This window comes from Rhizobium sp. GCM10022189, from assembly GCF_042656325.1.
Classification (GTDB): domain Bacteria; phylum Pseudomonadota; class Alphaproteobacteria; order Rhizobiales; family Rhizobiaceae; genus Rhizobium.
Genome location: NZ_JBHSOR010000006.1, coordinates 1 through 55,218, shown reverse-complemented (window position 1 = coordinate 55,218; position 55,218 = coordinate 1). Strand labels below are relative to the sequence as shown.

The 55,218-nt window shown below is 61.5% G+C and carries 55 protein-coding genes and 1 tRNA gene (1 of these 56 only partly in view); 26 read left to right on the top strand and 30 right to left on the bottom strand.

The window, feature by feature from the left end:
- Both ACFPWW_RS06970 and ACFPWW_RS06965 read right to left on the bottom strand, forming a co-directional pair.
- Window positions 1-543 carry the 5' portion of an aspartate-semialdehyde dehydrogenase gene (locus tag ACFPWW_RS06970; protein ID WP_112562517.1) on the bottom strand. The gene continues 492 nt to the left of window position 1, outside the view, so 543 of the gene's 1,035 nt are visible here — the first part of the coding sequence; its start codon is at window positions 541-543; the stop codon falls past the left edge of the window.
- A gap of 112 nt (window positions 544-655) precedes the next feature.
- Window positions 656-886 carry a hypothetical protein gene (locus ACFPWW_RS06965; protein WP_112702748.1) on the bottom strand — a complete coding sequence of 77 codons (231 nt, stop codon included), beginning with the start codon at window positions 884-886 and terminating at the stop codon, window positions 656-658.
- Window positions 887-955: 69 nt separating this feature from the next.
- Here ACFPWW_RS06965 and ACFPWW_RS06960 point away from each other — a divergent pair, with 69 nt between their 5' ends.
- The 5 genes from ACFPWW_RS06960 to ACFPWW_RS06940 all read left to right on the top strand — a co-directional run bounded on the left by ACFPWW_RS06960 (window position 956) and on the right by ACFPWW_RS06940 (window position 7,324).
- On the top strand, window positions 956-2,704 hold the full coding sequence (locus ACFPWW_RS06960; RefSeq protein ID WP_377311167.1) for an alkaline phosphatase: 1,749 nt from the start codon (window positions 956-958) through the stop codon (window positions 2,702-2,704).
- A 95-nt stretch (window positions 2,705-2,799) separates the two neighbouring features.
- Entirely contained in the window at window positions 2,800-3,264 is a 465-nt protein-coding gene (locus ACFPWW_RS06955; RefSeq protein ID WP_112702804.1) for a hypothetical protein, read from the top strand.
- 6 nt (window positions 3,265-3,270) lie between these two features.
- The gene (locus tag ACFPWW_RS06950) at window positions 3,271-3,960 is read left to right on the top strand and encodes an ABC transporter ATP-binding protein (protein WP_112755988.1); all 690 of its coding nucleotides are present in this window, start codon (window positions 3,271-3,273) and stop codon (window positions 3,958-3,960) included.
- Window positions 3,957-5,240 carry an ABC transporter permease gene (locus ACFPWW_RS06945; protein ID WP_377311164.1) on the top strand — a complete coding sequence of 428 codons (1,284 nt, stop codon included), beginning with the start codon at window positions 3,957-3,959 and terminating at the stop codon, window positions 5,238-5,240. Before ACFPWW_RS06950 ends, ACFPWW_RS06945 begins: the two co-directional genes overlap by 4 nt.
- Window positions 5,241-5,437: 197 nt before the next feature.
- A complete protein-coding gene (locus ACFPWW_RS06940; RefSeq protein ID WP_112562507.1) occupies window positions 5,438-7,324 on the top strand; it encodes an MFS transporter in 1,887 nt (628 codons plus the stop codon).
- A 68-nt stretch (window positions 7,325-7,392) separates the two neighbouring features.
- On the opposite strand, the gene lpxE is transcribed toward ACFPWW_RS06940, so the two are convergent.
- Together lpxE and leuB are read right to left on the bottom strand one after the other, a co-directional pair.
- Entirely contained in the window at window positions 7,393-8,127 is a 735-nt protein-coding gene (gene lpxE, locus ACFPWW_RS06935) for a lipid A 1-phosphatase LpxE (RefSeq protein ID WP_377311161.1), read from the bottom strand.
- A 282-nt stretch (window positions 8,128-8,409) separates the two neighbouring features.
- Window positions 8,410-9,522: a 3-isopropylmalate dehydrogenase gene (leuB, locus tag ACFPWW_RS06930; RefSeq protein WP_112702744.1), complete on the bottom strand. Its 1,113-nt coding sequence runs from the start codon at window positions 9,520-9,522 to the stop codon at window positions 8,410-8,412.
- Window positions 9,523-9,702: 180 nt separating this feature from the next.
- On the opposite strand from leuB, the gene ACFPWW_RS06925 reads away from it, so the two are divergent.
- A complete protein-coding gene (locus ACFPWW_RS06925; RefSeq protein ID WP_112702743.1) occupies window positions 9,703-10,635 on the top strand; it encodes a pyridoxal-phosphate dependent enzyme in 933 nt (310 codons plus the stop codon).
- A gap of 62 nt (window positions 10,636-10,697) precedes the next feature.
- Here the strand turns inward: ACFPWW_RS06925 and leuD are convergent, their stop codons facing one another.
- The 3 genes from leuD to ACFPWW_RS06910 form a co-directional block, all read right to left on the bottom strand.
- Window positions 10,698-11,306, bottom strand: a complete 609-nt coding sequence (gene leuD / locus ACFPWW_RS06920) for a 3-isopropylmalate dehydratase small subunit (protein WP_112562499.1) — start codon at window positions 11,304-11,306, stop codon at window positions 10,698-10,700.
- Window positions 11,307-11,450: 144 nt separating this feature from the next.
- The gene (locus ACFPWW_RS06915) at window positions 11,451-11,870 is read right to left on the bottom strand and encodes a VOC family protein (RefSeq protein ID WP_112562497.1); all 420 of its coding nucleotides are present in this window, start codon (window positions 11,868-11,870) and stop codon (window positions 11,451-11,453) included.
- A 111-nt stretch (window positions 11,871-11,981) separates the two neighbouring features.
- The gene (locus ACFPWW_RS06910; RefSeq protein WP_112562495.1) at window positions 11,982-12,218 is read right to left on the bottom strand and encodes a hypothetical protein; all 237 of its coding nucleotides are present in this window, start codon (window positions 12,216-12,218) and stop codon (window positions 11,982-11,984) included.
- A gap of 113 nt (window positions 12,219-12,331) precedes the next feature.
- Between ACFPWW_RS06910 and ACFPWW_RS06905 the strand changes: the two genes are divergently transcribed.
- Both ACFPWW_RS06905 and ACFPWW_RS06900 read left to right on the top strand, forming a co-directional pair.
- Window positions 12,332-13,237, top strand: coding sequence for an HpcH/HpaI aldolase/citrate lyase family protein (locus tag ACFPWW_RS06905; RefSeq protein WP_377311156.1), 906 nt, complete (start codon window positions 12,332-12,334; stop codon window positions 13,235-13,237).
- Complete coding sequence (locus ACFPWW_RS06900; RefSeq protein WP_112562491.1) at window positions 13,237-13,443, top strand: DUF1737 domain-containing protein; 207 nt, start codon at window positions 13,237-13,239, stop codon at window positions 13,441-13,443. Before ACFPWW_RS06905 ends, ACFPWW_RS06900 begins: the two co-directional genes overlap by 1 nt.
- Window positions 13,444-13,445: 2 nt before the next feature.
- On the opposite strand, the gene ACFPWW_RS06895 is transcribed toward ACFPWW_RS06900, so the two are convergent.
- Window positions 13,446-13,883: a metallopeptidase family protein gene (locus tag ACFPWW_RS06895; protein WP_112702739.1), complete on the bottom strand. Its 438-nt coding sequence runs from the start codon at window positions 13,881-13,883 to the stop codon at window positions 13,446-13,448.
- 161 nt (window positions 13,884-14,044) lie between these two features.
- Between ACFPWW_RS06895 and ACFPWW_RS06890 the strand changes: the two genes are divergently transcribed.
- The 5 genes from ACFPWW_RS06890 to bfr all read left to right on the top strand — a co-directional run bounded on the left by ACFPWW_RS06890 (window position 14,045) and on the right by bfr (window position 20,865).
- Window positions 14,045-14,989 (top strand): ImuA family protein, encoded by a 945-nt coding sequence (locus ACFPWW_RS06890; protein ID WP_377311153.1) that lies wholly within the window; start codon window positions 14,045-14,047, stop codon window positions 14,987-14,989.
- Complete coding sequence (locus ACFPWW_RS06885) at window positions 14,901-16,448, top strand: Y-family DNA polymerase (protein WP_377311240.1); 1,548 nt, start codon at window positions 14,901-14,903, stop codon at window positions 16,446-16,448. The genes ACFPWW_RS06890 and ACFPWW_RS06885 overlap by 89 nt, the downstream gene beginning before the upstream one ends.
- Window positions 16,445-19,924, top strand: coding sequence for an error-prone DNA polymerase (locus ACFPWW_RS06880; protein WP_377311151.1), 3,480 nt, complete (start codon window positions 16,445-16,447; stop codon window positions 19,922-19,924). The genes ACFPWW_RS06885 and ACFPWW_RS06880 overlap by 4 nt, the downstream gene beginning before the upstream one ends.
- A gap of 85 nt (window positions 19,925-20,009) precedes the next feature.
- Window positions 20,010-20,408 (top strand): (2Fe-2S)-binding protein, encoded by a 399-nt coding sequence (locus tag ACFPWW_RS06875; protein ID WP_112562686.1) that lies wholly within the window; start codon window positions 20,010-20,012, stop codon window positions 20,406-20,408.
- Window positions 20,374-20,865 carry a bacterioferritin gene (gene bfr, locus ACFPWW_RS06870; protein ID WP_162702937.1) on the top strand — a complete coding sequence of 164 codons (492 nt, stop codon included), beginning with the start codon at window positions 20,374-20,376 and terminating at the stop codon, window positions 20,863-20,865. Before ACFPWW_RS06875 ends, bfr begins: the two co-directional genes overlap by 35 nt.
- A gap of 84 nt (window positions 20,866-20,949) precedes the next feature.
- Here the strand turns inward: bfr and ACFPWW_RS06865 are convergent, their stop codons facing one another.
- The 6 genes from ACFPWW_RS06865 to rsfS form a co-directional block, all read right to left on the bottom strand.
- A complete protein-coding gene (locus ACFPWW_RS06865) occupies window positions 20,950-21,483 on the bottom strand; it encodes an RNA pyrophosphohydrolase (RefSeq protein WP_112756005.1) in 534 nt (177 codons plus the stop codon).
- A gap of 25 nt (window positions 21,484-21,508) precedes the next feature.
- Entirely contained in the window at window positions 21,509-22,711 is a 1,203-nt protein-coding gene (locus ACFPWW_RS06860) for a divergent polysaccharide deacetylase family protein (RefSeq protein ID WP_112562478.1), read from the bottom strand.
- A gap of 76 nt (window positions 22,712-22,787) precedes the next feature.
- The gene (locus ACFPWW_RS06855; RefSeq protein ID WP_112562476.1) at window positions 22,788-24,110 is read right to left on the bottom strand and encodes a S41 family peptidase; all 1,323 of its coding nucleotides are present in this window, start codon (window positions 24,108-24,110) and stop codon (window positions 22,788-22,790) included.
- Window positions 24,100-25,503 carry a murein hydrolase activator EnvC family protein gene (locus ACFPWW_RS06850; RefSeq protein ID WP_377311239.1) on the bottom strand — a complete coding sequence of 468 codons (1,404 nt, stop codon included), beginning with the start codon at window positions 25,501-25,503 and terminating at the stop codon, window positions 24,100-24,102. Before ACFPWW_RS06850 ends, ACFPWW_RS06855 begins: the two co-directional genes overlap by 11 nt.
- A gap of 154 nt (window positions 25,504-25,657) precedes the next feature.
- Complete coding sequence (gene rlmH / locus ACFPWW_RS06845) at window positions 25,658-26,140, bottom strand: 23S rRNA (pseudouridine(1915)-N(3))-methyltransferase RlmH (protein ID WP_113413189.1); 483 nt, start codon at window positions 26,138-26,140, stop codon at window positions 25,658-25,660.
- 118 nt (window positions 26,141-26,258) lie between these two features.
- Window positions 26,259-26,702: a ribosome silencing factor gene (gene rsfS / locus ACFPWW_RS06840; protein WP_112562472.1), complete on the bottom strand. Its 444-nt coding sequence runs from the start codon at window positions 26,700-26,702 to the stop codon at window positions 26,259-26,261.
- Between the two features lie 209 nt (window positions 26,703-26,911).
- Between rsfS and ACFPWW_RS06835 the strand changes: the two genes are divergently transcribed.
- Complete coding sequence (locus ACFPWW_RS06835) at window positions 26,912-27,289, top strand: winged helix-turn-helix domain-containing protein (RefSeq protein WP_112562470.1); 378 nt, start codon at window positions 26,912-26,914, stop codon at window positions 27,287-27,289.
- On the opposite strand, the gene modC is transcribed toward ACFPWW_RS06835, so the two are convergent.
- From modC to obgE, 7 genes are all read right to left on the bottom strand, one after another.
- On the bottom strand, window positions 27,290-28,360 hold the full coding sequence (gene modC, locus ACFPWW_RS06830) for a molybdenum ABC transporter ATP-binding protein (protein ID WP_377311145.1): 1,071 nt from the start codon (window positions 28,358-28,360) through the stop codon (window positions 27,290-27,292). It lies immediately after the preceding gene.
- A complete protein-coding gene (gene modB / locus ACFPWW_RS06825) occupies window positions 28,357-29,058 on the bottom strand; it encodes a molybdate ABC transporter permease subunit (protein WP_112562465.1) in 702 nt (233 codons plus the stop codon). The genes modC and modB overlap by 4 nt, the downstream gene beginning before the upstream one ends.
- 81 nt (window positions 29,059-29,139) lie before the next feature.
- Complete coding sequence (gene modA, locus ACFPWW_RS06820; RefSeq protein ID WP_377311142.1) at window positions 29,140-29,931, bottom strand: molybdate ABC transporter substrate-binding protein; 792 nt, start codon at window positions 29,929-29,931, stop codon at window positions 29,140-29,142.
- Between the two features lie 489 nt (window positions 29,932-30,420).
- Window positions 30,421-31,026 (bottom strand): nicotinate-nucleotide adenylyltransferase, encoded by a 606-nt coding sequence (locus tag ACFPWW_RS06815; protein WP_377311140.1) that lies wholly within the window; start codon window positions 31,024-31,026, stop codon window positions 30,421-30,423.
- A gap of 37 nt (window positions 31,027-31,063) precedes the next feature.
- Window positions 31,064-32,347 carry a glutamate-5-semialdehyde dehydrogenase gene (locus ACFPWW_RS06810; RefSeq protein WP_112562459.1) on the bottom strand — a complete coding sequence of 428 codons (1,284 nt, stop codon included), beginning with the start codon at window positions 32,345-32,347 and terminating at the stop codon, window positions 31,064-31,066.
- Window positions 32,340-33,509 carry a glutamate 5-kinase gene (gene proB / locus ACFPWW_RS06805; protein ID WP_112562457.1) on the bottom strand — a complete coding sequence of 390 codons (1,170 nt, stop codon included), beginning with the start codon at window positions 33,507-33,509 and terminating at the stop codon, window positions 32,340-32,342. The genes ACFPWW_RS06810 and proB overlap by 8 nt, the downstream gene beginning before the upstream one ends.
- Window positions 33,502-34,572, bottom strand: coding sequence for a GTPase ObgE (gene obgE, locus ACFPWW_RS06800; RefSeq protein WP_112562455.1), 1,071 nt, complete (start codon window positions 34,570-34,572; stop codon window positions 33,502-33,504). The genes proB and obgE overlap by 8 nt, the downstream gene beginning before the upstream one ends.
- An 83-nt stretch (window positions 34,573-34,655) precedes the next feature.
- Between obgE and ACFPWW_RS06795 the strand changes: the two genes are divergently transcribed.
- A complete protein-coding gene (locus ACFPWW_RS06795) occupies window positions 34,656-35,522 on the top strand; it encodes an endonuclease/exonuclease/phosphatase family protein (protein ID WP_377311136.1) in 867 nt (288 codons plus the stop codon).
- A 33-nt stretch (window positions 35,523-35,555) separates the two neighbouring features.
- Here ACFPWW_RS06795 and ACFPWW_RS06790 read toward each other — a convergent pair whose 3' ends face one another.
- From ACFPWW_RS06790 to rplU, 4 genes are all read right to left on the bottom strand, one after another.
- A complete protein-coding gene (locus ACFPWW_RS06790) occupies window positions 35,556-36,143 on the bottom strand; it encodes a GNAT family N-acetyltransferase (protein WP_112562451.1) in 588 nt (195 codons plus the stop codon).
- Window positions 36,140-36,796, bottom strand: coding sequence for a GNAT family N-acetyltransferase (locus ACFPWW_RS06785; protein WP_112544911.1), 657 nt, complete (start codon window positions 36,794-36,796; stop codon window positions 36,140-36,142). The genes ACFPWW_RS06790 and ACFPWW_RS06785 overlap by 4 nt, the downstream gene beginning before the upstream one ends.
- Window positions 36,797-36,921: 125 nt before the next feature.
- Window positions 36,922-37,191 carry a 50S ribosomal protein L27 gene (rpmA, locus tag ACFPWW_RS06780; RefSeq protein WP_112562449.1) on the bottom strand — a complete coding sequence of 90 codons (270 nt, stop codon included), beginning with the start codon at window positions 37,189-37,191 and terminating at the stop codon, window positions 36,922-36,924.
- Window positions 37,192-37,225: 34 nt separating this feature from the next.
- The gene (gene rplU, locus ACFPWW_RS06775; protein ID WP_007824851.1) at window positions 37,226-37,543 is read right to left on the bottom strand and encodes a 50S ribosomal protein L21; all 318 of its coding nucleotides are present in this window, start codon (window positions 37,541-37,543) and stop codon (window positions 37,226-37,228) included.
- Window positions 37,544-37,847: 304 nt separating this feature from the next.
- Here rplU and ACFPWW_RS06770 point away from each other — a divergent pair.
- Together ACFPWW_RS06770 and ACFPWW_RS06765 are read left to right on the top strand one after the other, a co-directional pair.
- A tRNA-Ser gene (locus ACFPWW_RS06770) sits at window positions 37,848-37,937 on the top strand.
- 752 nt (window positions 37,938-38,689) lie between these two features.
- Window positions 38,690-38,947, top strand: a complete 258-nt coding sequence (locus ACFPWW_RS06765) for a DUF2934 domain-containing protein (protein ID WP_377311127.1) — start codon at window positions 38,690-38,692, stop codon at window positions 38,945-38,947.
- Window positions 38,948-39,014: 67 nt separating this feature from the next.
- On the opposite strand, the gene ACFPWW_RS06760 is transcribed toward ACFPWW_RS06765, so the two are convergent.
- The 4 genes from ACFPWW_RS06760 to ACFPWW_RS06745 all read right to left on the bottom strand — a co-directional run bounded on the left by ACFPWW_RS06760 (window position 39,015) and on the right by ACFPWW_RS06745 (window position 43,386).
- Window positions 39,015-40,523 carry an aldehyde dehydrogenase family protein gene (locus tag ACFPWW_RS06760; RefSeq protein ID WP_377311125.1) on the bottom strand — a complete coding sequence of 503 codons (1,509 nt, stop codon included), beginning with the start codon at window positions 40,521-40,523 and terminating at the stop codon, window positions 39,015-39,017.
- A gap of 28 nt (window positions 40,524-40,551) precedes the next feature.
- Complete coding sequence (locus tag ACFPWW_RS06755; RefSeq protein ID WP_377311122.1) at window positions 40,552-41,196, bottom strand: ThuA domain-containing protein; 645 nt, start codon at window positions 41,194-41,196, stop codon at window positions 40,552-40,554.
- 10 nt (window positions 41,197-41,206) lie between these two features.
- Window positions 41,207-42,244, bottom strand: a complete 1,038-nt coding sequence (locus tag ACFPWW_RS06750) for a hydroxyacid dehydrogenase (protein WP_377311119.1) — start codon at window positions 42,242-42,244, stop codon at window positions 41,207-41,209.
- A gap of 113 nt (window positions 42,245-42,357) precedes the next feature.
- On the bottom strand, window positions 42,358-43,386 hold the full coding sequence (locus tag ACFPWW_RS06745) for a LacI family DNA-binding transcriptional regulator (RefSeq protein WP_377311117.1): 1,029 nt from the start codon (window positions 43,384-43,386) through the stop codon (window positions 42,358-42,360).
- Between the two features lie 258 nt (window positions 43,387-43,644).
- On the opposite strand from ACFPWW_RS06745, the gene ACFPWW_RS06740 reads away from it, so the two are divergent.
- The 6 genes from ACFPWW_RS06740 (at window position 43,645) to ACFPWW_RS06715 (ending at window position 50,564) form a co-directional block, all read left to right on the top strand.
- Window positions 43,645-44,985, top strand: a complete 1,341-nt coding sequence (locus ACFPWW_RS06740; RefSeq protein WP_113413206.1) for an ABC transporter substrate-binding protein — start codon at window positions 43,645-43,647, stop codon at window positions 44,983-44,985.
- A gap of 92 nt (window positions 44,986-45,077) precedes the next feature.
- The gene (locus ACFPWW_RS06735; RefSeq protein WP_112702724.1) at window positions 45,078-45,980 is read left to right on the top strand and encodes a carbohydrate ABC transporter permease; all 903 of its coding nucleotides are present in this window, start codon (window positions 45,078-45,080) and stop codon (window positions 45,978-45,980) included.
- Window positions 45,977-46,861, top strand: a complete 885-nt coding sequence (locus ACFPWW_RS06730; protein ID WP_112562435.1) for a carbohydrate ABC transporter permease — start codon at window positions 45,977-45,979, stop codon at window positions 46,859-46,861. The genes ACFPWW_RS06735 and ACFPWW_RS06730 overlap by 4 nt, the downstream gene beginning before the upstream one ends.
- A gap of 12 nt (window positions 46,862-46,873) precedes the next feature.
- Window positions 46,874-47,929: an ABC transporter ATP-binding protein gene (locus ACFPWW_RS06725; RefSeq protein WP_377311112.1), complete on the top strand. Its 1,056-nt coding sequence runs from the start codon at window positions 46,874-46,876 to the stop codon at window positions 47,927-47,929.
- A 129-nt stretch (window positions 47,930-48,058) separates the two neighbouring features.
- Window positions 48,059-49,042 (top strand): UDP-glucose 4-epimerase GalE, encoded by a 984-nt coding sequence (galE, locus tag ACFPWW_RS06720; RefSeq protein ID WP_377311109.1) that lies wholly within the window; start codon window positions 48,059-48,061, stop codon window positions 49,040-49,042.
- On the top strand, window positions 49,020-50,564 hold the full coding sequence (locus tag ACFPWW_RS06715; RefSeq protein WP_377311107.1) for an alkaline phosphatase family protein: 1,545 nt from the start codon (window positions 49,020-49,022) through the stop codon (window positions 50,562-50,564). Before galE ends, ACFPWW_RS06715 begins: the two co-directional genes overlap by 23 nt.
- 6 nt (window positions 50,565-50,570) lie before the next feature.
- Here the strand turns inward: ACFPWW_RS06715 and ACFPWW_RS06710 are convergent, their stop codons facing one another.
- Window positions 50,571-51,074: a DUF1993 domain-containing protein gene (locus tag ACFPWW_RS06710; RefSeq protein ID WP_112562427.1), complete on the bottom strand. Its 504-nt coding sequence runs from the start codon at window positions 51,072-51,074 to the stop codon at window positions 50,571-50,573.
- 389 nt (window positions 51,075-51,463) lie between these two features.
- Here ACFPWW_RS06710 and ACFPWW_RS06705 point away from each other — a divergent pair, with 389 nt between their 5' ends.
- From ACFPWW_RS06705 to ACFPWW_RS06695, 3 genes are all read left to right on the top strand, one after another.
- The gene (locus ACFPWW_RS06705) at window positions 51,464-52,393 is read left to right on the top strand and encodes a sugar ABC transporter substrate-binding protein (protein ID WP_112562425.1); all 930 of its coding nucleotides are present in this window, start codon (window positions 51,464-51,466) and stop codon (window positions 52,391-52,393) included.
- A 73-nt stretch (window positions 52,394-52,466) separates the two neighbouring features.
- Complete coding sequence (locus tag ACFPWW_RS06700) at window positions 52,467-54,008, top strand: sugar ABC transporter ATP-binding protein (protein WP_113413210.1); 1,542 nt, start codon at window positions 52,467-52,469, stop codon at window positions 54,006-54,008.
- 36 nt (window positions 54,009-54,044) lie between these two features.
- Window positions 54,045-55,070 (top strand): ABC transporter permease, encoded by a 1,026-nt coding sequence (locus ACFPWW_RS06695; RefSeq protein ID WP_112562421.1) that lies wholly within the window; start codon window positions 54,045-54,047, stop codon window positions 55,068-55,070.
- Window positions 55,071-55,218 lie beyond the last annotated feature (148 nt).

Sequence of the window (55,218 nt, the reverse complement as noted above, 5' to 3'; positions counted from 1 at the left end):
ATCGGCAACGAAGACGGCGCGCGTCTGGTTGAAGAGCTCGTCCATGCCTTCCTTGCCGGCGCCGGAGACGGACTGATAAGTCGAGACGACGACGCGCTTGATCTTGGCGAAGTCGTGCAGCGGCTTCAGCGCGACGACGAGCTGGGCGGTCGAGCAGTTCGGATTGGCAATGATGTTACGCTTGGTGAAGGAGGTGATCGCGTCCGGGTTTACCTCCGGAACGATCAGCGGCACGTCGGCGTCGTAGCGCCAGGCCGAGGAATTGTCGATGACGACGCAGCCCTGCTGGCCGATCTTCGGGGAGAAACGCTTGGAAACCTCGCCGCCGGCCGACATCAGGCAGATATCGGTATCGGAGAAATCGTAGTTCTCCAGGTTGGCGACCTTCAGCGTCCGGTCGCCGTAGGATACCTCGGTGCCCTGGGAGCGGGCGGAGGCGAGCGCCACGACTTCATCGGCCGGAAAACCGCGCTCGGAGAGGATGTTGAGCATTTCCCGCCCGACATTTCCGGTCGCTCCCGCGACTGCAACTTTGAAACCCATTTCTCAAGCTCTCTTTCTCTTCTCTCCTCTTGTCCGGTGAGGGGGGAAGCGCGCCATTGTCGCGGCTTCCTGTCCCCGGCCGGGCCGGGGAGAGAGCGGCAGGCCAGAGACGTCAGACGGTTTTCGTCGTCGTTTTGGCCTTGGTTTTGGAAGAAACCGGAACGGCAAGATCCAGCCCGGCATCTTCTGCCAGGTCATTGCGCTCAGCGATGGTGTGCTGGTGGCGAACCATGGATATTCCTTTTCCGTCGTTGCTCATAAAAGGTTTTCCACAGGAGTCAAGGTTTTTGCGCGTGCGGCGCGAGCAGGGGAAGGGCGTCGCAATGCTGCGGCGTTTTGTCATCCCTCTGTCATTGCCGGGGGGTATCCCCGACCCGTTGTAATGACTGCAACGAAAAACGGGGGTTTTTCCATGCGTATGCTTCTCGCCGCCTTTGCGGCCACCACGATTCTCGCCGGCGCTGCCCAGGCAGCTTCGATCTATCCGCTGGATCGTGCCACGATTCTTGCCGGTTCACCGTTCGACTTCAAGGTCGAGCTTTCCAAGCAGGTCAAGCCGGAAGACGTGAAGATCACGGTCAACGGCCAGGATTACAAGACTGTCCTCGGGGGCGAGGCGCAGTTCATCGAGCTGGAAAAGGGCAAGGACGACAAGGCTCTCGGCTCCGCTCTCCTGCTGCGCGGCCTGAAGATTTCCGCTCCGGGCACCTACAAGGTTGAAGTTGCCACCGGCGATGAAAAGAAGGCCGTGACCTGGGAAGTCTTCGGCACTTCCGCACAGCCGAAGGCCAAGAACATCATCTTCTTCCTCGGCGACGGCCTTTCCGTCGCTCACCGCACCGCCGCCCGCATCATGTCCAAGGGCATGACCGAGGGCAAGGCGAACGGCCGTCTGAACATGGACGACCTCGACCATATGGCCTTCATCGGCACGTCGGCGACCGATTCGATCACCACCGATAGCGCCAATACCATGTCGGCCTATATGACCGGCCATAAGGGCGCCATCAACTCGCTCGGCGTTTATGGCGACCGGACTCTCGATACGCTGGACGATCCGCGTGTCGAAACCCTCGGCGAGGCCCTGCGCCGCCAGACCTCCAAGTCGATCGGCATCGTCACGACTTCCGAACTGCAGGACGCGACGCCGGCTGCCGTCGTCTCCCACACGCGTCGCCGCGACGACAAGGCCGAAATCACCGGCATGCTGTTCGACGTGAAGCCGGACGTCGTCCTCGGTGGCGGCTCGGCCTACTTCCTGCCGCAGGCAACTGCCGGCTCGAAGCGCAAGGACGACAAGGACTATGTCAAGATGTTCCAGGACGCCGGCTACAAGCTCGCGACCGACAAGACGGAACTTGCAGCCGCTGCCGGCGCCAACCAGGACAAGATCCTCGGCCTGTTCCACACCGGCAACATGGACACGACGCTCGATCGCGAATTCCTGAAAAAGGGTACGGTCGGCAAGTTCCCGGCCCAGCCCGGCCTCGTCGAGATGACCAAGGTCGCGCTCGACAAGCTCTCGAAGAACCCGGAAGGCTTCTTCCTGATGGTGGAGGCCGCCAATATCGACAAGATGACGCACCCGCTCGACGGTGAACGCGCTGCCGTCGATACAATCGAGTTCGACAAGGCCATCGGCCTGGCAAAGGAATTTGCCGCCAAGAACCCGGACACGCTGATCGTCGTCACCGGCGACCATACGCACGGCATCACCATCGTCGGCACGATCGACGATACGATCGAAGGTACGGAGATGCGCGAGAAGGTCGCGGGCCGCAGCTTCACCAACTATGTCGATGCCAATAATGACGGTTATCCGGACAGCGTCGACGTTTCCAAGCGTCTGGCCCTGTTCGTCAGCAACTATCCCGACCACTACGAAACCTTCCGCCCGAAGCTGGACAATCCGTACACCCCGGCCATCCAGAACGAGAAGAAGGACTATGTCGCCAACGAAGCCTATAAGGACGTTCCCGGCGCCGTCTTCGTTCCGGGCAACCTGCCGAAGAACGCCGCCTCCGGCGCCCACACCGTCGACGACGTTGTGCTGCAGGCGACTGGCCCCGGCTCCGAAGGCTTCAAGGGCTACATGGAACAGAGCGACGTCTACCGCGTCCTCGCCGATACCTTTGCCCTCGGCGCCAAGCAGACGAACTAACTGCCTGCATCCGGGGTCGCTTGCCGGCCCCGGACTTTTCGTCGATCCTCAATCCCGGCCGCCATGCGGCCGGGTATCCGTTTCCGGAGATCGCCATGGAAAAGCTCTCTTTGCTGCATGTCAGCCGCCGTCGCCTTATCGGCGTCATGGCTGCGCTTCCCTTTGCCGCTGCCCGGTCCGTTCTTGCCGATGATTCCTCGATCAGTTTCGATGAGCTCTACGGAAAGTTCGGCGTGCTCGGTCTCGAATTTTCCGACAAGGTCAAGCGCCTTGCCGGCAAGGATATCAGCATCAAGGGCTTCATGGCGCCGCCGCTGAAGGCCGAAGCACAGTTCTTCGTGCTCACCGAAGTGCCGATGTCACTCTGCCCCTTCTGCTCTTCGGATGCGGATTGGCCGGACAATATTGTCGTCGTCTATCTCGGCGAGAAGCAGACATTCGTACAGCCGAGTCAGACGATCGAAGTGCGCGGCACGCTGGAATACGGGTCGTGGAAGGACCCCGAAACCGGGTTCGTGAGCCTGCTGCGCATTCGCCAGGCCGAATATTCCACCGTTTGAGCACCGATGCTGGCTCTTGAAATCGAACATCTGGCCGTAAGGTTTTCCGGCCTCTCGTCGCCGGCGCTGGCGATCGATCATTTGTCGATCGCTGCCGGCAGTCGCATCGCGGTAACCGGAGCCTCCGGTTCCGGAAAGAGCACTTTCGTCAACGCGATCACCGGCCTGGAACGGGTCCGCGAAGGCCGTATCCGCTGGAACGGCGAGGATATCGCTGCGCTCTCCGAAAGTCGCCGTGACCGTTTCCGGGCTGCCAATATCGGACTGGTCATGCAGGAGTTTCACCTTTTTCCGGGCCTTTCGGCCGCCGAAAACGTGCTCTTGCCCGCGCGTCTCGCGCGCGCCGCGACATCGGCGATCATCGAGCGCGCCCACCATCTCCTTGAGATCGTTGGGCTTGAGCGCGCCGGGCAGAGGATCGAAACCATGTCGCGCGGCGAGATGCAGCGCGTGGCGATTGCCCGGGCGCTCCTGCGCAGACCTGGCGTCATCGTCGCCGACGAGCCGACCGCCAGCCTGGATGCCGAAAGCGGCGAGGCCGTCGGCGACCTGCTGCTCGACCTTGCGGTGGCCGAAGGCAGCACCCTGATCGTCGTGTCGCACGATCCTCGCCTTGCCGGCCGCCTCGATCGCCGCCTGACGTTCCGTTCCGGCCACATCGTCGACGATTCCGCCATCAGGGGAGCGGCAGCATGATCCGCTTCATTCTCGCCGATCTGCGCCGCCTGTGGGCCGGTTCCGTCGTCGTCGTGCTGCTGGTGGGGCTTGCTACGGCGCTTGGCGTTTCCGTCATCCTGCAGGAGCGGGCGCTTCGCCTCGGCAGCGCACGGGCGGCCGACAGGTTCGATCTCGTCATCGGTGCCGGTGGCAGCGAAACCCAGCTCGTGCTTTCGTCCGTTTTCCTGCAGCCGTCCGCGCTGCCGCTGATGTCCGGCGACGTTCTGGCCAGGCTTACCGCCGATCCGCGCGTCGAATGGGCCGCTCCTGTCGGCTTCGGCGATTCCTTCTCCGGCTATCCGATCGTCGGCACGACGAGAGCGCTGACGGAAACGATTTCCGGCGGGTTCTTCGAGGGCCGGGTTTTTACCAGCGAGGGTGAGGCCGTCGTCGGCTCGAGCGTCGACCTTGCCATCGGCAGCGAGATCAAGCCGATGCACGGCACGGTCGATACCGGCGGCCATACCCATACCGAACTTGCCTATCACGTGACCGGGCGCCTGTTGCCGACAGGCACGGCATGGGACCGCGCCATTCTGGTTCCGATCCAGGCCGTCTGGCATATTCACGGACTGGAAGCGGGCGAAGAGCATGAGCACGACCATACCGCGGAAGCGGATCGTCCTGAGGGGGCCGTACATGCGGAAGGCGCCGGGGAGGATGCCGACCATCATGCCGAAGCTGATCCGCATGCTGGCCTGAACGAGAACTGGACCACGCAAACGCCGGGCCTCCCGGCAATCCTCGTCAAGCCGAAGACGATTGCCGATGCCTACAAGCTGCGGCAGGACTATCGCGACGGCACGACGATTGCCGTCTTTCCGGGCGAGGTGCTGACCAACCTCTACGCGACGCTCGGCGATGCCAAGCAGATTCTCGTTGCCGTCGCCTCCGGCGCGCAGGGGCTCGTTGCCGCCTCGCTGATCCTCGTGACCGTTATCCATATCGGCCAGCGCCGGCGGCAGATCGGCGCGCTGCGCGCTTTCGGCGCTCCCCGCGGAGCGATCTTCGGCATTGTCTGGCTGGAATTCTTTGTCCTGGTCGCTGCCGGGGTCGGGCTCGGCTTTGCACTCGGTTATGGCGCGGCACTCGTTCTTTCCGGCTTCTTCTCGCAAAGCAGCGGCGTCAGCCTGCCGGTTGGTTTTGCACGCGAAGACGCAGCGCTTGCAATGATCCTTCTCGCCTTTACCGCCGCTCTCGCTGCCTTGCCGGCAGTGCTCGCCTACCGTCAGCCTCCGGCCCAGGCTTTGCGGGGGTGAGGATTGCCAGTTGCGCCGCGGAACCGTGCGGCTGCCGCAATCCATGCACAAAAATTAGACTAAAGTCATAATCCCAAAGCATCCCTCTTTCTGACGCGCCTTTTCTGTCAAACTCTCGTCAGGCGTGTCGTGGCCGGGGATATGCTTTGAGGAGAGTAGGCCGCGACCGTTGCTCATCACTCTGTGGAGGACAGACAATGGCAAATGTCGCAAGCATCGACGGCGCAAAAGCCGGTGCGATGACGGGCGAGGAGAAGAAGGTCATCTTCGCCTCGTCGCTCGGCACGGTTTTCGAATGGTATGATTTCTATCTCTACGGTTCGCTCGCCACTTATATCGGCGCCACCTATTTCACCCAATATCCGGAGGCGACGCGTAACATCTTCACGCTGCTTGCCTTCGCTGCCGGCTTCCTGGTGCGTCCGTTCGGCGCATTGGTCTTCGGCCGCCTCGGCGATCTCGTCGGCCGCAAATACACCTTCCTGATGACCATTCTCATCATGGGCATGTCGACCTTCCTGGTTGGTATCCTGCCCGGGGCCGCTTCCATCGGTATTGCCGCTCCGATCATCCTGATCGGCCTGCGTCTGCTGCAAGGCCTGGCGCTCGGCGGCGAATACGGCGGCGCGGCGACCTATGTCGCCGAACATGCGCCGAACGGCCGCCGCGGCTACTTTACGTCCTGGATCCAGACGACGGCAACGCTCGGTCTCTTCCTGTCGCTGATCGTCATCGTCACCGTCCAGTCGATTATGGGCACGACCGCCTTTGCCGCCTGGGGCTGGCGTATTCCATTCCTCGTCTCCGTCGTGCTTCTCGGCATTTCCGTCTGGATCCGGCTGAAGATGAACGAGTCGCCCGCCTTCCAGCGCATGAAGGCGGAAGGCAAGGCATCGAAGGCGCCGCTGACGGAGGCTTTCGGCCAGTGGCGGAATGCGAAGATCGCGCTGATCGCGCTTCTCGGCGCCACGATGGGGCAGGCTGTCGTCTGGTACGGCGGCCAGTTCTATGCGCTGTTCTTCCTGCAGAACGTATTGAAGGTCGACCTGCTGTCGGCCAACATCATGGTTGCCATCGCACTCTTCCTCGGCACGCCATTCTTCGTCATCTTCGGCGGACTGTCGGACAGGATCGGCCGCAAGCCGATCATCATGGCAGGCCTGCTGATCGCCGCGGTCACTTACTTCCCGCTGTTCAAGGCGATGACCTATACGGCAAATCCGGCCCTCTATGAGGCGCAGGCGACGATCCGGGCAACGGTGACGGCCGATCCGGCGGATTGCAAATTCCAGTTCAATCCGACCGGTACGTCGAAGTTTACCAGTTCCTGCGATATCGCCACGGCGTTCCTGACCAAGAACTCGGTGCCTTATGACGTCGTGCCGGGTCCGGCCGGCCAGCCCGCGACCGTGAAGGTCGGCAACGATACCATCACCAGCTACGATGCCGTTGCGGCCGGCGCAGATGCGGCCAAAACCGGTGCCGCCTTCGAGAAGGGTGTCAATCTTGCCCTTCACGAGGCTGGCTACCCGCTCAACCGCGGCGCTGCCAAGGTTGCCGATGCCAAGCTCGATGCCTTCATCGCCGCCAATCCGGAACTCGCCCTCAACGCCGATGCGGTACGCGCCGGCCAGAAAGAAACGCTACCGGCCGACAAGCTCGTTGCCGGTAAGCTGCTGACGGCGGACGAGGCGAAGAGCGTGACGGACATGGCCGTCTACACGATCCCTGGCGGCGGTTCCTTCGTGATGTCGGCCGATCCTGCCCGCGTCAACTGGATTGGCACGATTGCCATTCTCTTCGTGCTCGTACTCTACGTGACGATGGTCTACGGGCCGATCGCGGCCTTGCTGGTCGAACTCTTCCCGACCCGTATCCGGTATACCGGCATGTCGCTGCCCTATCATATCGGCAACGGCTGGTTCGGCGGCCTGCTGCCTGCGACGGCCTTCGCGATGAGCGCTGCCGCCGGCAATATCTACTATGGCCTGTGGTATCCGATCGTCTTTGCGGCGATCACGCTGGTCTTCGGCGTGCTGTTCCTGCCGGAAACCAAGAACCGCGATATCCACGCGCTCGACTGAGGCGCAGGCGATAGCCTGAAATCAAGCACCCGGCGCTCGCAAGGCGCCGGGTTTTTCATGCGCCTTTCTCATGCATCCGGAAAGTATCGCTTGGACGTAGGCCAGCCGTCCGGGCAAAGCTTGAAGAGCAGGCCGTAGCGGGCATAGACGATCGCCGTCAGCAGCGAGAACCAGGCGCCGAAGGCAAGGCCGGCAATGACATCGCTCGGATAATGGGCGCCGACCATGACACGCGTCATACCGAGCCAGATAGCGCCGGCGATGAAGGGAACCCGGTAGCGCGGGAAGAGCAGCGCGGCGGCGGCGAAGAAAGCGCCCACGGTGGTCGAATGGCCGGATGGGAAGCTTTCCAGCGCTGCATGACCGGAAAAAGGCGTGAAGGAGAGCACGCCGAGATCCTGGAAATGTTCAGGGCGGGCGCGGCCGATGGTGCGTTTCAAAACGTTTGCGAGCAGGCCGGAAAAGACGACGGTCGTGAAGAGATATGCGCCGATCCAGCTCACATAAAGCGCCTGGGCCTTTGCTCTCGCGCTCTTCAGAAGCTTGTAGCCGGCCCGGCCGTGAAAGAAGAGCAGGACACTGGTCAGGATCAGCCAGGCGGAATCGCCGAAGTCCGTCAGCACTTTCCCGAAACGACGGATGGCTTCCGGCATATGACCGGCCCCGATCGGTGCGTCGAAGATCAGTATGGAAAGGACGACGGCGTTCAGCGTGATAAAAAAGCAGGCGCGCCATCGCAAAGATGGCATGACGTGTCCACTTCTGTGCCAGCGCCTATCCAGGGAGACTAAGAGCGTCCGCATTCATACTACCGGTATAATCCTTATGGGTAGGAATAGGCAGCGAAACTGCACAGGATTACGACAGAGGCCGGGTCGGTTCAGAAAATTCTCGTCAATGCTGATGACTGTGCCCGGAAGGCAGTGCGGAGAAGAGCAGGCCGAGGCGCGTGAACAGGATCACGGCAATATGCGGCCCACGCACCGAGCGCAAACCGCCGCCTGTCGGATGAGGATGGATGCCGGCTTCAATAAAAAACCCTCCGCACGGGGTGCGAAGGGCCAAAAAGCGTTTCACGTGAAATATCAGGCAGAAAGCGCCTTGAACTCGGCAAGGATCGCATCGCCCATCTCGACAGTGCCGACCTGGTTGCAGCCGGGCGCCATGATGTCGCCAGTGCGGATGCCCTTGTCGAGCACGTTGGCAATCGCCTTTTCCAGGTTGTCGGCTTCCTTGACCATGTTGAAGGAGTAGCGAAGGCACATGGCGAAGGAGGCGATCATGGCGATCGGATTGGCGATGCCCTTGCCGGCAATATCGGGTGCCGAGCCATGGACCGGCTCATAGAGCGCCTTGCGCTTGCCGGTCTTGCCGTCCGGCGCGCCGAGCGAAGCGGATGGAAGCATGCCGAGCGAGCCGGTCAGCATGGCGGCGACGTCGGAGAGCATGTCGCCGAAGAGATTGTCGGTGACGATGACGTCGAACTGCTTCGGCTGGCGCACGAGCTGCATGCCGCCGGCGTCGGCCAGCATGTGTTCCAGCTGTACGTCGGAATATTTCGCCTTGTGCGTCTCGGTCACGACCTGGTTCCAGAGCACGCCCGATTTCATGACGTTGCGCTTTTCCATCGAGCAGACGCGATTGTTGCGGGTGCGGGCCATTTCGAAGGCGACGCCGGCAATGCGCTCGATCTCGTAAGTATCGTAAACCTGGGTATCGATGCCGCGCTTCTGGCCGTTGCCGAGATCGATGATTTCCTTCGGCTCGCCGAAGTAAACGCCGCCCGTCAGTTCGCGGATGATGAGGATGTCGAGGCCTTCGACCAGTTCCGGCTTCAGCGAGGAGGCGGATGCGAGTGCGGGATAGCAGATTGCCGGGCGCAGATTGGCGAAAAGTTCCAGATCCTTGCGCAGGCGCAGCAGGCCGGCTTCCGGGCGCACCTCGTAGGGAACGCTATCCCACTTCGGGCCGCCGACGGCGCCGAACAGGACGGCATCGGCGGCAAGCGCCTTCTTCATGTCGTCTTCCGAGATCGCCGCGCCATGCGCATCATAGGCACAGCCGCCGACGAGGCCTTCATCGGTGACGAAACCGGCCTTCATCGCCTCGTTCATATAGGCAATGATCTTGCGGACCTCGCCCATGGCTTCGGGACCGATGCCGTCACCCGGCAGCAGGAAAAGATTGCGCACTGTCATGAAAGCCTCCGCGGAAAAACAAGCTGCGGCTTCTTAGACCCCGGAAATGGGCATTTCAAGCGAGAGAAGGGGTGAATCGGTACGCTTGCCTGCGCGCCGTGCGATGGCCGGCAAGGTTGCTCCCGCGCCCGCAAACGGGCTAGAAAGATGGCCCTGCCTTTCTTCCCTGGATATTCTGCCATGTCTTTCGCGCCCCTTCATCTCGACACTCCTCTGATCCGGACAGCGCCCGATTTCAGCGCCAGCGGCAAGCCGCTCTGGCTGAAGCTCGATGCCCTCCAGCCCTCCGGAAGCTTCAAGCTGCGCGGCGTCGGCCGGCTTTGCCAGCATGAGGTTCAAAACGGGGCGCGCGAGATTTTCTGCGCTTCCGGCGGGAACGCCGGCATTGCCGCAGCCTATGCCGGGCGGGCGCTCGGCGTGCCTGTCACGATCGTGGTGCCCGAGACCACGGCACCCGACGTGCGCCGGACGATTGCAGCGACGGGCGCCAATGTGCTGGTCCATGGTTCTGTCTTCGATGAAGCCAATGCGCATGCGATCGAACTCGCCGAAAGCCGCAAGGCGACTTACGTGCATCCTTTCGATCATCCGCTTCTGTGGGATGGCCATGCGACGCTGATCGACGAGGTCGTGGCAAAAGGTGCCAAATTCGATTGCGTCGTTACCAGCGTCGGCGGCGGCGGGTTGCTGGCCGGCATTGTCGAGGGGCTGAAGCGGAACGGGCTTTCCGGCGTGCCGGTCATTGCCGTCGAGACGGAAGGTGCGGCCTCGTTTCATGAAAGCCTCAAGGCCAATGAACGGATTTCACTTGCAGGGATCACTTCGATCGCCACGTCGCTCGGGGCTCGGCAGGTGGCCAAGCATGTCTTCGATCTGCCGAAGCATCATCCGATCGAAAGTGTTCTCGTCAGCGACGCCGATGCCGTGGCCGCCTGCCTGAAATTTGCCGATGCACAGCGCATCCTGGTCGAGCCGGCCTGCGGTGCGGCCCTTGCCGTTGCCGACGTGCATGCAGGCCTGTTGTCGCGCTTCGACAATCCGCTGATCGAAGTCTGCGGCGGCATCGGCGTGTCGCTCGAAAAACTCAATGCCTGGAAAGAGAAGTTTCTCTGAGCTGTGGTCAAAGAAAAAGCCGGGCGAAAACCCGGCTTGATCGGCAGGCCATTCGATGGGGCTCAAGCGGCCCAGGGATGAGAAGCGGCGTTCTTCTTTTCGAATTCGTCGATCGCCTTACCCTTTTCCATGGTCAGGCCGATATCGTCGAGGCCGTTCAGCAGGCAGTGGCGCTTGAATTCGTCGAGATCGAACGTGATCGAGCCACCGTCCGGGCCGGTGATTTCGAGGTTTTCGAGATCGACGGTCAGAATGGCGTTGGAGCCGCGCTCGGCGTCGTCCATCAGCTTGTCGAGGTCTTCCTGGCTGACCTTGATCGGCAGGATGCCGTTCTTGAAACAGTTGTTGTAGAAGATATCGGCAAAGCTGGTGGAGATCACGCAGCGGATGCCGAAATCGAGCAGTGCCCACGGCGCATGTTCACGCGAGGAGCCGCAGCCGAAATTGTCGCCGGCAACCAGGATCTTGGCCTCGCGATAGGCCGGCTTGTTCAGCACGAAATCGGGATTTTCGGAACCGTCTTCGTTGTAGCGGGCTTCGGCGAAAAGGCCCTTGCCAAGGCCGGTGCGCTTGATGGTCTTCAGATAGTCCTTCGGAATGATCATGTCGGTGTCGATGTTGACGACCGGCAGAGGGGCGGCAACGCCCGTGAGCTTCACGAATTTATCCATGACCCATGCTCCATTTCAGCAAAACGTACTTTCTAATTTTGCATCTATTCCAGTTTTCCGGCGAAATGAAGAAGAATCTTTCGCGATGGCGGCCGCACGGCGTTTCGCGCGGCCTGCTGATTGTGAACGTCCGCTGCCTGGCTTTTACTTCGACGGTGCGTTCAGGCCCCAGAGAATGCCGAACGGATCTCGAAGCTGGCCGTAGCGGTCGCCCCAGAACATCAGTTCGACCGGCATGACCACTTCGGCGCCGGCAGCCACAGCGCGCTCCCACCAGAAATCGATATCGTCGATGACCAGCTGGATGGCGAAGCCCTCATGGCCTTTGAAGGGGTGGCCGTATTCGGGATAGGCGTCCGACAGCATCAGCGAACTGCCGTTGATATAGAGATGGACATGCATCGTGCGGCCGCTCTCGTCCGGCGGTACGAGATAGGCCTGTTCGGCGCCGAAGGCCTTTTTGTAGAATTCCGCGGCCTTAACCGCGCCATCGACCGTCAGATAGGGAAGCAGGCCATTCTTGACCGGCGGCATCCTGGTCTCGTTGCTCTCCATCGCGTCCATGCTCATCCTCCATTCGTTTTTTAAAGTGCCGGCTGAATGCCTGGCCGCCTCAAGGACGTAGCATGGGGATGTGAGCCGACAATGCCGGTCAGAATTTTTGGGCGAGGGTGATCAGAGATCGATGATCGTGCCGCGACCGTCGTTCCAGATGCGCATTTCACGCTTGCCATCGGTGCGAGCGCGGGCGCGGACAGGAGCGGGCTTCATCTTCATCGAGAGGGCGCGGCCGACCATGAGCACGGTCAGAATGCCGCCGACGGCGAGCGTGACCGAGAACGTCAGGAGCAGCATGGCCACAAAAACCGTGGCGCCGGCGAGCATGAAGAAGATGGAGCGAATGTTCTGCATCGGTTAGAGACCTTTCTACAGAAAGGAATGTGGTCCTTCTTTTTCTTCTCTGCAAGCCAAGCATGGCTTTTTGTTGTCTTGCCGGGCCTTGCGAAGCTTGGCACTAATGTTCCATGAGCCGAACACCACCTCTGCGTTCCCTGCGTCTGCGCCGCTCGGTGCTGAGCGTTCCCGCCATCAATGCGCGGGCGCTTGAAAAGACCCATTCCCTTGATTGCGATGCGGTTATTTTCGATCTGGAGGATTCCGTCGCACCCGAGAAGAAGGCGGAAGCGCGCGACAATCTGAAGGATTTTTTCGCCGGGCCGGCGCTCGAGGGCAAGGAAAGGATCATCCGTATCAATTCTCTGTCATCCGGCTTCGGGCCGGCTGACCTGGAGCTGGTGAAGGCGCTGTCGCCCGATGCCGTTCTTCTGCCGAAAGTGGATGAACCGCAGGACGTGATGGTCATCGGCGATCTGCTTGCCGAGGCCTATGCACCGGAGGAACTGCGCATCTGGGCGATGATCGAGACGCCGCGCGGCGTGCTGAATGCCGCAGCCATTGCCGAATCCGGGCGCACGCCGGGCTCGCGGCTTGATTGCCTTGTCGTCGGCCTTAACGATCTGCGCAAGGAAACGGGCGTGCTGCCGCAGCCGGGGCGGACCTATCTCGTGCCCTGGCTGATGCAGGTCGTTCTGGCGGTCAAGGCTTACGGGCTGGATGCGCTCGACAGCGTTTTCAACGATTTCCGGGATGGCGACGCTTTCGATAGCGAATGCGCGCAGGGCCGTGCCATGGGCTTTGCGGGCAAGATGCTGATCCATCCGGCGCAGATCGAAGCCGCCAACCGGCATTTCGGGCCGAGCGCGGAAGAGATCGCAGAGGCTGAGGCAATTATCGCCGCCTTCGCCGATCCGGCTGCCGAAGGGCGTAACGTCATCAATGCGAACGGGCGGATGATCGAACGGCTGCATCTTGTCCAGGCCGAAGCTCTGGTCCATAAAGCGCACCTGATTTCTGCAAGAAAGCCCGCCTGATGAAACTCTACCGCTTCCTGACCGGTCCTGACGACGCCTCCTTCTGCCACAAGGTAACGGCGGCGCTGAACAAGGGCTGGTCGCTGTCCGGCTCTCCCACCTATGCTTTCAACGCTGCGACCGGCCAGATGCAGTGCGGCCAGGCCGTCGTCAAGGAGGTCGAGGGCAAGGATTACGACCCGGACATGAAGCTGTCCGAGCAGTAGGTTCAGCGGTCCGCCGCCTCTTCGGCGCTCGCCTCGATGCGTTCCATGTCGTCGTCGCTGAGGCCGAAATGATGGCCGATCTCGTGGATCAGCACATGGGTGATGATGTCGCCCAGCGTCTCGTCGTTTTCCGCCCAATAATCGAGGATCGGGCGGCGATAGAGGCGGATGCGGTTCGGCATCTCGCCGGTTTCCACGGTGAAACGCTCGGAAATGCCGCGCCCCTCGAAAAGGCCGAGCAGGTCGAAGGGCGTTTCCAGCGCCATATCCTCGAAAACCTCGTCATCGGGGAAGTCTTCGATTTCGATGGTCAGATTGGTCGTCAGCTTGCGAAACTCGTCCGGCAGGTGGCTGTAGGCCTCCATTGCCAGCGACTCGAAGGCGCTGATCGTCGGCGCATGGCGGTCCCGCCAATCATCGCTCCGGTCTATATGGGCCATGAATATTCCTTCCTTTGCGGCCCATATAGAACCTTTAGCGACGATTTTCGAGTGCGGAATCAAAGGCAGGAATAAATTCTTATAAAATGCCGGTTGACTCTTCATTAGAGCTCTGGAATCCATAAGAACATAACAGGAACAAAACGAATGGAGAGAACGCCGTGGCGCAGACCGCCCTGGCGCGCGAGCGGCTTTTTGCGCTCCGCGAAACCATTGCCCGTTTGGAAGGAAAGCCCGCGCCGGCGCTTGCGGCGGCGGAACGTGAAGCCGTAGCGGAAGGGCGCGAAGCGCGGCCGGAGCGCATTCTGCCGCGCCTGCCTTTTGGCATAGGGCCGTTCGACGAGGCGCTGGAAGGCGGTCTGCTGCTTGATGCGATCACCGAGTTCCGTGCGGCCGGCTCCCGCGATGCGGGAGCAGCAAGCGGACTTGCCATGGCGGTTGCGGCACGGCTGCAGAGGCAGGAGGAGGATGCCGGCAGGCAATTGCCGCTGCTGTGGATCGGCGATGCGGTCGGCACGCTGGAGGCGGGGCGCCCCTACGCTCCGGGCCTTAAGGATTTCGGGCTGAATCCGGAGCGGTTCTTCCATGCCGCGCCGCGCAAGCTGGAGGATGCGCTCTGGCTGGCGGAGGCTGCCATCGAAAGCGCGGCCTTCTCGGCCGTCGTCTTCGAAGTGCGCGGCAATCCCCTGCATTTCGGCCTGACGGAAAGCCGCAGGCTCAGCCTTCGGGCGCGCGCCGTCCATCGCCCGCTCTTTCTGGTCCGCCAGGCGGGGGAGGAGGAGGCAAGCAGTGCCGCTTTCCGCCTGCATGTCGAGCCGGCGCCGTCTGCCCTGCGGCCGCTGCCGAACGGATCCAGACTTTCCGGCAGCATCGGCAATCCGATTTTCCGTCTCACGCTGGAGAAGAGCCGCAATCCGGCCCCGCTCTCCCTTCTTCTGGAGTGGAATCCTCATGAACGCGAATTTCTCCCTGTCGGCGAACCAGACGTCGCTCGTCCTCCAGGCGAACAGTCAGCGCATTCTGGCACTCAGCTTTCCGCATCTGGCAACGGACCGTATCTCCCGCAGGCGATGGGGGCTGTCCTGGCGTTCGAAAGGGCGTCCTGAAGCGGCACCCATCGTCTGTTCCGGCAAGCTCAACAATGCCATGCGGCTGACGGCGCTGGACGAATTCGCCGAGAGACTGGGCTTGAGGAAAGATCAGGGCGTGGCCGAGGCGCGGGCCATGTATCCGGCGCTCGATGTCGTGGAGGAGGATCCTGCAGCCGATCGCCGGCTGCTGGAAGGGATTGCCGACTGGTGCGACCGCTATACGCCGATGGTGGCGCTCGACGGCAAGGACGGGCTGTTTCTCGACATTACCGGCTGTGCCCATCTCTTTGGCGGCGAGGCGGCGCTTCTCGGAGATATCCTGTCGCGGCTCTTTCATATGGGGCTCGATGCCAGGGCCGCGGTTTCTTCATCGCCGGGCCTTTCCTGGGCCGTTTCCCGCTTCGGGCGGGGCGGCGTCGTGGAAGAGGAGGAGGCGGAGCGTGTGCTGACGCCGCTGCCCGTCGCGGCCTTGCGGCTGGAGGATCAGACTGTCGACGCATTGAGGAAGCTCGGCCTCAAATATGTCGGCGACGTCATCCATGCGCCGCGGGCGCCTCTGACCCGCCGCTTCGGGCCGACGCTGCTTCTGCGCCTTGACCAGGCGCTGGGGCGCGAGGAGGAGCCGATCTCGCCTCGGTTTCCTGTCGCCAGCCTCTCGTGCGAACGCCGTCTGGTCGAGCCGATCGGAACGGAAGAACAGATCCTTGCCGTCGCCGGGCAGGTTGCCGTGTCGCTGAAACCGTCGCTGGAGGCGCGCGGTGCCGGCGGGCGGGTGTTCGAACTGGTGCTTTTTCGTGTCGACGGCAGGGTTTTCCGCATTCGTGTCGGCGCTTCGCGGCCGCTGCGCGAACCGAAGCTTGTCGCCGGCCTGTTTTCCGAGCGCCTACAGGTGATCTATGACGACATCGATGCCGGCTATGGTTTCGAGATCCTGCGCCTGAATGTGCTGCGGCACGACCCGTTCAATGAGGCGCAGGGTGATTTCGAAGGCGACCGGCAGGGGGAAATCTCGCTTTCGGGTTTTGTCGACCGTGTCGCAGCCCGGCTCGGCGCGGACTGCCTGCAGAGCTTCCAGCTTCGCGAGAGCCATGTGCCGGAGCGCGCCGTCGTCACGATGCCGGCAATGGAGAGCCTTTCGGCGCGGCGCAGGGCGGAACAGGGCAATGCGCCGCCGTTTCGTGGGGAACGTCCGCTGCGGCTCTTTGCGACGCCGGAGCCGGTCGAGGTCGCATTTGCCGAAGTGCCTGACGGGGCGCCGCAGACTTTCCGCTGGCGGCGTCTGCAGCATCAGGTGGCAAGAAGCGAAGGGCCGGAACGGATTGCCATGGAATGGTGGATCGACGGCGCTGACGGCCCGGCACGGGATTATTTCCGGATCGAGGATGAGGCCGGGCACCGCTTCTGGATCTACCGCCAGGGCCTCTACGGTGAGACCCCCGATCCTCGCTGGTTCATGCACGGGGTCTTTGCATGAAACCCGATCCTACATTTTTCGAGATCGGCGCGAAGACGAATTTCTCGTTCCTCGAAGGTGCCTCGAAGCCTGAAGAGATGGTCGTACAGGCTGCCTGCCTGAAGCTCGGTGGCCTTGGCATCGCGGACCGGAATTCGGTTGCAGGCGTGGTGCGGGCTCATGCCCAGGCGCAGCAGCTTGAGGAGAGATACAGGAACAGGGATGCGATTTTAGCCGAGGCGAAGAAGAAGGGAAAAACAGAGATCATTCTCGATCCTATCCGGGTTCAGCCGGGCGCCCGTCTCGTCTTTTCGGATGGAACGCCTGAGATGCTTGCCTATCCGCGCAACCGGAAAGGCTGGGCAAATCTCTGCCGCCTGCTCAGCGCCGGCAATCTGAAGGAGGAAGCGGTCAAGGGAACCTGCATCCTGACCGAAGCGGAGCTTATGGAATGGGGCGACGAAATGATGCTTGCCCTTGTTCCGGATCGGGCCGTCGTGAATGATCCGGGCCGCCAGCCTGCCTTCGAAGAATATCTGGAGCGATTTCGCAAACGGTTTCGCAAGGCGTTTTTCATGGCGCTGTCGCCGGTCTATGACGGCCGCGACCGGCAGGCCTTTGCAGTGCTTGCCATGCTTGCCGCCCGCAACCGGGTGCCGCTGATTGCGACCAATCAACCCCTCTATCATCACCCCGAGCGCCGGCCGCTTTCGGATATCGTCATCGCCATCCGGGAACATGTGGAAATACCGAAAGCCGGGTTCCTTCTGGCCGCGAACGGAGAGCGGTATCTCAAGGATTCACGTGAAATATCCAGGCTCTTCCGGGATTACAGAGATGCGGTCGAGAACACGCAGCTGTTTTTCGGCAAGCTGGGCTTTTCGCTGAACGAGTTGAAACACAACTACCCGCCTGAAAACGATCCCGGCGAAACGCCGCAGGAGACGCTTGAAAGGCTGACGAGAGCAGGTGCGCTCATACGCTATCCTGATGGCGTTCCGGAGAACGTGGCCAAGCAGATCGACTATGAACTGAAGCTGGTCGGCGAGAAGAATTACGCTTCCTATTTCCTGACGGTTCACAGGATCATTCACCACGCTCGCTATAAGCTTGAGGTTCTCTGCCAGGGGCGCGGTTCGGCGGCGAATTCGGTTATCTGCTATTGTCTTGAGATCACGGAAGTCGACCCCACAAAGACCACGCTTCTCTTCGACCGATTCATTTCTATGGACCGGGACGAACCGCCGGATATCGATGTCGATTTCGAGCATGAGCGGCGGGAAGATGTCATTCAGTCCATTTATGAAAGATACGGTCATGAGCATGCCGGTCTGACGGCGGCTGTCACCAGCTATCGCACGCGTTCGGCTGGCCGCGAAGTCGCCAAGGCCTTCGGTCTGTCGGAGGATGTTCAATCGGCGATCAGCAGCCTCGTCTGGGGCTGGTCGGAGGATAATCTCTCAGAACGGGATGCGAAGGCGGCCGGCCTCGATATCAAGGACCCGGTGACACAGAACGTACTCAAATATGCTTCCGCACTTCTCGGCTTTCCCCGCCACCTGACCCAGCATGTCGGGGGGTTCGTTATTACCCGGGACCGGCTTGATGAAGTGGTGCCGATCATGAAGACGGCAATGCCCAACCGTTACATGATCGAATGGGACAAGGACGATCTCGACAATGTCCAGATCCTCAAGGTGGATGTGCTGGCGCTTGGCATGCTGACTTGCTTGCGCAGGGCGTTTACGCTCCTTGAGCTGCACTACGAGGTGAAGAAGACACTTGCCGACCTCGGCAACAGGGAACACGGAGAGGAAGGCGAGCCGGTCTATAAGATGATGTGGCGAGCGGATACGCTTGGCGTCTTCCAGATCGAAAGCCGGGCACAGATGAGCATGCTGCCGCGTCTTAAGCCTGATAGATTCTATGACCTTGTCATCGAAGTTGCCATCGTCCGGCCCGGGCCGATCCAGGGCAACATGGTTCACCCCTATCTGAGACGTCGGGAAGACAAGAAAAAGGGCATTCCGATCGAGTATCCGAGCAAAAAACTGGAAACGGTACTCGAGAGAACGCTTGGAGTTCCGCTGTTTCAGGAACAGGCTATGCAGATCGCTATTACTGCGGCAGGTTTTGAACCCGCAGAAGCAGATCGTCTCCGCCGGTCGATGGCGACATTCAAGAGAACCGGCACAATCGATAATTTTGAAGAGCGGTTTGTCGAGGGGATGGTTGAAAATAACTATCCTCGTGAATTCGCGGAGCAATGTTTCAACCAGATCAAAGGCTTTGGTGAATACGGCTTCCCGGAAAGCCATGCGGCCTCCTTTGCCCTGCTCGTCTACGCCTCTTCATGGCTGAAAGCCTATTATCCCGACGTCTTCTGCGCGGCGATGCTGAACTCGCAGCCGATGGGGTTCTATGCGCCGGCGCAGCTGGTGCGGGATGCGCGCGAGCACGGCGTGAAAATCCTGCCGGCCGATATCAACCGCTCGGACTGGGAATGCACCCTGGAAGCGGACGTTTTTGACCGAACAAACGTCGATTTTCGCCACAGCGAGATGCGGGCGGTCATCAAGACGCGCCATGCCGTGCGGCTTGGTCTTCTGCAGATCAAGGGCGTTTCTTCCAAAGATATGAAGCAGCTCGTGGAAAACCGCGGTGAGGGCTATAAATCAGTGCGCGACCTCTGGCTGCGCTCCGGCCTGCAGAAGTCCGTCATCGAACGACTGGCGGATGCGGATGCCTTCCAATCCCTTCAGCTATCACGACGCCAGGCGCTGTGGGCGGTGCGGGCGCTGGATGTGAAAAGCGCGGCTGAGGAACTGCCGCTGTTCGAGGCGGTTCGTCACATCGACCTTCAGCCTGAACCGATTGCGAAGCTGCCGGACATGCTGCCGGGAGAACAGGTCATCGAGGATTACCGCTATCTGTCGCTCTCTTTGAAAGGGCATCCCGTTTCCTTCCTGCGCGAGGCGTTAGGCAGGGCAGGTGTGACGCGCAATGTCGATCTGCTTGGCGTTGCGAACGGGCAGCGGGTGATGATCGCGGGGTTGGTGCTGGTGCGCCAGCAACCGGGTTCCGCCAAAGGCGTGATCTTCATGACGCTGGAAGACGAGACCGGTGTTGCCAATGCCATCGTCTGGAAAAAGGTCTTTGAAAAATACCGCGCTGTGGTCATGGGCGCCCGGCTTGTGAAAATCCACGGCAAATTACAAAGCCATAGCGGGGTCATCCATACCGTCGTCGAACATATCGAGGACATGACGCCGCTGCTCGGCATGCTCCAGCGCGAAACGAGACGCTTCGGTGTCAGCGAGCGCTCGGACGAGGTGTTGCGTTCGGCACAGGATCATCGGCAGCAGAAGGAGGCGGACATTCTTGCACGGGACAACCTGCTCAGAAAAATCAGCGAGAGAAGGCCGTCGGAGAGGGCGCGAGATAGCGATGTCGCGGAGACCGCAAGCGTGATGCCGCGCGGACGGAATTTCCACTGACAGGCTTTCGCAGCCTCGAAACTGTTCCTTCTTAAGGACTTGCGCACAGGCTCGCCGGCATGTGATCGCTTGCCGCGGAATCGTGATCGGATTCGGATCGCGAATTTTCTTGACAGTTCCTATCTTCTTTTGCACAAAACACGATAGTAAGTGTCATGTTTGGAATGAAGACGTGCTCGTCTGCAGCTGCAACTACATAACCGACAAGGAAATCCGAGACGTTATCAACAATCTTCTCGATGAGGATTGCTGGCAGCTCATCGTGCCCGCGAAGGTCTATCACGCCATGTCCAAGCGTGGCCGCTGCTGTGGTTGCTTCCCCAACGTTGTCGATATCATTATCCAGACAACGGAAGAGTATCACGCTCGTCGCCACTCGACGGAAGCGGAAATATTTGATTTCATGTCCCGCCTCAGAGAATTCCATGAAGAAAACAGGAGAGCGGACATTGAAAGGCGACAAAAAAGTCATCGAGCGGCTTAACGAGGCCCTCTTTCTAGAGCTCGGTGCAGTCAACCAGTACTGGGTCCATTATCGCCTTCTCGAGGATTGGGGTTACACCAAGCTCGCCAAGAAGGAACGCGCCGAATCCATCGAAGAAATGCACCATGCCGACCGCCTGGTCGCGCGTATCATCTTCCTCGAAGGCCACCCCAATCTGCAGACACTCGCGCCGCTGCGCATCGGCCAGAACGTCAAGGAAGTTCTGGAAGCCGATCTTGCCGGCGAGTATGACGCCCGCACCGCTTACAAGAAGTCGCGCGACATCTGTCATGACGCCGGCGATTACGTTTCCATGAAGCTTTTCGAAGAGCTTCTGGCTGACGAAGAAGGCCATATCGACTTCCTCGAAACCCAGATCGACCTGCTCGAGAAGATCGGCGAAGCGAAATACGGCCAGCTCAACGCCGATTCGGCCAACGAGGCCGAATCCGAATAATTCGCCGTCGGCAACCCGTTTCAGCCGGCCGTCCTCTGGGCGGCCGGTTTCGTTTGGGATCTGACGAAGCCCGTCCCGGTGCGCTCAATCGTCCGGGGTGAGGCCGCAGAGGTGGCCGAATTCAGCCACCACGCGCTCGTAAACGGCGCGCTTGAAGGGAACGATAAGGCCGGGCAACGCCTGCATGGGCTTCCATTCCCAGGCGTCGAATTCCGGCTCGTGGCCGCCCGGGGGCGGATTGATGGCAATTTCGCTTTCGTCGCCCTCGAAGCGGAAGGCGAACCAGCGCTGGGTCTGGCCACGGTATTTGCCCTGCAGGCCAATGCCGATCAGCTGCGGCGGCAGGTCGTAATTGATCCAGTCCTTCGCCTCGGCAAGCAGCGTCACCGTCTTGATGCCGGTCTCCTCATAGAGCTCGCGATAGGCTGCCTCCAGCGGATCCTCACCCTTGTCGATGCCGCCTTGCGGCATCTGCCAGAGCTGCGGAGAACCGTCATATTCGCTATTGCCTTCGGAAATGCGCCGCCCGGCCCAGACAAGGCCCGCGCGGTTGAGGATCATCACGCCAACGCAAGGGCGATAGGGCAGGTCTTCGGCTTTTACGGTCGCCTGGCTCATGGTCTTCTCCGCTTTGGGATTCCCCTCAGGGATTCTTGGGGTCGTTGACGAGGGCAGCGACGCCGACGATTTCGATGCCGCGCATGGTTGCTTCCTCGCTCCATTTGGAAATCGCGTCAATGCTCTCGTCGAAAGCCGAGGCGACGCCGATCGCTTGCCCGTTGCGGCGGGCGATGCGCTCCAATTCGTCGAGCTTCTGCAGGATGGCGTTCACGTCGACCTGGCTGTCCAGCTGCAGGTCGGCAAAGGCGTAAGGAAGTTCCGTGCCCTTGGCAATCACGGCCGTCTTGGATTGCGCAGACGTGCCGTCGTCGAGAAAGAGCAGCCCGCGTTTGCCGATATCCCGCATGACAGGCTCCATGGCCTTGGGATCGGAAAGGAACCGCCCGCCCAGATAGTTCATGATGCCGGTATAGTTGGTGATCTCGCCCATCGCCCGGTGCAGGCTTTCGATGTTGCGTGCCACGGGCTTCGAGGTCAGCAGCGTATCCGGTCCCGGGTCGTTCGCCGGGTAGTCGAAGGGCTCCAGCGGCACTTGCAGCAATATTTCATGACCGCCGCGGCGGGCGTCCTGCATCCAGCGCTGCAGGCTGTTGCCGCTGGCGGCAAAGGCGAAGGTGATTTCCTCCGGCAGCTGCTGGATGGCGCGCTGCGTGCCGGTCTGGCTGAGACCAAGGCCGCTGAGGACGATGGCGATGCGGGTGCCGCGCGTGCCGGACCATGGCCGCGCATATTGGTCCATCGGGCGGCGGCCGTCGGGTCCTGTGATCGGCAGCCGGCCGAAGGGTGTCTCTTCGAGCAGGCTGTCGTTGGGGATGGCCGCCATGCGGGGGTCCTGGCCCATCTGCATGGCATCGACGATAACCGGGCCGCTGCCGTCGCGCGGGCGGGGGCTGTATTTGGTAACGACGGAGCCGTCTCCAGTCACCGTGCGTTCCACGTTGGCACCGGAATTCGGTTCCGAGCGCGGAATGCCGTTCGCCGCCTGACTGTCCGACGTTGGCGGTTGCTGGATTGTGTCCGTCGGCGGGGCGGCGGCCGACCTGTCCTGCGATGCCGGAGGTTTCGCCGGCTCCAGACCATCATCGTGAAATGCCGTGTAGAGGGAAAAGCCGCCGATCGCGATGAGGCAGAAGCTCGCGGCAATCTGTCCGATCCGCAATATGCCGGGGCGCTTGCGCGCCGCCTTGCGGCCGCGGCCTAGAGGTGCATGCAGGTCCGTTCCCAATTCCTTGCCCGCTCCAAAACCGGGAAACAGCGGAAAGCCTCAAGGCCGGGCCGTGCCCGGCCTTGAGGAGGATGAATTACTTGGCAACGACGGCCTTTTCCGGGTCCGGCGGGAAGGACGGATCGGTCTTCTTGCCCCGCAGCAGGTCGAGCGCATAGTTCAGCTGCACGTCGTCCTTCGGATCCGGCGGTACGTAGGCAACGGAGCCCGAACCTTCGTCGGTCTCGTTCTGGCCCTTGATATGGCCGCGCAGGGCGGATTCACCCTCCGTCACCATCTTGCCCTGGAGATCGGCCGGAAGGGGCTCTTCCACCTTGATGTCGGGCGTGATGCCGGTGCCCTGGATCGAGCGGCCCGACGGCGTGTAGTAGAGCGCCGTCGTCAGGCGCAGCGCGCCGTTCTCGCCAAGCGGGATGATCGTCTGGACGGAACCCTTGCCGAAGGAGCGCGTGCCGAGAACCGTGGCGCGGCGCAGATCCTGCAAGGCGCCGGCAACGATTTCCGATGCGGAAGCCGAACCGCCGTTGATGAGAACGATCAGCGGCTTGCCATCCGTCAGGTCGCCGGGACCGGCATTGAAGCGGCGGGTCTCATCCGGATTGCGGCCGCGGGTGGAAACCACCTCGCCGCGCTGCAGGAAGGCGTCGGAGACGTTGATCGCCTGATCGAGCAAACCGCCGGGGTTGAGGCGCAGGTCAAGGACAAAACCCTTGAGCTTGTCGGCCGGAACGGCCGCCTTGATCTTGGTGATTGCCTTTTCGAGATCCGGGTAGGTCTTCTCGGTGAAGGAGATGACGCGCAGGTAGCCGACATCATCCTCGACGCGCGACTTGACGGCCTGGACGGCAACGACGTCACGCACGATCGTCAGTTCGATCGGCTTGTCGGCGCCCTTGCGGATGAGCGTCAGCTTGATCGGCGTGTTGACCGCGCCGCGCATCTTCTCGACAGCGTCTTCGAGCTTCAGGCCGCGGACGGACTGGCCGTCGATTTCCGAAATATAGTCGCCGGCCAGAACGCCGGCCTTGGCAGCAGGCGTATCGTCGATCGGGGTGATGACCTTGACGAGCTCGTCTTCCATGGTGACTTCGATACCGAGGCCGCCGAACTCACCCTTGGTCTGGGTGCGCATGTCCTCGGCGTCCTTCGCATTCATGTAGCTGGAATGCGGGTCGAGCGAAGACAGCATGCCGTTGATGGCGCTTTCGATCAGTTTGTCCTCAGCCGGCGGCGTTACGTATTGCGCACGCACACGTTCGAAGACGTCACCAAATACCGACAGCTCCTTATAGGTCGATGCACCCGCCGCCTCCGCAGGCACGCCTGCAGAGTAAATGACGCTCATCGCGGTCGCGCCCATCAGTGCGCCGACCAGAACAAGAGAAGCCCTACGAATCATTGCGTGCCTTTCCAGTGTCTTTGGCGGTCCACCACGGTCGGGAATCGACCGGTTTACCGTCCTTTCGAAACTCAATGTAAAGCGTTGGCCGATCTGTTTCCAGCGCCAATGCGGTTGCGCTTGCCACTCTTTTCGCACCCATCACGGCCAGGGGTTCGCCGGAGAAAACAAATTTTCCCTGACGGGTGCTGATCGTATCCATGCCTGAGAGAACCAGGTGATATCCGTCGCCAGCGTCGAGGATGATCATCTGGCCATAGCTGCGGAAAGCGCCGGCAAAAACCACCAGCCCATCAGCAGGGGCCGTAACCACCGTTTCCGGATTGGTCGCAACCGTCATTCCCATGGCCTCGTGTCCGGTGCCGTCGGCATCTCCGAACTGGCGCAGGATATCGCCCGCCACAGGCAGCTCCAGTTTTGCCTTCAATTCTCCGAAGGGATATGCGGGCGCAATGCGGTTTTTATCGGGCACACCGCTGTCGGCCAGGGCCTTGGCCTGGGCGCGCTGTTCATCGGTCAGGAGCTTGCGATTTTCCTCCGCCTGACGGGCAGCGGCAGCCGCATCGCGCACGGAGGCGATCTCCGTCTCCATCGAGGCGACAAGGCTTTCGAGCGTCGTGGCCTTGCTCGCCAGTTCCTGCGAACGCTGCTTTTCGGCCTCCAGTTCGGCGGCGCTGGAGCGGCTGAGCTTGTCGTTCTCGGCCAGCAGCAGATCCATGCGCTTTTCCTCCTCCAGGCTATTGGCCATGGTGGTGGTCAGGTCTTGCTTCTCCTTGGCGCTTGCCGTCTGCAGCGCCGAGAGATCGGCAAGATCGGCCGCGAGCTTTTCGGTCTCCTTGCGGATGCCGGGCACGACGGCGCCGAGCAGAATGGCGCTGCGGACGGAAGCCAGCGCATCGTCAGGCGTCACGAGAAGGGCGGGCGGCGGATTGCGGCCCATGCGCTGGAGGGCCGCAAGGACTTCGGCAAGAAGGCCGCGCCGCTCATGCAGCGAGCGGCGGATTCCGTCTTCCTTGACGCCCAGTTCGGCAAGCTTCTTCTCGCTGTCGAGAATCCGGCCTTCAAGGGATTTGCGCCGCGCGGCGGAATCGATCAGCGCCTGACGGATGCTTGCCGTGCTCTTTTCCAGATTGGCGATACTGTTCTGAAGCTCGTTCACCTTGTCGGAGGACAGGCTGATCGTCTTTGATAGCTTGTCGAGTTCAGCCCTCGTCTCGTCGCGTTTTCGGGCAAGTTCGGCGGCAGGATCGGGCGGCGGCTGTTCGACGGTTGTCGCCGGCGCGGCCGGTTCGGCCGCGGCTGGCGGAGCATCCTGCGCCCGCGCGGCGAAAGGGTTTCCCGAAATGGCGATGACGGCCGCACCGAGCCCTGCGGCAACGGCCGGCAGAAACAGGCGGGATCGCTTGGTGGCAGCTCTCGTCATGCGTGTCGGGGTTTACTCGTTCAAATCGCCCGGAACCTAAGCTGATTTGGGGCTGTTGACCAGAAAGTTTGAAGGAGAAGAGGCCGCGAGGCAAAACACGGCTGCGTGACCATTTCCGGCTGTATCAGACACGATGGTAGGGGTGGCCGGACAGGATGGTCACGGCGCGATAGAGCTGCTCGGCAATGAGGGTCCGGACGATCTGGTGCGGCCATGTCATCTTGCCGAGGCAGAGCGTCATATCGGCACGGTCGTAAAGGGAAGGATCGAGGCCGTCGGCACCGCCGATGGCGATCGTCAGGTCACGCTTGCCCTGATCGCGATAGGTACCGAGCAGGTTGGCAAAGGCCTCGCTGTCCAGCGCCTTGCCGCGTTCGTCCAGAAGAATGAGGATGCTGCCGTCGGCAAGCGATTTCGAGAGCATGGCGGCTTCCTCGCGCTTGCGGGTCTCCGCATTGGCGGCGCGGCTTTCGGCCACTTCGGCAATACGGGAAAGTTCTAGGCCGACCGCAGGACCGGCCTTCGCAAAACGGTCGAAATAACGGGCCGCAAGATCCTTTTCGGGGCCGGACTTCAGCCGTCCCACCGCAAAAAGACCAATCCGCATTCATCCGCTCCTGCTATGCCGCGCTTTGGAAGCGCAATGTGGACGTACCGGCCAATCGACGAGGATCGGCCCGGTCAGTTACCACGTCTCAGGCGCCGGGCGAATGCCGGGCTGCCTGTCAGTGCAGCGTTTCCTCGTCCATATCCGGAGCCGCCCACATCTTTTCGATGTTGTAGAATTCGCGGATTTCGGGACGGAACACATGCACAATGATGTCACCGGTGTCGATCAGGATCCAGTCGCCGCCCTCCTGACCTTCGACACGGGCCGTACCGAAGCCCTCGTCCTTGAGATCAGTGAGCAGGTGATCGGCGATCGCCATGACATGCCTGTTCGAGCGGCCGGAGACGACAACCATGTAGTCTCCCAGCGCCGATTTTCCGGCAATGTTGATGGTGACGATATCTTCAGCTTTGGAATCCTCGAGGCTAGCGAGGACGGCTTCCAGAGCACGGGCAGCGGCATCGGCGCCACGTTCCGCACCCTTCGGGACAACGGCGAGCGTTTTTCCCTTGGCGTGTACTGTTGTCAGTGCTTTCCCTTTCCTGGAATGACAAACCATGCACAACACAGATCCGGCACAACCGGATCACGGTTAAGATAGGCATCAAACCATTAACGTTTCAAGACGCGGCGCAGCGCGCGGGCGGCCGAAAGTGGCATTTGGCGTCACGAAATCGAGATTTCGACCCTGGGTCGATCGGAAGGTGCTGTGTACAGCGTCTGCGGTCGGGCGTAAAGTGCCGGCGATTCCCGCAAATTTCGACTGATATGACCAAAACAACTGAAAATCCGCTCACGCCCGTCCTGCGAATCACCTTCCCCGATGACGACCGCCTCGGCCACGGCAAGATGGAGCTGCTCGAGCATATCCGCGAGACAGGTTCGATCTCGGCCGCCGGCCGCGCGATGGACATGTCCTATCGCCGGGCCTGGATGCTGGTTGCCGAAATGAACCGCATGTTCAAGGCGCAGGTGGTGGAATCCCAGCGCGGCGGCCAGAAGGGCGGCGGGGCGGCATTGACGCCCTTCGGCGAGGAACTGCTGGCGCGCTTTCGCGATATGGAAAAGACGGTACGCGCCAGCCTTGCCGACGATCTCGCCTGGCTGGAAGACAACCGTAACCTGCAGCCGGGCGACCGGCGCTGATCAGGCTTCCAGCGCCACCGTCTTGATAATGGCGAAGGCAGGCATGCCCGGGCATAATCCCAGGCGCTCGCAGGACAGCGCCGTGATGCGCGACAGCACGGCGTCGCCGGCGCAGTCGAGGCGGATCTCGACGGTCCCATCCGCCGCCGGCGAAACCTGCAGGATGGTTCCTTCCAGAATGTTGAGAGCGCTCAACCCTTCCGGCTTGCGTGTCGCCAGCATCACGTCTCTGGCCGGAATGCGGATGCGCACGGGCCTGCCTACGGCCGGGGCGGCGCCTGGAACATAGAGCCTTCCCGCCTTCAGCAGCACCGTCGAAATGCGATTGGCCGGATCGATGCTTTCGGCCGTGCCTTCCAGCACGGCGCCGGCTTCCTTCCGGTCCTCCGGCAGCAGGGACGAGCGGCTGAGGATTTCCGTTGCAGGGCCTGCGGCTTCCACTTTGCCGCCGCGCATGACCACGACCTGGTTTGCCAGGCGCGCGACCTCGGCGATCGAATGGCTGACATAGACGATCGGAATATCCATCTCGTCCCGCAGGCGTTCGAGATAGGGCAGAATCTCCGCCTTGCGGGCTTCGTCCAGCGCGGCAAGCGGCTCGTCCATCAGCAGCAGGCGCGGCGAAGACAAGAGCGCGCGACCGATGGCGACACGTTGCTTCTCGCCCCCCGACAGTTTTGAAGGGCTGCGGGCCAGCAACTGGCCGATATCCAGCAGATCGACGACGGTGCTGAAATTTTCCGCGCGCGCCGATTTCGGCGCGAACCAGCGGCCGTAGGAGAGATTGGCCCGCACGCTCAGGTGCGGAAAGAGCCGCGCCTCCTGGAAGACGTAGCCGAAACGCCGGCGGTAGCGCGGAACGAAGATGCCTTTTGCCGTGTCCGTCAGCGGTTCGCCATCCAGCAGGACGCGGCCTTCGGTCGGGCGGGTGAGGCCGGCAATGATGCGGATGACGGAGGTCTTGCCGGAGCCGGAACGGCCGAAAAGCGCCGTCACGCCGCGCTCGGAGGTGAAGGCGGCATCGAGGCCGAAGGCGCCGAGGCGGTGTCGTGCTTCGACAATGAGGGTCATTCCGGATCGATCCTCCGACCGGCAAGATAGGCGAGAAATTCGGAAGCAAGCAAGGCGAGCATGGAAATCACGATGGACACGAGGGTAAGCCGCATGGCGCCGGTGTCGCCGCCCGGCACCTGGGTGAAGGTGTAGATGGCGGCCGACAGCGTCTGCGTTTCGCCGGGAATGTTGGAGACGAAGGTGATGGTGGCGCCAAATTCACCCATCGCTTTGGCAAAACACAGGATCATGCCGGCGATGATGCCGGGGATGGTAAGCGGCAGCGTGACCGTCAGAAAGACCCATAGCGGGCTTGCGCCCAGCGTGCCGGCCGCCTCTTCCAGCTTGCGGTCAACGGATTCGATGGAGAGGCGAATGCTGCGCACCATCAGCGGAAAGCCCATGACGGCGCAGGCAAGTGCCGCACCGGTCCAGCGGAAGGAGAGCACGATGCCGAGATATTGATCGAGCAGGCTGCCGATCGGGCCGCGGCGGCCGAAAAGGATGAGAAGGATGAAACCGGTGACGACCGGGGGCAAGATCAGCGGCAGGTGGATGATGCCGTTCAGGACGGACTTGCCCCAGAAGCGCCCGCGGGCAAGCAGCAGGGCGACGAGGATACCGAGCGGCAGGCTTGCCGTCATGGCGACGAAGGAAACACGCAGGCTCAGCAGGATCGCCGTCCACTCTTCATCGCTCAAGCCGAACATATGCAAGCGTCTTCTTTTCAAAAATCAAAATGGTGAAGGCCCGCCGAAGCGAGCCTTCACGCTAAGCTGTCAGCGCCGATTGCGCAATTATTTCAGGATGGTGAAGCCCTGTGCCGTGAAGAAGGGGGCAGCCTTGTCCGATTTCAGAAAATCGAGATAGGCGGCGGCATCCGGGTTCTTGCTCTCGGCGAGAAGCGCGATCGGATAGATGATCGGCGGATGGGAATCGGCCGGGAAGGTGCCGACGATCGCAACGCCCTTATCGGCGGCCGCATCCGTCTGGTAGACGATGCCGTAAGGCGCTTCGCCGCGGGAAACGAGGGCGAGCGCGGCGCGCACGCTTTCGGAATAGGCGACCTTGGGTTCGACCGACTTCCAGACGCCGAGCTTGTCGAGCGCCGTCTGCCCGTATTTGCCGGCCGGAACCGACTTCGGCTCACCCATGGCGAGCTTGCCATCGCCGACCAGCCCCGCCAGATCGAAGCCCTGCTTGATTTCTACCGGCTTCTGCTTGCCGTTTTCCGCCACGAGCACGAGGCGGTTGCCGAGAAGGTTGGAGCGCGTGTCTGCCTTGATCAGTTTCTTGTCGGCGACATAGTCCATCCAGTTGAGGTCGGCGGAAATGAAGACATCGGCAGGGGCGGCATTTTCGATCTGCTTGGCGAGCGCGCCGCTTGCCGCGTAGGAAGCGACGGCTTCCTTGCCGCTTTCCTTGGCCCAGGCGGCATTGGCCGCATCAAGGGCATCCTTCAGGCTTGCGGCGGCGAAGACCGTTACCTTTTCGGCGGCTGCGGCAGGTGCCGAAAGCGCCGCCGCGCCGAGCCAGATGGCCGAAATCGCGGCGGTTGCCAGTTTTATCCAATAGCGGCGGTTCTGCATGATTTTTCGCTCCATGTTTCGAAATATCTAAACGGATATAACGGCGTGTGCGCTTTGGCTAGAGTTATGTTTCATGAAACATAGCGGCCGCGGAGCCCCGGTTTCCCGCGCCGCATCTTCACGCATTCGTGAGGTGCATGGCTTCTGTCAAGCCTAACAGGCGGAAGGCAAAAATGTGGCACTTCCGCTTGCCAAACGGCAAGGAGTTCCAGCCAGCCAGTTCGGATCGATCAATATTTGCTGATTAAACCGGCAACGAATTCGGCCTTGATTTGCGGAGGTCTGCGCTATATGCATTGCTGCATTGCACCTGTATATATTCACCTTCTGAACAAATGTGCTAAAAGATAATCATCCGACGGCTTCTCCTCCTCCCATGGCCGTCCGATAGGATCGACAACACTCCTCCTCCCAGTTGTCGATCAAGTTTTAAGCCCGACGCACCTCCTCCCGCGTCGGGCTTTTCATTTCCCGGAAGTTTTCAGACAATCAGACCTGTTCGGCTGCCTTATGCAGCGCGCCGTCGCGAATGGCTGTCGAACTCAGGGTCGAGCGCGGGCCGTGAATGAAGGTCCAGGCCGGGGCGGGCTTCTTCCAGAGAATACGGGCATCATCTTCGTCGATGCGGGCAAAGGCAAAGGTCTTGGCCATTTTCGAGGAAAGGTAGGAGAGCGTCGAGCCCGGCCGGTCGATAACGGCGATCGGGAAAGTGCGGGCGATATCCTGCCATTTTTGCCAGCGATGGAAATTTTCCAGGCTGTCGGCGCCCATGATCCAGATGAAATGCACATGCGGATTGCGGGCTTTAACGCGGGCGAGCGTATTGGCCGTATAGCTGACGCCGAAGGCCTGTTCGAAGGCGGTCACTTTGATATGCGGATCGGCAGCGATGCTTTCGCTGCGCGCGATACGCTCGGCAAGCGGTGCCAGATGATTGCGGCTCTTCAGCGGATTGCCGGGCGTCACCATCCACCAGAGCTGGTCAAGCCCAAGACGGCGGATGGCGATTTCGGCGACCAGGGCATGTCCCTCGTGCGGCGGATTGAAGGAGCCGCCGAATAGGCCGACGATCATGCCGCGTTCACTATGCGGCATGCGGAGATAACGCCGGTCTAGCTGCTCCGTGGTCACGTCAGGGCCGCGTCTGTCCATTGCCGCGAACGCGGTATTTGAAGGAAGTGAGCTGCTCGACGCCGACGGGGCCGCGCGCATGCATCTTGCCGGTGGCGATACCGATCTCCGCACCCATGCCGAATTCGCCGCCATCGGCAAACTGGGTCGAGGCGTTGTGCAGGAGGATGGCCGAGTCGATCTCCGTGAAGAAACGCTCGACGACAGCAGGATCTTCAGCGAGCACGGCTTCCGTGTGGTTCGACGAATATTTCTGGATATGGTCGATCGCGCCGGAAATGCCGTCGACGACGGCAACGGAAATGATCGCATCCAGATATTCGGTCGACCAGTCTTCCTCGGTCGCGGGCTTCAGGCCGGGTACGACCTCAAGAACGGCTGCCGAGGCACGCACCTCGCAGCCGGCTTTAACCAGAACCTCGATCAGCGGTGCCAGATGCGTGCCCGTTGCGGCGCTATCGACCAGCAGGGTTTCGGCTGCACCGCAGACGCCGGTGCGGCGCATCTTGGCGTTGACGATGATCTTCTTCGCCATATCGAGATCGGCCGACGCATCGACATAGATATGGCAGAGGCCTTCGAGATGGGCAAAAACCGGCACCCGCGCCTCGTTCTGCACGCGGGCGACGAGGCTTTTGCCGCCGCGCGGCACGATGACGTCGATTGCACCGTCAAGGCCGCGCAGCATGGCGCCGACGGCGGCGCGGTCCGTGACGGGTACGAGCTGGATTGCATGTTCCGGCAGGCCGGCAGCCTTCAGGCCTTCGACCATGCAGGCATGGATCGCAGCCGAGGAGCGGCGCGAATCCGAGCCGCAGCGCAGGATGACCGCGTTGCCGGCCTTGAGGCAGAGCGCACCGGCGTCGGCCGTCACGTTCGGCCGGCTTTCGAAGATGACGCCGATGACGCCGAGCGGCGTGCGGGCACGCTCGATCTTCAGGCCGTTCGGACGATCCCAGGACGCAATCACTTCGCCGACAGGATCGGGAAGGGCGGCAATCGCCCGGATGCCCTCGGCCATTTCCGTGACACGCTTGTCGTTCAGCGTCAGGCGGTCGATGAAGGAGGCGAGCATGTCCGTGCCTTCTACATCTTTCAAATCCTTGGCATTTTCCGAAAGAATATGGGCCTTGTTCGCCAGGATGGCGTCGGCCATGGCGCTTAGAGCCATGTTCTTGGAATCGGTGGAAGCAAAGCCCAACGGTCGCGCGGCGGCCTTGGCCTTGCGGCCGATGTCATTCATCAGCACGTCAATGTCAGGGCTTTGCACAACCGCATCAAGCATAACTTGCGTCCTTCTTCTGCCTTTCCGATTTCGAACCGATCTGCGCCGTCATGACCATATCGTCGCGATGGACCATGGCGGCGCGGCCGGGATAACCGAGGATTGCCTCGATCTCGGCCGATTTGCGGCCGGCGATCTGGCGGGCTTCCTCCGCATCGTAGCTGACGAGGCCGCGAGCGATCTCGCGGCCCGAGGGCGCGATGATCGCGACCGTATCGCCCCGGGAAAAATTGCCGGAAATGTTGCGTACGCCAGCGGGCAACAGGCTTTTGCCGGCGCCGAGCGCCGTAACGGCACCTTCGTCGAGATGCAGCGTGCCGGCCGGCTGCAACTGCCCGGCAATCCAGGTCTTGCGGGCGGTCACGGGCGTACCCGAAGGGGCAAACCAGGAGGACCGCGCACCGTTTTCGATGGCCGAAAGCGGGCTTTCCGTCTTGCCCGATGCGATAATCATGGCGCAGCCCGCAGTCGTCGCAATCTTGCCGGCATCGATCTTGGTGCGCATGCCGCCGCGCGAAAGCTCAGAGGCCGCGCCACCGGCCATGGCCTCGATCTCGGGCGTGATTTCGGCAATGGTTTCCAGGAATTGCGCATCGGGATCGAGATGCGGCGGAGCGGTGTAGAGACCGTCGATATCGGAGAGAAGGATCAGCAGGTCGGCGCCGGTCATGGTGGCGACGCGGGCGGCCAGGCGGTCGTTGTCGCCATAGCGGATTTCGCTGGTTGCGACCGTATCGTTCTCGTTGATGATCGGCACGGCGCCGATCTTCAGAAGCTGGTTGATCGTGGCGCGGGCGTTGAGGTAACGGCGGCGCTCCTCGGTATCACCAAGCGTCAGCAGGATCTGGCCGGCAACGGTCTCGTCGCGCGAAAGGCTCTCCGACCAGGCCCGGGCCAGGGCAATCTGGCCGACGGCCGCCGCCGCCTGGCTTTCCTCCAGCTTCAGGGCGCCGGAGGGAAGGTCCAGCACCGAGCGGCCGAGCGCGATGGCACCGGAGGAGACGACGAGAATATCGGCGCCCTTCGACTTCAGCGCGGCGATATCGGCGCACATGGCATCGAGCCAGGCTTTCTTCAGGCCGGTCTTGCGGTCGACCAGCAAGGCAGAGCCGATCTTGATGACGATGCGGCGATAGCGATCCAGCGGCTTTCGGCTATTCATCACTCTCGTCCTCATCGGTGAGGATCATGTCGCGATGGCGCAGCTTCGGCGTCTTGGCCGGTTTTTCCTCGGTATTGGCTTCGACGATGATGTCGCGCAGCGCACGCAGCACGTCGGTCATTCCCTTGCCGGTCACGGCGGAAATCAGAAACGGCGTCTTGCCACAGGCCTTGGCGAGTTCCTTGGCCTTCTTCTTCAGCGTCGCATCATCAACGGTGTCGATCTGGGAGAGCGCAACGATTTCGGGCTTGTCGGCCAGATCCTTGCCATAGGCTTCGAGTTCGTGCTTGACCGTCTTATAGGCCTTGCCGACTTTCTCTTCCTGGGCCGAAACGAGATGCAACAGCACGCGCGTGCGCTCGACATGACCGAGGAAGCGGTCGCCGATGCCGACACCCTCATGCGCGCCCTCGATGAGGCCTGGAATATCGGCAAGGATGAATTCCCGCTCGTCGATGGTCGCAACCCCGAGATTCGGATGCAGGGTCGTGAACGGATAGTTGGCGATCTTCGGCCGGGCGCGGGTGACGGAGGCCAGGAAGGTGGACTTGCCGGCATTCGGCAGGCCGACGAGGCCGGCATCGGCGATCAGCTTCAGATGCAGCCAGATGGTCTTTTCTTCGCCCTCGAGGCCGGGATTGGCCCAGTCCGGCGCCTGATTGACCGAAGACTTGAAATGCGCGTTGCCGAAGCCGCCATTGCCGCCGCGGGCGAGGCAGAAGCGCTGGCCTTCCTCGGTCAGGTCGCAGATCAGGGTCTCCTTGTCCTCCTCGAAGATCTGCGTACCGACCGGAACCTTGAGGGTCACATCATCGCCGTTGGCGCCGGTGCGGTTCTTGCCCATGCCGTGCATGCCGATCTTGGCCTTGAAATGCTGCTGGTAGCGAAAATCGATCAGCGTATTGAGGCCGTTGACGGCCTCCACCCAGACGTCGCCGCCGCGTCCGCCGTCGCCGCCATCCGGGCCGCCGAACTCGATGAATTTCTCGCGGCGGAAGGAAACGCTGCCTGCGCCGCCATCACCCGACCGGATATAGACCTTTGCTTCATCGAGAAATTTCATTTTACTTCCAGTACTCAGTGCGTTTGGGCGACCCCTCTTGGCCCATTCGATATAGGCGGTTCAGGCGGAGGTCAAAGAATATCGTGATTTTTGCGAGCTATAACATACAGTACGGCTTCGGTCTCGACGGCAGATACGATCTGGAGCGTATCGCCAAGGGTCTCGAAGGTGCCGATGTCATCGCCCTGCAAGAGGTGACGAGAGGCTTTGCCCGCAACGGTCATGCCGATATGCCCGGCGCTATCGGGGCTTTGTTTCCCGACCATTTCTGGGTCTATGGACCGGCCTGCGATATTCATGTCGAGGCGGCGCCGGGCCAGATTTCGTTGCCGCGCGGCACTCGCTTCCAGTTTGGCAACATGGTTTTGTCGCGCTGGCCCATCCTGTCGGTGCGAACGCTGCTTCTGCCGCGCAGCCGCACGGTGGACAAGATCAATCTGCAGCGCGGCGCAACGGAAACCGTCATTGCGCTGCCCGATGGCGCTGTCCGCGTCTATTCCATCCATCTCGACCATGTCTCCGGAGACGAGCGCATCGCGCAGCTCCGCTATCTCAACGACCGCATCAATGCCTTCGTTCACGAAGGCGCGTCGCTCACCGGTGGCGCCGAATTCGGGCTTGCCGAGCTGCCGCTGCCGGCAGATTATGTCGTTATGGGCGATTTCAACATGGAGCCGGAATCGCCGGAATACTGCGCCTTTGCCGGATCCGCCGACCGGTTTTACGGCCGCACGGCGCGCATCGGCACGCCTGTCGACGCCTTTGCGGCGCTCGGAGCCTATGGGCCCGAAAGCTACAGCTGGATGGATCCGGACGATCGCGGCAGGCGCATGCATCTCGATTACTGTTTCGTCAGTTGCGGCCTCAAGGACCGGTTGAAATCCGCTTTCATCGATACGGATTGCCAAGGCTCCGATCATTTTCCTCTTCGGGTCGAGATCGGCGATTGAAAGGACGCCGCCGTCGGGCGGCGTCCTTCGATGTCATGCCACTTTTCTCTGCTGCAACGCGCCCGGCTGCAGCACGGTTTCGATATGGGCGACCATCGTGTTGCGGGCGAAAGAATAGATTTCACTGCAGCCGGTCATCCGGAAACCGAGCTTTTCCTGCAGCCGGAGTGATGCAGGATTGTCGGCAAAGACGCCCGAATGAACCGGGACGTCGGGCATGCGCCGCGAGAAACGCTCCAGCGCGGCTTCCGCCGCCTCGCTCATATAGCCGCGCCGCCAGTAGTAGCGGTTCAGCCAGTAACCGAGGTGCCAGCGTCCGTGACGAAGTTCGATCGACACGTTGCCGATATGGACATCGTCGCTGCCCGTTATCGCCAGGCTCCAGTCCGGCAGGGCGCCCGACGTGACCGGGATCAGCCAATCCAGCGCATCCTGCCGGTCGTAGGGCGCAGGAACGCGGGCCAGCATGCGGGTGACTGCGAAATCGGAAAGCGATTCCGCGATCGCCGGAGCGTCGCTCAGCCTGTGCGGACGCAGCGTCAGCCTTGCCGTCGTGATGACCGGCGCGGGGCCGGGCATCATGGGCTTGGTCCTGGGTCTCTGCAGGGTAACGGCACTCATGAGATTGCCCCCCAGCTTCTCAGCGACATCCAGGTCTTGCGGTCGAGCCGGTACCATTCGACCGGCACGTTGCTGCCGAGCGCGAGCGAGGCGGCAAGGCCGGAGCCCTGGAACTGGAAGCCGCACTTCTGGATGACGCGGCGCGAGGCGACGTTCATGACCCGGCAACGCGCGTCGATCTGCTCGACCTGCTGCCTTGTCCTGAACACCATGTCGACGAGCGCATGGCAGGCCTCGGTCATATAACCCTGGTTCCAGTAGGGTTCGCCCAGCCAGTAGCCGATCTCGACGGTCTTCTCGTCGGTGTGCGGCTCTACGCCGCAGCAACCCATGAAGGCACCGTTCTCCGCCTTGGTGATGGCATAGACGCACTTACCAATCTCGCCATTTCGCGTACGCCAAACAAAGTCGGCGGCATCATTGGCGGTATAGGGGTGCGGCATACGCGATACCATGGTGGCGACTTTGGCGTTGTTGGCGAGATGGGCAAGGGCGTCAATGTCTTCCTCGTGGGGCGCGCGCATGACGAGCCGTTCCGATAACAAGACAGGGCAATCGGTCCTTAACCGCTCCGGCCTCAGCCGTTCCATGGAAGACCGCTGGTCTTCCCGGGATGACCGTGATTGGTCAACCCTTATCAATTCGCCTTGCATGTTCAGTCCTCCTGTTTGGACAAAGAAAAAGGGGAGATGGCGCCCCATCTCCCCTGTTTTCTGGACTGAACCTGGTACGGTCAGCCGGGTCGATGAGACGCCGGCTGTTTTTGAGCGCTACCGGCTTATTCCGCTGCTTCCGCTTTCGGCATTACAGACACGTACACGCGACCATTGGCCTTCGTTCGGTAGTCCACATTGCCAGCCGTAAGCGCAAAAAGAGTGTGATCCTTGCCGAGGCCGACATTGGCGCCCGGATGCCACTGGGTTCCGCGCTGGCGAACGATGATGTTGCCAGCCACGACGTTCTCGCCGCCGAACTTCTTCACGCCGAGGCGCTTGGATTCGGAATCGCGACCGTTGCGCGAGGAACCGCCAGCTTTTTTATGTGCCATTGGAGTTCTCCTTTAAACCTGAAACCCGTTGATCTTACTTGGCAGCCACGATGTCCGTGATGCGGACAACCGTGTGATGCTGGCGATGGCCGCGCGAACGCTTCGAGTTCTGACGACGACGCTTCTTGAAGGCGATGACCTTCTTGCCGCGGGTCTGGTCGACGACTTCCGCCTTGACGGAGGCGCCGGCTACGAAGGGCGCACCGATCGCCGCGTCGGCGCCTTCGCCGATCACGAGGACTTCGGTGAATTCAATGGAGTCGCCAGCGGAGGCTTCAAGCTTCTCGATGGTCAGCACGTCGTTGGCCGCCACGCGATACTGCTTACCGCCGGTCTTGATGACTGCGAACATTATTTTATCCTTTCATGTTCGATCCAGCTCTCCCCGCAAAGTGCGGGTGGCTGTCTTTTTATCAGTCGAAGTTAAGCAGGGATTTCAGGGAACTGGCCCGGAACTCTGGTCTGCCGGTGAAACCCCGCGCGAGCGCGAGGCGGGCAAGGGGCGGACTACTCCACTCCTATTGCTGAGGCGGGATACGCGAGTGACAGAAAAGTGTCAAGGCAAAAGGATGGAAAAGCTTGAGATTTCGGCTTGCCAGTCTGTCATTTGCTCGTTATGAGAACGCCCGCGCCGAACAAGCGCCGACCAAGACCGCGGAGAGGTGGCAGAGTGGTCGAATGCACCGCACTCGAAATGCGGCATACCTGCAAGGGTATCGTGGGTTCAAATCCCACCCTCTCCGCCATTTTCTCAATTGTCCGACCCGGAGACATAGGTAACAGTTTGTTCCTAAGACATCGGTGACAACCTGTTCGGCACGAGGTTCTGACCCATGTTTCCGGCGCAAAACGTCACCTATCTCTCAGGTCGGGTGTGATCACCCGCCAAGTCTGCTGAGAATAACGTACCTGACGCTTCTGTTGCCGTAGCGGAGATCGCAATCGTGGAGCGGCTTGCCCTTTGCCTACGCCATTGAACGGTGCCATCGCCGGCGACAGAATCGTCGCGCATCTACTAGGCGCGTGGCACGGGTTCGGCCGCCATATCCATGCCGCCGGCAACCGATTGCGGAAGAAGGCGCCAGGAGAAAGTCAGGGTCCGAAAGGTTCATCTGTCTTCTGCCTGCACAGGATGCATAGGCAGTTTTTCAGCGCTCTATAGGAATTGTCGGATTCAATAGCTGTCATCTCACTTTCTGACATTTCTCACACGACGTATAAAAAACCTATGCATCCTATGCAGAGAGCCATTTGAAAGTCCCTCATCAGGGCGGGAACAGTGGTTGGCTGCCACGATGGATATCCGGTTCGGCGAGAGCAGCCGCGATTAAGGGCCGGCGGACGTTACCGTCCTTTTAACTATAGTTGCCGAAAACTACTCTCTCCGATGCAATTTATCCTGCAAAGCTACAGTCGGCAGTAACGACTCCTAAAGTCCCGGCTGGCACCTTTATTCGCATTGATATTGCGTGAGCCTTTTGACCGCTGGGGTTTTACAATGAGTCGTAATCGGGATGATTGGGTCAGCCAGCGGGCATATGCCATCTGGGAAGAGGAAGGAAGGCCGCATGGCCGGGGCGAGAGCCACTGGGCGCAGGCACTGAGGGAATTCGAGCAGCTCGAAGCCACCAAGGCTTCCGCAGACGGAAGCGACCTTATCGAGAAGCTGAAGGCTGCCGGCCGGCTGATGCGGGCTTATGACGAGGCCGAAACACAGGACATCAGGCGCGGCCGGCGCAAAGCCGCGAGCCGTTAGGACGGCAACGCGAGCCTTGCGAGTTATGGTCAGGCCGCCGCCCGTCGGGTCGGCGGCTTTTGCGCCTTCAGGCCAGTCTGTCCGCAAGCGTGATGTGGACGTTCTTCAATTCCGAATATTCGTCGAAGCCGTGGCGGCCGAGTTCGCGGCCGATGCCGCTCTGCTTGTAACCGCCGATCGGCATTTGCGGCGTGCCGTCGCCCATGCCGTTGATCCAGGTACGGCCGGCCTTGATGCGGCGGATCGCCTGCAAGGCGGTCGAAAGATTGTTCGACCAGACACAGGCTGAAAGGCCGAAAGGCGTATCGTTGGCAAGCCGGATTGCCTCCTCCGGATCCTTGAAGCGGAAAGTGGAGAGAACCGGGCCGAAGATTTCCTCGCGGGCGATCGACATATCCGGCCTGACGCCGGTAAAAATCGTGGGTGCAAAGAAGGCGCCGCCTTCGCCGAGAACCGTGCCGCCGGTATAGACCTCGGCGCCATCGGCTTTGCCTTCGGCCACATAGCCGGCGACCTTTTCCAGATGGGCCTTGTGGATCAGCGAGCCGACGATGCTGGAATTGTCGAGCGGATCCCCGGTGACGATCTTTGCCGCCAGCGCCGCCACCTTCTCCAGAAGCCTGTCGGCGACGGAGTCGTGGACGATCAGGCGGCTTCCGGCAATGCAGGCCTGGCCGGAGCAATGGAAGGCGCCGCCGGAGATCTTTGCCGCGGCTGCGTCGAGATCGGCATCGGCGAAGACCACCTGCGGGCCTTTGCCGCCGAGTTCGAGGCCGACCCTTTTGATGTTCTCGCCGGCAATCGCGCCGATGATGCGGCCGACGCGCTGCGAGCCGGTGAACGTCACCATATCGACATCGGGATGTTGTGCGAAAATCTGGCCGACATCGGCACCGTAGCCGGTCACGACATTCAGCACGCCATCCGGCAGGCCGGCCTCGCGGGCAAGTTCGGCAAGCCGGACGGTCGAGCCCGAGGTGAATTCGCTGGGCTTGATGACGACGGTGCAGCCGGCGCCGATCGCCCAGGGGATGCGCTCGGAACCGATCAGAAGCGGAAAATTCCAGGGCGTGATGATGCCGACGACGCCGGCCGGTTCGCGCAATACGAGGCCGAGCGTATTGGCGCCCATGTCGTTGTGCGTTTCGCCTTCCAGCCCCTGTGCGTGACCGGCGGCATAGTGCCAGAGCGTTGCGGAAAATCCCATTTCGCCGCGCGCCTGGCTGATTGCCTTGCCGACCTCCAGTGCCTCGATCGTGGCAAGCTCTTCCAGATTGGCTTCGATGAGATCGCCGACGCGGCGCATGATGCGGGCGCGTTCGCCGCCGGTCATTTTCGGCCAGGGGCCGTTGTCGAAGGCGTTGCGCGCAGCGGCGATCGCAGCCTCGGCATCGGCGCGCGAACCCTTCGGAATCGTGCCGACGATATGGTCGGGATGGGCGGGGCTTTCGCGGGCGATCGTCTCTCCCGACCGGGCGGCGACACTCTTGCCGCCGATCAGCATGGAATAGCGGCGATCCTGCAGAAGACGCGGATCGTCAAGGCGCGGCGCGATGAAACGATACTGGACGGTCATGACATTGTCCTTGCGGCTGCTGGTTTGGCTATTGGCGGGCGGCCCAGCTCAGGCCGCGCCGGAGAATGAGGGGCATGTAGGGATGGCTGAATTCGGCGGCGACATGGCCGAGGGCCGAATAGAAAATACGGCCCTCGCCGAAATGCCGCTTGAAGACGACCGGCATCGCCACATTACGCGCGGCAGGATCGTACTGGCCGGTGAAAGTGGTCGTGGCGAGGATTTCGACCGAAGGATCGTAGTGCAGGTAATATTGTTCCGAGCGGTAGTCGAAATCCGGAATGCCTTCCATCAGCGGATCGTCCTGCCGGGTGATCGCCACGCGGAAGTCGATGATATTGCCGGGATGGGCGACCCAGGTGACGCCGGAGACGTAGCGGAAGGGAGCGCTTTCCTTGAAGGAGGTCGCAAGGCAGCCATGATGGCCGCCAAGGCCCAGGCCGCCGCGCACGGCACCGACGAGGGCATCGGCATGCGGCTTTTCCAGTTTCTCGCCGGTGATGACAGGCACCAGGAGATCGGCCCTGGCAAGTTGCGGGGAGGCGAAAATGCCGAGATCGTTCGTGATCTCAACTGCAAAACCGTCCTCACGCAGCAACTCGCCGACGATATTGGCGCAGGGTTCCGGCTCGTGGCCCGGCCAGCCGCCCCAAACGATGATCGCCTTCTTCATATTTCCTCCTCTAGGCCTGGTGCAGCAGGCCCTCGACGGTAACACTATGGCGCAGCGGCGCTCCCGCCAGATAGCGCTCGATCTCTTCGACCACGAGGCGGCCAAGGCGATGACGCTCGCTGCCGATGGCGCCGGCAATATGCGGCGTCATCAGCACATTCTCCAACGTATAAAGCGGCGAAGCGGCCGGCGGCGTTTCGGGCTCCGTCACGTCGAGAATTGCCCAAAGCCGGCCGCTGACAAGCTCGGCTTCCAGGGCCGCGCCATCGACAATGCCGCCGCGGGCCGTATTGATCAGCGTCGCACCGTCCGGCATGCGGGCGAGCATTCCGGCATCGATCATGCCGCGGGTGGAGGCAAGCAACGGCGCATGGATGGAAACCGTGTCGCAGCTCTCCATCAGCTCCTCGAGCGAAACGAGCGTTGCTCCGATCCTTCGAGCCTCGCCCACATCCATCAGCGGGTCGTGCAGCAGGATGTCGACGTTGAAGGGGCGCAAAAGCTCGATGACGCGCCGGCCGATGCGCGAAGCGCCGACGATGCCGACGCGCTTTGCCCAATTGCCGGCTTTGCCGTCATAGTGCTGGGAAACATTGACGAAGCTGCGCTGGCGCGAATAATCCCGGCCAAAGCGGAAGACCTGCTTGTTGGCAAAGAGGATGGCGGCAAGCGTGAATTCGGCGACCGGAATGGCATTGGCATCGGCGGCGTTGGTCACGAGGATACCCCGTCTAAAAACCTCCGGCGCGATGAAATGCTTCACCGAACCGGCCGCATGGGCAATCAGCCGCAGCGCCGGTGCGGCGTCCAGGACTGCCGCGTCGATCATCGGGCAGCCCCAGCCGGTGACGAGGATCTCTACTTCGGAAAGAGCCCGTTTGGCTTCAGCCGTGGTGAAATCGCGGATGGGCAGATCGGTGACAATACGGCAGGAGGGGCTCAGCCGGCCGGCATCAGAAGCGTCGAAGAGCTTGTCCACGCCAAAGGGGCCGAAGGCGAAAGCAAGTGCCGGGCGGGCTTTCTGCGCGATCAAAGCATCCTGAAGCAATTGCATTCTCCCTTGCGCCGAGAAGAACTCCGCGCAGTCCCGGAGCGGCCTGGCCGCATGGACATTCAGATCGCATGGATGCGCAAGTTACGCAAGTTAATTACGCATATTTCTCAAATTTGCGCAATTTGCGTAACGGTCTCGCCGCGCTGCAGGCTGACGCCGCATTCGATCTGCAGGGGCGTGGCGCCTTGATCCGCCAGACGCCGTTGCACGAGGCCGATCGCCTGCCGGGCCATTTCCGCACAATCGACACGCATCGTCGTCAGCCGCGGATGCATGAGCGCGGCATAGGGAAGGTCGTCGAAGCCGATGACGGAGACCTTCTCCGGCACGACGATGCCGGCTGCTTCCAGGGCATTCATCAGGCGGAAAGCGCCCATGTCGTTGGCGCAGAAAACGCTCGTCCAGCCGGATTGACCGCGCGAGCGCCTTTCCACCTCGGCCAGCAATTCCGCATCCGTGCCGCCGGCAACGCTGATGGCCGTGCAGACAGCGTCGGGGCAGGTTTCCAGCGCCGAATAGAAACCGCGGCGGCGCTGGGTGGTCGTCCAGCGCGTATGATCGTGAATATAAAGCAAGTTCCGGTGCCCCGCCTGCAGCAGGGTGCGGCCCGCCAATTCGGCGCCGAAGAAATTGTTCGGGGCCACGCAGTCAAAACGCATGGCGGGATCGTAACCGTTTACCAGCACGGCATGGTGCCTGCCGTCGAGGAAATGCGCCGCAAGGTTTTCCGAAAGGTCGATGCCGACGAAGATCGTCATGTTCGCCTCTTCGTTTTCCTGGTCGCGCAGCATGCGCTCCGGGCCGAGGGCGGTTTCGTCCACCATGCGGATGGAGAGCGTGAAGCCGCTTTCTCTGGCGCTGCCCTTCAGGCCGGCAATGACGGCTTCGTAGAAAGGCGCGAGGCCGCCTGTGGCAAGGCTCCCGGTCACATAGGCCCGCAAGTGGCGCGCCTGCGCCGCCGGCTGGCGGCCGCGCCCGAGATAACCGGCATCCTCCGCCAGTTTGCGGATTTGCAGACGGCGCTCGTCGCTGATGCCGCGCGCATCGGAAAGTGCGCGCGAAACCGTGCTGACGGAAACGCCTGCCGCCTTCGCAATCGCGATCTGGTTCGCGTCGGGCTTACCTGACTTCTTCAATCCCTGTCCTCCTGAACCCTCCGATCATTCGAGGATTCCTGCGACAAATCCACCCTTTGCCACCGGATTTCAACGGCTCTTCGCAGCTTATCGCAACGCAAGAGGGGAGGTTTCGCGCAATCAAATTTGCACAAAGCCGAAATTTGCGCAATTGACAACGCAAATTGCGCATGCAGAATTGCGTCCCTGTGGAAAGCCGGTCTTGCTGCGCACCTGTCGCTCGCGGATTGGCGCCGTCGATTCGGGAGGAGAGGTTCCATGACAAACGACATGAAACGCGAATTCATTCAGGCGATGATCAGCCGCCGTCAGCTTCTGCAGGCCGCCGGCGCCGGTGCCGCGGCTGCGGCCATGTCGGGCCTCGGCTCGGCGGCGAGCGCACAGGAGAAGGTGGAACTGACGATCTGGGCCTGGACGCCCAATACGCAGAGCGAGATCGACCTCTTCACCAAGGCCTTTCCCAATATCAGCGTCAAGCTCGAGAATGCCGGCCAGGGGCCGGATGAATATGTGAAGCTGCGCAACGCCATCCAGGCCGGCAGCGGCCTGCCGGATGTCGGCCAGGTCGAATTCACCAATATTGCGGGCTTCCGCCAGCTGCAGGCGCTGCTCGACATGGGCCAGCACGGCGCCAACGAGGTCAAGGATAAGTTCATCGACTGGACCTGGGCTTCTGCTTCGGATGGCGATGCCGTCTACGGTATTCCGTGGGATTCCGGCCCGATGGGCATCCTCTACCGTGCCGACGTGCTTGACCAGCACAAGATCGCCGTTCCAAAGACCTGGGCGGAATTTTCGGCCAATTCCAAGGCGCTCTCGAAGGCGGCGCCCGGCACCTACCTTACCAATTTCGGCGGTACGGCCGACGGCGGCTGGGTGATTGCGCTTCTTGCACAGGCCGGCTGGAAGCCTTTCGAACTCAAGGGCACGGATCTCAAGCTGAACCTCAACGATGCGGTCGCCAAGAAATGGGCGGTCTTCTGGCAGGACCTGATCGATGCCGATGCCGTCGGCGTCAAGACGCCGGTCTGGACGACCGACTGGTTCACCGGGCTCGACGAAGGCACCTATGCCTCGTGGATGACCGGTGCCTGGGGCGCCGTCTTCATTCCGCAGTTTGCCAAGAAGAGCAACGGCCACTGGCGCGCGGCACCCCTGCCGCAGTGGGAAGAGGGCAAATACGTCTCCGCCAATCTCGGCGGCTCCACATTCGCCGTCTTCAACACGACGAAGCATCCGAAGGAAGCCACGCAGCTTGCCGTCTTCCTCGGCAGCAATCCGGACGTGGCGCGCATGTGGACGACCAAGCAGTTCCTCTTCCCGGTTCTGAAGGAGCTTGCCTCCGATCAGGAGCTGATGGGCCACAAATACGACCTCTATGGCGGCCAGGCCGTCAACGAGATCTTTGCCGAAAGCGCCAAACACGTCGATTCTTCGTTCCAGTATGCGCCGTTCCAGGATTATCTCGCCGCCCAGGTGCAGCAGGAATTCTCGGCCTCCATCGGCGGCAAGGGCTCGCTCAGCGATGCCTTCGACCGCCTGCAGGAAGGGGTCAGCGCCTATTGCGCCGATCAGGGCTACACCGTCTCCCAAGGATGAGCCGCACGGGTGCGGGATTTTCCTCCCGCATCCCTTTTTCGCATGACGCGCCATGCCGGCGCATTTCGCATCGAACTGCCGGAGACGGATAGATGGCCGGTCTGAAAAGCCGCAAGCGGCGATACCGGGTGAGCAAGGGAATTGCGCCCTATCTCTTCCTCGCGCCCTTCGCGCTGCTTTTCATCGCCTTCCTGATCGCGCCGATGGCCTATGCCTTCACGCTGGCGATCTACAAGACGACTGTGGTTGCCGGCACAAAATTCGTCGGCGCGGAGAATTTCGTGCGCGCGCTCGGCGATCCGAAGTTCTGGCAGGGCGTTGCCGTGCTGGTGAAGTTCGCGCTGATCCAGATCCCCGGCATGGTCGCCGCGGCCCTCATCATCGCGCTCATTCTCGACAGCGGCACGGTTTATGCGAAGAGCTTCTTCCGCGTCAGCTTCTTCATTCCCTATGCCGTGCCGGCGGTGATCGCGACGCTGATCTGGGGTTATCTCTACGGCCCGTCGTTCGGACCCTTTACCCAGCTCGCCACGGCCCTTGGCCTGCCGGCTCCGAATTTCCTCGGGCCGAGCACGATCCTGCCGTCGATCGCCAATATCGCGAACTGGGAATATACCGGCTACCAGATGATTATCTACTACGCCGCCCTGCAGGCCATCCCGGCCGATCTCGAAGAGGCGGCCTCCATGGACGGGGCGAACGGCTTTACCTATGCGATGCGAGTGAAACTGCCGCTGATCGCGCCGATGGTCGTCGTCACCATCATCTTCTCGATCATCGGTTCGCTGCAGCTCTTCTCCGAGCCCTACCTGCTGCGCAACCTGGCGCCGACAATGATCAACAATGCCTATACGCCGAACTACTACGCCTACACGCTCGCCTTCACCAACCAGCAGTACAATTATTCGGCTGCGGTCTCCTTCGTGCTCGGCGGCGTGACGGCGGTGATCTCCTATGCCTTCATGCTGATCGTCAACCGCGGAGGCCGCAAATGACCATCGTCGGCAAATCGAAGCGCTCTTCCGCCTTTCGCCGCAACCGCTGGACGCTGACGGCGATCCTCGCCGTGATCTGGCTCTATACGGCGCTGCCGCTGTTTTACGTGCTCGTCTCGGCGTCGAAATCGAACAACGATCTCTTCACCAGCTTCGGCCTCTGGTTTTCAGGCGATTTCCGGCTGTTCGAGAATATCGGCCAGGTCTTTTCCTACCAGGACGGCATCTTCTCGCGCTGGCTGCTCAATACCGTCTTCTACGCGACGGTTGCCGGGGTCGGCGCGGCGCTGTTTTCAACCATGGCCGGTTATGCGCTGGCAAAATATGATTTTCGCGGCAAGCGGCTGATCTTCGCAATCATCCTCGGCGCGGTCATGATCCCGCAGACGGCGCTCGTCGTGCCGCTCTTCCTGCTGATGTCGAAGGTCGGCATGGTCAATACGCCCTGGGCGGTCATCCTGCCGTCGCTCGTCTATCCGCCGGGCGTCTTCCTGATGCGGGTCTATGCCGACGACGCCATTCCGAACGAGCTGATCGATGCCGGCCGCGTCGACGGTGCCGGGGAATTCCATATCTTCTCGGCGCTGACGCTCAGGCTTCTGATGCCGGGCTTCGCAACCGTGCTGATCCTCTCCTTCGTCGCAACCTGGAACAATTACTTCCTGCCGCTGGTGGTGCTGAGTTCGGCGGAATATTTCCCGGTCACGGTCGGTCTGGCGCAATGGTATGCGACAGCCACCGTCGGCTCTGGCGGCGGGGCCGCCCTCTTCACGCTGGTGCTCGCCGGTGCGCTCATCAGCATCGTTCCCGTCATCGTCGCATTCATCGTCATGCAACGCTTCTGGCAAGGCGGCCTCGGTGCCGGCGGCGTCAAGGCGTGAGGAGACCGGCACATGGCCGTCATTGAACTTCGCAAGATCCGCAAATCCTTCGGTGCACTCGACATCATCGGCGGACTGGACCTCCATATAGAAGACGGCGAATTCGTCGTTTTCGTCGGTCCGTCGGGCAGCGGCAAGTCAACGCTGCTGCGCCTCGTCGCCGGTCTGGAGGAGGCCACCTCCGGCCAAATCCTGATCGACGGCGAGGATGTTACGGAGCTCGGCCCGGCAGACCGCAGCCTGTCCATGGTCTTCCAGTCCTATGCTCTCTATCCGCACAAGACGGTGCGCGCCAATATGGCCTTCGGGCTGGAGGTGGCGCGCACGCCCAAGGCGGAGATCGAGCGGCGCGTGCAGGCGGCGGCGGCATCGCTCAGGCTCGGACCTTACCTTGACCGAAAGCCGAAGGAGCTTTCCGGCGGCCAGCGGCAGCGTGTGGCGATCGGCCGCGCGATCGTGCGCGATCCCGTCGCCTTCCTGTTCGACGAGCCGTTGTCGAACCTCGACGCGGCGCTGCGGGCGGAAATGCGCATCGAGATCGCCAAGCTGCACCAGCGGCTGAAGGCGACGATGATCTATGTGACCCATGACCAGGTCGAGGCGATGACGCTTGCCGACAAGATCGTGGTCCTGAAGGATGGCGAAATCCAGCAGATCGGCTCGCCGATCGACCTCTACGAAAAGCCGGCGAATCTTTTTGTCGCGCAATTCCTCGGTTCGCCGAAAATGAATGTGTTTGATGCGGAGGCCGTCCCCGGCGGGCTGCGTGTGGCCGGTACGGGACGTCTCGATCTCGCCGCGCCGCCGGCCACTGCCGTCAAACTCGGTGTACGACCGGAAGACATTGCCGTTGCGGCTCCCGGTCAGGGCAATCTCGATGGCAAGGTGGATGTCGTGGAAAGGCTGGGTTCGGATACCTATGCCTATGTGGCGCTTTGCGACGGTGCGCTGGTGACCGTGCGGCTTGCAGGAAATGCCCGGCTATCGGTCGGCGAGACGATCAGCCTGCGGTTCGACAGCAGCGAACTGCATCTTTTCGACGGGGTCGGCGACGCCATCGCCTTGTAAACCAGCGCATCCTGTATGCAAGGTATTCCTAATCTTCTTCTTTTTGCAAATATGTAACCGAGATAACTTTTTACTGACGTGTAACTTGGCTAAGGTCCGTGCATCTGTGGCTTGCAAAAGGTGAGATGTATGGCAGGTGAAACCGTACTGGTCGTCGGCGGCGCTGGTTATATCGGCTCGCATACGTGTCTCGATCTGGCGAACAAGGGCTACAAGCCTGTCGTCTTCGACAATTTTTCCAACGGTCATCGCGAATTCGTCAAATGGGGGCCGGCGGAAGAGGGCGATATTCGCGATCGCGCCCGGCTCGACGAAGTGCTGGCAAAACACAAGCCGTCCGCGATCCTGCATTTTGCGGCGCTGATCGAGGTGGGCGAATCGGTGAAAGATCCGGTCGCCTTTTACGACAACAATGTCATCGGCACCCTGACGCTGCTGTCGGCGGCGCAGGCGGCGGGCATCGATGCCTTCGTCTTCTCGTCCACCTGCGCGACCTACGGCCTGCCGCAGAGCGTGCCGCTTGACGAGACGCACCGCCAGGTGCCGATCAATCCCTACGGCCGTACCAAATATATCGTCGAGCAGGCGCTTGCCGACTACGACCAGTACAAGAATTTCCGTTCGGTCGTACTGCGTTACTTCAATGCCGCCGGCGCCGATTTCGAAGGCCGTATCGGCGAGTGGCACCAGCCGGAAACGCACGCGATCCCGCTGGCGATCGACGCGGCTCTCGGCCGCCGTCAGGGCTTCAAGGTCTTCGGCAGCGATTACGAAACGCGCGACGGCACTTGTGTGCGCGATTACATCCATGTTCTCGATCTCGCCGACGCCCATGTGCGCGCCGTCCAATATCTGCTCGATGGCGGCTCATCGGTCGCGCTCAATCTCGGCACCGGCACCGGCACGACGGTGAAGGAACTGCTCGGCGCTATCGAGGATGTCTCCAGCAAGCCCTTCCCGGTCGAGTATATCGGTCGTCGCGAAGGCGATTCGCACACGCTGGTCGCCAATAACGACAGGGCACGGGACGTGCTGGGGTGGGTGCCCCAATACGACCTCTCGCAGATCATTCAGTCGGCCTGGAACTGGCATGCGAGATCGAACCACCACTGAATGCCGGCGAAAGCCCAACGTTCTCATCGTCACTGCCGATCAATGGCGTGGCGATTGCCTGTCTTCGGTGGGGCACGCCTGCGTCAGGACGCCGAATGTCGATGCCCTGGCGAAAGAAGGCACGCTCTTCCGACGGCACTATGCCGGTGCTGCGCCCTGTTCGCCGGCGCGCGCCACGCTTTATACCGGTCTCTATCAGATGAACCACCGGGTCTGCCGCAACGGCTCGCCGCTCGACCGGCGGTTCGACAATCTGGCGCTGGCGGCACGGCGGGCAGGTTACGATCCGACGCTGTTCGGCTACACGGATACGGCGCCCGATCCGCGTGATATGGATGCCAACGATCCGCATCTGACGACCTATGAGGGCGTGTTGCCGGGTTTTTCGGTTCGCCAGCTGCTGCCGGAGCATGAGAGGCAGTGGCTTTCCTGGTTGCGTTCGCGTGGCCGTGCCGATGCCGTCAGCCGCGACGTTCACATTCCCGTCGGCAGCGCGGCGGGAGAAATCTCCAATGCGGCACCCGCCTATTCGCGCGACGAGACGCAGACCGCCTTTCTGACCGGCGAGTTCGTTCGCTGGATGGGCGAGCAGGATGCGCCCTGGTTTGCTCATCTTTCCTTCCTGCGGCCGCATCCGCCCTTTTCGGTGCCGGAGCCGTTCAACCGCATGTTCAAACCGGGTGAAGGCCCGGCCTTTGCGCGCGCAGCGGATCGCGAAACGGAGCAGCAGGGCCATCCCTACCTCGCCTATGCCATGGCGCGTGCCGGCAAGAGCGGCTTCATCCACGGGGCGGAAGGGCCGCTCAGCGATTGGAATAGCGCCGATTTCGACGCCATCCGATCAATCTACTACGGCATGATCGCCGAAGTGGACGATCAGCTCGGCCGGATCTGGCGGGCGCTCAAAGATGCCGGCGAATGGGACAATACGATCGTCGTCTTCACGTCAGATCATGCTGAGATGGCAGGCGACCACTGGACGCTCGGCAAGGGCGGCTATTTCGACGGCAGCTATCATATTCCGCTCGTTATCCGCGATCCCGCCGCAGCTTTCGCCGGCCGTACGGTCGATCGTTTTACCAGCGCTGCGGATCTGTTCCCGACCCTCTGCGAGCGGCTCGGCATTGCGCCTGCCAATGGCGTCGACGGCCGTTCGCTGGCCCCCTTCCTCAATGGCGACAGGGCACAAGGCTGGAGGGACGCGGCTTTCTGGGAGTTCGACTTCCGCGACATAGCCGGGGGCGAGGCGGAGCGGCATTTCGGCCTTCGGCCGAACGAACTCAATCTTGCCGTCATACGCGACGAAAGGTTCAAATATGTGCATTTCGCTGCGCTGCCGGCGCTGCTCTTCGACCTGTCGGAGGATCCGATGGAGCTGCGCAATCTAGCCGAAGATCCGGCCTATGCCGGCGTGCGGCTTGGCTATGCCGAACGGCTGCTGTCGCTGCGGGCGCGCCACCTCGACCAGACGCTCGCCTATACCGAACTGACGGAGAGAGGGCCGGTGACGTACCGGCCCTGACCGTGGTCAGAAATTTCCGAGGAAATCCCGCTTGCCGACCGGCGCGCCCTGGTTGCGCAGGATCGCGTGCGCGGTCGTCACATGGAAATAGAAGTTCGGCAATGCGAAGAGGGCAACATATTCGATGCCGGGAACGACCGAGCCGTTGCGGCCCGGTATGGTGATTTCCCTGACGTCGCTGCCTTCGAGCGCTTCCTGCGAGAAGCTTGCGAGATAGGCCTCGGTCTTGGCCATGCGTTCGCGCAGGTCGGCAATCGTCGTCTCGTTGTCCTCGAATTTCGGCGCTTCGCTCGCCGTCAGGCGGGCGAGCGCAAACTTGGCGCTGTCGCTGGCGCGCTGGTACTGGCCGGAAAGCGGCAGCATGTCCGGGGCGAGGCGGGCATTTATCAGGATGGTCGGATCGATCTTCTTTTCCTCGGCATAGGCTTGCGCCTTGTCGAGATAGGTCTTCAGGCTGGCAATGCCGCGCTGGAACATCGGCACGGTGAGGCGATACATCGAAATGGACATTTGTCCTGTCTCCAAAATCCAAAAAGAACAGCCTGTGTGCGCAGGCTGTTCGGGGCTCCGACTAGATGGGGATCTCTACGGTTTTCACAAGAAGCGGCTGTGACAGTTGCGCGGCTATTATGGCCGGATTGCCGCAGGCTGATCACGCATAATTCACCTCTGCAGGAGGCTGCCGGCTCCGCAACGTCAGCGGAAATCGGCAAAGAGGCTTGACGCCGTTTCGATAAAATGGAATGAATATTCCGCGAAACAAATTTTACGGTTTGTTTGTTCCGTTTTGACGGAGCCGCCACGGGAGAGGCGGCGCGGAATTGAGGTCTGCGGACGGATGTCTGGGACCCCGGCGTGAGGAGGGTGCAGCCGGGCACCGCTTTGTGGAGGAAATACAAATGAAGAAATTCATCCTGGGCACTGCGATGGCGCTCGTCATGTCGACGGCCGCGCACGCAGAAACCGTCGGCGTTTCGATGGCCAAGTTCGACGACAACTTCCTGACCGTTCTGCGCAACGGCATGCAGGACTATGCCAAGACGCTCAGCGGCGTCACGTTGCAGGTCGAAGACGCGCAGAACGACGTGTCGAAGCAGCAGAGCCAGATCCAGAATTTCATCGCATCCAAGGTCGATGCGATCATCGTCAACCCTGTCGATACGGACGCGACGGCTGCCATGTCGAAGATTGCCGCCGAAGCCGGCATTCCGCTCGTCTATGTCAACCGCGAGCCCGTGAACGTCGACAGTCTTCCGGACAAGCAGGCCTTCGTCGCTTCGAACGAACAGGAATCCGGCACGCTGGAAACCAAGGAAATTTGCCGCATTCTGGGCGGCAAGGGCAAGGCCGTTGTCATGATGGGCGAGCTTTCCAACCAGGCCGCCCGCATGCGCACGCAGGACGTCCATGACGTCGTCAAGACGGACGATTGCAAGGGCATCGAGATCGTCGAAGAGCAGACGGCCAACTGGGAGCGCACGCAGGGTGCCGACCTGATGACCAACTGGCTGTCGAGCGGCCTCGAGTTCAATGCCGTCATTTCCAACAATGACGAAATGGCGATCGGCGCCATCCAGGCGCTGAAGGCGGCCGGCAAGGACATGAAGGACTACGTGATCGGCGGTGTTGACGCCACGCAGGATGCGCTTGCCGCCATGCAGGCCGGCGATCTCGACGTGACGGTCTTCCAGGATGCTGCCGGCCAGGGCAAGGGCGCGCTGGATGCGGCCCTGAAGCTCGCCAAGGGCGAGAAGGTCGAGAAGAAGGTCTACATTCCCTTCCAGCTCGTCACCCCCGACAACGTCAAGGACTTCGTCGCCAAGAACTGAGACGCGCCGAGATGAAGCGGATGCGGGCGGGAAAGCCCGCATCCCCTACCTGTCCGTATCCGGAGGAAACCAGATGGCTGTCAGCCCGACCACCATGGCCGCGGTCCGCGCAAGCGGCGCAATCCCGAATGCGGAGTATCTCCTGACCGCCGAAGGCGTGCGCAAGGAGTTTCCGGGCGTCGTGGCACTCGACGACGTGCAGTTCCGGCTGAAGCGCGGCTCCGTGCATGCGCTGATGGGCGAGAACGGCGCCGGTAAATCCACGCTGATGAAGATTCTTGCCGGCATCTATACGCCCGACAAGGGCGACGTGCGGCTGAAGGGCGTCGAAATCCGCCTGCAGTCGCCGCTCGATGCACTGGAAAACGGGATTGCCATGATCCATCAGGAGCTGAACCTGATGCCCTTCATGACGGTGGCGGAAAATATCTGGATCCGGCGCGAGCCGAAGAACCGGCTGGGTTTCGTCGATCACGGCGCCATGTATCGCCAGACCGAGGAATTGTTTTCCCGGCTCAATATCGCCATCGATCCCGATGTCGAGGTTCGGTATCTGTCGGTCGCCAACCGGCAGATGGTCGAGATCGCCAAGGCGGTGTCCTACAATTCCGACGTGCTGATCATGGACGAGCCGACTTCGGCGCTGACGGAGCGCGAGGTGGAGCACCTCTTCCGCATCATCCGCGATTTGAGAGCCCAGGGCATCGGCATCGTCTACATCACGCACAAGATGAACGAGCTCTTCGAGATCGCCGACGAGTTCTCCGTTTTCCGTGACGGCAAATATATCGGCACCCACGCCTCTAGCGACGTTACCCGCGACGACATCATCCGCATGATGGTCGGCCGCGAGATCACCCAGATGTTCCCCAAGGAGGAAGTCCCGATCGGCGAGGTGGTGCTGTCGGTCAAGAACCTCAATCTCGACGGCGTCTTCCGCGACGTGTCCTTTGATGTCAGGTCGGGCGAAATCCTCGGCGTGGCGGGTCTTGTCGGCTCCGGCCGGTCGAATGTCGCCGAGACGCTGTTCGGCGTGACGCCGGCAAGCTCGGGCACGATCGAGCTATTCGGCAAACAGGTGGAGATTACCTCGCCGACGGTGGCGATCCGCAATCACATGGCGTTCCTCACGGAAGACCGCAAGGACACGGGCTGCCTGCTCATCCTCAACGTGCTCGAAAACATGCAGGTGGCCGTGCTGCACGACAAGTTCGTCAAGGGCGGCTTCGTGCAGGAGGGTGCCATCGAGGAGACCTGCGAGGACATGGCGCGCAAGCTTCGCGTCAAGACCCCGAACCTTTACGAGCGGGTCGAAAACCTCTCCGGCGGCAACCAGCAGAAGGTGCTGATCGGCCGCTGGCTGCTCACCAATCCGAAGATCCTGATCCTCGACGAGCCGACGCGCGGCATCGATGTCGGCGCCAAGGCGGAAATCCACCGGCTGGTCACGGAGATGGCGCGCAACGGTGTCGCCGTCATCATGATCTCCTCGGAAATGCCCGAGGTTCTCGGCATGAGCGACCGCATCATGGTGATGCATGAAGGGCGCGTCACCGGTTTTCTCAATCGCGACGAAGCAACGCAGATCAAGGTGATGGAGCTCGCCGCGCAGTGATTGCGCGCGATCGCGATCGCCAAAGGGAGGTTTGACATGACTATCAAGGCAGCAGAGGGCGCAGCGCCGCTTGCAACCCGGCCGAGACGGCGGCGCGTGCCGCCCGAACTCAACATCTTCCTCGTGCTGGTCGGCATCGCGCTGGTCTATGAAATCCTCGGCTGGATCTTCATCGGCCAGAGCTTCCTGTTCAATTCGCAGCGCCTGACGATCATGATCCTGCAGGTTGCCGTCATCGGCATCATCGCCGTCGGCGTCACCCAGGTCATCATCACGGGTGGTATCGACCTCTCCTCCGGTTCGGTCGTCGGTATGACCGCCATGATCGCAGCGAGTTTCGCCCAGGCCTCCACCTGGCCGCGCGCGCTCTATCCGGGGCTCACCGACCTGCCTTTCTTCATTCCGATCGGAATCGGCCTGCTGATCGGCCTTGCAGCCGGCTATATCAATGGCCAGCTGATCGCCAAAACGAAGATCCCGCCCTTCATCGCCACGCTCGGCATGATGGTGTCGGCGCGCGGTATCTCCAAATGGTACACGAAGGGCCAGCCGGTTTCTGGCCTGACCGATCAGTTCAATTTCATCGGCACGGGTATCTGGCCTGTTATCGTCTTCCTCGTCGTGGCACTGATCTTCCACATCGCGCTGCGCTATACGCGCTACGGCAAGTTCACCTATGCGATCGGTGCCAACGTGCAGGCGGCGCGCGTCTCGGGCATCAATATCGAGGCGCATCTCATCAAGGTCTACGCCATTGCCGGTCTCCTGGCGGGCCTCGCCGGCGTCGTCACGGCAGCGCGCGCCCAGACCGCGCAGGCCGGCATGGGCGTCATGTACGAACTCGATGCGATCGCCGCCACCGTTATCGGCGGCACCTCACTGACCGGAGGCGTCGGGCGGATTACCGGAACCGTTATCGGCACCGTCATTCTCGGCGTGATGACCTCGGGTTTCACCTTCCTGCGCGTTGATGCCTATTATCAGGAAATCGTCAAAGGCGTGATCATCGTCGCGGCCGTCGTGGTCGATGTCTACAGGCAGAAGAAGCGATCGAAACACTGATCCGCAAAGAAGGGGCTTCGGCCCCTTCAGACTGCTGACAAACCCCTGGCTTCGTTCAGGGGTTTGTGATTCATTGGGACATGTTGAAGAAACCCGCTCCTGAACAGACGGCGCTCGAGATGGTGACGCTCGATCAGCTGGTTCCGAA

Bases quoted from the DNA above. Each gene is read 5' to 3' on its own strand.
- ACFPWW_RS06705 (WP_112562425.1), top strand. From the start codon at position 51,464: ATGAAGAAATTCATCCTGGGCACTGCGATGGCGCTCGTCATGTCGACG.
- ACFPWW_RS06755 (WP_377311122.1), bottom strand. From the start codon at position 41,196: ATGAAGAAGGCGATCATCGTTTGGGGCGGCTGGCCGGGCCACGAGCCG.
- ACFPWW_RS06785 (WP_112544911.1), bottom strand. From the start codon at position 36,796: ATGCAAGGCGAATTGATAAGGGTTGACCAATCACGGTCATCCCGGGAA.
- obgE (WP_112562455.1), bottom strand. From the start codon at position 34,572: ATGAAATTTCTCGATGAAGCAAAGGTCTATATCCGGTCGGGTGATGGC.
- ACFPWW_RS06950 (WP_112755988.1), top strand. From the start codon at position 3,271: ATGCTGGCTCTTGAAATCGAACATCTGGCCGTAAGGTTTTCCGGCCTC.
- rlmH (WP_113413189.1), bottom strand. From the start codon at position 26,140: ATGCGGATTGGTCTTTTTGCGGTGGGACGGCTGAAGTCCGGCCCCGAA.
- ACFPWW_RS06765 (WP_377311127.1), top strand. From the start codon at position 38,690: ATGAGTCGTAATCGGGATGATTGGGTCAGCCAGCGGGCATATGCCATC.
- modA (WP_377311142.1), bottom strand. From the start codon at position 29,931: ATGCAGAACCGCCGCTATTGGATAAAACTGGCAACCGCCGCGATTTCG.
- modC (WP_377311145.1), bottom strand. From the start codon at position 28,360: ATGACCCTCATTGTCGAAGCACGACACCGCCTCGGCGCCTTCGGCCTC.
- ACFPWW_RS06960 (WP_377311167.1), top strand. From the start codon at position 956: ATGCGTATGCTTCTCGCCGCCTTTGCGGCCACCACGATTCTCGCCGGC.
- ACFPWW_RS06715 (WP_377311107.1), top strand. From the start codon at position 49,020: ATGCGAGATCGAACCACCACTGAATGCCGGCGAAAGCCCAACGTTCTC.
- ACFPWW_RS06880 (WP_377311151.1), top strand. From the start codon at position 16,445: ATGAAACCCGATCCTACATTTTTCGAGATCGGCGCGAAGACGAATTTC.
- leuD (WP_112562499.1), bottom strand. From the start codon at position 11,306: ATGGATAAATTCGTGAAGCTCACGGGCGTTGCCGCCCCTCTGCCGGTC.
- ACFPWW_RS06695 (WP_112562421.1), top strand. From the start codon at position 54,045: ATGACTATCAAGGCAGCAGAGGGCGCAGCGCCGCTTGCAACCCGGCCG.
- ACFPWW_RS06790 (WP_112562451.1), bottom strand. From the start codon at position 36,143: ATGAGTGCCGTTACCCTGCAGAGACCCAGGACCAAGCCCATGATGCCC.
- ACFPWW_RS06915 (WP_112562497.1), bottom strand. From the start codon at position 11,870: ATGGACGCGATGGAGAGCAACGAGACCAGGATGCCGCCGGTCAAGAAT.
- ACFPWW_RS06735 (WP_112702724.1), top strand. From the start codon at position 45,078: ATGGCCGGTCTGAAAAGCCGCAAGCGGCGATACCGGGTGAGCAAGGGA.
- rsfS (WP_112562472.1), bottom strand. From the start codon at position 26,702: ATGGTTTGTCATTCCAGGAAAGGGAAAGCACTGACAACAGTACACGCC.
- ACFPWW_RS06925 (WP_112702743.1), top strand. From the start codon at position 9,703: ATGTCTTTCGCGCCCCTTCATCTCGACACTCCTCTGATCCGGACAGCG.
- ACFPWW_RS06865 (WP_112756005.1), bottom strand. From the start codon at position 21,483: ATGAGCCAGGCGACCGTAAAAGCCGAAGACCTGCCCTATCGCCCTTGC.
- ACFPWW_RS06905 (WP_377311156.1), top strand. From the start codon at position 12,332: ATGAGCCGAACACCACCTCTGCGTTCCCTGCGTCTGCGCCGCTCGGTG.
- ACFPWW_RS06730 (WP_112562435.1), top strand. From the start codon at position 45,977: ATGACCATCGTCGGCAAATCGAAGCGCTCTTCCGCCTTTCGCCGCAAC.
- lpxE (WP_377311161.1), bottom strand. From the start codon at position 8,127: ATGCGGACGCTCTTAGTCTCCCTGGATAGGCGCTGGCACAGAAGTGGA.
- ACFPWW_RS06835 (WP_112562470.1), top strand. From the start codon at position 26,912: ATGACCAAAACAACTGAAAATCCGCTCACGCCCGTCCTGCGAATCACC.
- rplU (WP_007824851.1), bottom strand. From the start codon at position 37,543: ATGTTCGCAGTCATCAAGACCGGCGGTAAGCAGTATCGCGTGGCGGCC.
- ACFPWW_RS06760 (WP_377311125.1), bottom strand. From the start codon at position 40,523: ATGACCGTCCAGTATCGTTTCATCGCGCCGCGCCTTGACGATCCGCGT.
- proB (WP_112562457.1), bottom strand. From the start codon at position 33,509: ATGAATAGCCGAAAGCCGCTGGATCGCTATCGCCGCATCGTCATCAAG.
- ACFPWW_RS06900 (WP_112562491.1), top strand. From the start codon at position 13,237: ATGAAACTCTACCGCTTCCTGACCGGTCCTGACGACGCCTCCTTCTGC.
- ACFPWW_RS06955 (WP_112702804.1), top strand. From the start codon at position 2,800: ATGGAAAAGCTCTCTTTGCTGCATGTCAGCCGCCGTCGCCTTATCGGC.
- ACFPWW_RS06725 (WP_377311112.1), top strand. From the start codon at position 46,874: ATGGCCGTCATTGAACTTCGCAAGATCCGCAAATCCTTCGGTGCACTC.
- ACFPWW_RS06815 (WP_377311140.1), bottom strand. From the start codon at position 31,026: ATGCCGCATAGTGAACGCGGCATGATCGTCGGCCTATTCGGCGGCTCC.
- ACFPWW_RS06945 (WP_377311164.1), top strand. From the start codon at position 3,957: ATGATCCGCTTCATTCTCGCCGATCTGCGCCGCCTGTGGGCCGGTTCC.
- ACFPWW_RS06965 (WP_112702748.1), bottom strand. From the start codon at position 886: ATGACAAAACGCCGCAGCATTGCGACGCCCTTCCCCTGCTCGCGCCGC.
- ACFPWW_RS06810 (WP_112562459.1), bottom strand. From the start codon at position 32,347: ATGCTTGATGCGGTTGTGCAAAGCCCTGACATTGACGTGCTGATGAAT.
- ACFPWW_RS06740 (WP_113413206.1), top strand. From the start codon at position 43,645: ATGACAAACGACATGAAACGCGAATTCATTCAGGCGATGATCAGCCGC.
- rpmA (WP_112562449.1), bottom strand. From the start codon at position 37,191: ATGGCACATAAAAAAGCTGGCGGTTCCTCGCGCAACGGTCGCGATTCC.
- ACFPWW_RS06700 (WP_113413210.1), top strand. From the start codon at position 52,467: ATGGCTGTCAGCCCGACCACCATGGCCGCGGTCCGCGCAAGCGGCGCA.
- ACFPWW_RS06940 (WP_112562507.1), top strand. From the start codon at position 5,438: ATGGCAAATGTCGCAAGCATCGACGGCGCAAAAGCCGGTGCGATGACG.
- ACFPWW_RS06855 (WP_112562476.1), bottom strand. From the start codon at position 24,110: ATGATTCGTAGGGCTTCTCTTGTTCTGGTCGGCGCACTGATGGGCGCG.
- ACFPWW_RS06910 (WP_112562495.1), bottom strand. From the start codon at position 12,218: ATGCAGAACATTCGCTCCATCTTCTTCATGCTCGCCGGCGCCACGGTT.
- ACFPWW_RS06895 (WP_112702739.1), bottom strand. From the start codon at position 13,883: ATGGCCCATATAGACCGGAGCGATGATTGGCGGGACCGCCATGCGCCG.
- leuB (WP_112702744.1), bottom strand. From the start codon at position 9,522: ATGACAGTGCGCAATCTTTTCCTGCTGCCGGGTGACGGCATCGGTCCC.
- ACFPWW_RS06710 (WP_112562427.1), bottom strand. From the start codon at position 51,074: ATGTCCATTTCGATGTATCGCCTCACCGTGCCGATGTTCCAGCGCGGC.
- galE (WP_377311109.1), top strand. From the start codon at position 48,059: ATGGCAGGTGAAACCGTACTGGTCGTCGGCGGCGCTGGTTATATCGGC.